We start from the raw sequence: 56,525 nt of genomic DNA on the forward strand, positions 1-56,525 counted from the left end.
CCACTGGTCGAAATTGCCCTCGCGATTGTCTTCTTTCCAGAAGAAGACGCCATCCGACAGCCGCGCCGACAACACCTTGGCATTGCCGCGCTTGATTTCGGTGCCGCCGTCGATCGCCTTCATATTGGCAGTGATAACGAACTTGGCGGCCATCTTGCCGTCCTTGCCGCGCACCGCGAAATACTTCTGGTGCGTCCGCATCGAGGTCTTGATGACCTCGGGCGGCAGGGTCAGAAACGCCGGGTCCATATCGCCCAGCAGAGGCACGGGATATTCGTTCAACCCCGCCACCTCTTCCAGCAGCCCCTGATCCTCGATCAGCTCGCAACCCGCGGCCTCGCAAACCGCCCGCGCCTCGGTCAGGATAATATCCTGGCGCGTCTTGTGATCCAAGATAACAAAATTATCGGCCAAGGCCTTGTCGTAGCTAAAGAAATCGCTGACTTCCAAAGACTGGGCCGAACCGAGGAAACGATGCCCTTCCGTCACATTCGACGCCGTCAGGCCTTCGAGCTCGAACGGAATCACCTGGCCGTCGAACAAAAACAAAATACGCTTCAGCGGCCGCACCCAGCGAAAGGTCGACACGCCGGAACGCATCGATTTCGGCCACGGAAAGCCCAGAATGACGTCGTTCAGCATCCCGCCCAGCACATCGGCGGTCTTGCGGCCGGGCTTCTCAATCCGTGCCATCCATACGCCGTTTTCCAGCACCAGCTGGTCCTGGCTCAAACCGACCTTGCGCAGGAAACCGGCCATGGCCTGTTCCGGCGCGCCGTCCTTCGGCCCCTTGACCTCTTCGGTCACCGCGCTCTGCTCAGCCGGCAGGCCTTCGACCACCAGGGCCAAACGCCGCGGTCCGACATAGGCCTTGATCGAGTCAAACGTCAGGCCCGAGCCTTTCAGCTTGTCGCCGAACAAACGCTCGAAATCGCGCGCCGCGCCCAATTGCATGCGGGCGGGGATCTCTTCGGAAAACAGTTCAATGAGAAGTTGGGCCATTATCGTGCCTCCTCCTGGCGCGCCCACTCGGTGGCGCAGGCCTTACAGAGATCGCGAATTCGGCCAATATAGGATTGCCGTTCGGCCACGGCGATGGCGCCGCGGGCATCCATCAGGTTAAACAGATGCGACGCCTTCAACACATGGTCATAGGCCGGCAAAACCAGCGGATAACCCAACGAATTCTTGGCTTCCAGAATACGCTTCACCTGGATTTCCATGTCCTCGAACTGGCGCTTTAAGGTCGCCACGTCGGACACCTCGAAATTGAACGCCGAGAACTGGCGCTCCTGCTCCTTGAAAACCTCGCCATATTTGACGCCGGCCTTGTTGAACTTCAGGTCATAGACGTTGTCGACATTCTGCACATACATGGCCAACCGTTCCAGCCCGTAGGTCAGCTCGCCCGACACGACATCGACCTCGATACCGCCGACGCCCTGGAAGTAGGTATATTGCGTGACCTCCATGCCATCACACCACACCTCCCAGCCGAGCCCCCAGGCCCCCACCGTCGGGTTTTCCCAATCGTCCTCGACGAACCGGATATCATGCAGGTGCGGATCGAGCCCGATCGCCTTCAGCGAACCGAGATAGAGCGCCTGCAAATCGTCGGGGTTGGGCTTCAGTATGACCTGATACTGGTAATAGTGCTGTAACCGGTTGGGGTTTTCGCCATAACGGCCATCGACCGGGCGGCGCGACGGCTGGACATAGGCGGCCTTCCACGGCTTCTTCCCCAGCGCCCGCAAGACCGTGGCCGGATGCAGGGTACCGGCGCCGACCTCGATATCATAGGGCTGGAGGATGGCACAGCCCTGCTCGGACCAATAGGCGTGCAGGGTGAGGATCAGGTCTTGAAACGAAAGCGGTTCTGCGGAGGCCATGTTTTGTCTGTAAAATCAAAGCGAATTTTGCCGGGAACATAGAGGGACGCCCCGGCCCCCGCAACCGCTATTTCAAAGAAATCCTGTGCTTTTGCCAACGGCGGACGCGTTTCTCCTCCGCCGTTGGAAGCGGGCGACTGCCCGCCGCCGCCGATGCGGCGAGCCATGCGGCGTTTGAGCTTAAAAATGGCCAATACCAGCGGTCATTCTTCATGACCGTTGGTATTGGCGCGAGAATCGGCCTTGATCGCAGCAGGAGAAACGAGATGAGCCCGCTGCCCGCCGCTTTAGACGTGAAAAGCCGCCTGGCCGGGGTCCGCGATGCCTTACGCCAGCCGACCTCGTGGCTGTTGCTGGGGCTGGGTTTTTCCGCCGGCCTGCCCTTCCTGCTCATCGGTTCGACCTTGAATTTCTGGTTAAGAGATTCCGGCATCGATCTGAAAGTTATCGGCTTTATGTCGTGGGTCAGCCTGATGTACGGCCTGAAAATCGTCTGGGCGCCATGGATGGACAAGGTCCGCCTGCCCTTTCTCTATAAGTGGCTCGGCCAGAGGCGCAGCTACATGCTGCTCAGCCAGGCGGGCGTTGCCATCTCGATCCTGGCCATGGCGTGGATCGGCCCGAAACACCTGCTGGCCTTCAGCATCGCCTGTGTCGGCGTGGCCTTCAGCGCCGCTTCCCAGGAAATCGCCATTGATGCCTGGCGCGTCGAACAGACCAAGACCGCTACCGACCAGGCCTTCAACCCCAGCGCCTATTCGCTGGGCTACCGTATCGGTCAATGGCTGACCTCGTCTCTGATCCTGATCGTCGGTAACCACCTCGGCTGGCCGCTAACCTATCAACTACTGGCCGGCATGATGGTTCTGGGCGCCGTTACCGCCCTGCTGGCGCCGCGCACCGAGGTCGAAATGCACGACCACCATGTCGTGCGCACGATGCGCGAACTGATCGTCGAACCCTTTGTCAGTTTCTATCAAGAGCACAAGGGCACGGCCGGCCTGATCCTGTTGACTCTGGTCTTTTATCGCCTCGGCGATTATCTCATCGGCCCGATCTGCACGCCGATGTATCGCGACACCGGCCTCGATCTCGACGCCATCGGTATCATGCGCGGCAGCATCGGCCTTGCTGCCAATTTCGCCGGCATCGGGCTGGGCGGCGCGTGTCTATTATTCCTCGGTCTCAGGCGTTCCTTCTGGCTGGGTGCGCTGGTCGGACCAGCATCGAATCTGTGTTTCGCCTGGCTGTCCGTCGTTCACGGTCATTTGAGCATCTTCGCCACCGCCCTCATCGTCGACGATGTCGGCGACGGCATAGCTGAAACCGCCCTTGTCGCCTTCATGACGCGCATGACCGGCCGCGATCACACCCTCACCCATTACGCCCTGATGTACAGTGTCGCCGCCTTTTCCGGCAAGCTTCTCAAGGGCTTTACCGGCGCCCTGGTCGACGCGCTGACCGGGCCCCTCGGCCTGTTCAATGCCTATAGCGTCTTCTTCATCGGCACGGCCCTGTTGTCGATTCCGACCCTGATCCTGTGCTGGTATCTGCGGCAAAAAGGCGTATTCTCGAACCGCTGACGGGCGTGCATATTCGTATCGTATTTTTATCGGCCGCGGCACAAACATGCCTCCCAAAGGCTCAAACCTTCGCGACGGTTTGAGCGCCGATAACAAGAAATTACATACAGGGTGAATGCCATGAAGATCACCAACACCTTTGTCATCGTCGCCGACGACACTAAGGCAAGCATGGGTACGGTCCCGCCAGTGAAAGGCGACGAACGCACCCTGGCGCGGCTGCATTACGACCTGCTCAACGACCACCCGTACGAATACGACCTCGACACCTTCAATTTCACGGTCTTTCGCCTGAAAAACAAGCTCAGCGACACCGAGGCCGAAGCGGCGCGCGAAGCCTTTTTCGCCAGGAGCCATCCCTGTATGCGGGCCTCGCCCCTGACCAGGAGTTTCGGCTTCGGCGCCCATTACAACAACGCCGGCAAGATCGCCATCTACCCTGTGGATTCGGTGGCCTATCGCAAGCTGGCCGGCGATCCGGACAATCGCGTCGAAATGGCCATGCGCAGCAAGCGCCCGTCAGCCCAGGCGCCCGACCCGAACCCAGGCAGCGGGCCAACGTACCAACATGCTATGGCCTAGCGCTTCGGCATCTTCATCTGTCCGGCAGAGGGCAAAACAGGTGGCGCCGGATCCCGACATACGCGCAAACGCCGTCTGCGGCTCGGCGCGCAAACTGCCCAGGACCTCGGCAATCACCGGCTGGAGCGCGATAGCCGCCGGTTCCAGGTCGTTGCGCGTCTTGCCCAATATCGTCAACAATTGATCGATCGTGTCGACAGACTCCGTCTGCACGGGCCGCAGATCGGAAAACACCGCCAAATCGTCGAATCCGCCATAGACAGCCGCCGTAGCGCAGGCGACACCCGGATTGATCAAGACGCACGGCACCGCCGGAAGGCTGACCTCGCTCAACCGCTCGCCATAGCCTTCCGCCAGGGCCGGCCGGGCACGCAGGCACATGATCCCGTCCGCGCCCAAAGCCCCGGCCATGGCTTCCAAACGATCGTCAGCGAGGTCCGGCGCATAGGCGTCACGCAACAGCTTCAAGACCGCGCCGGCATCGGCACTGCCGCCGCCCACACCCGACGCAATCGGCAAATTCTTGGTCAGGCGGATATCCTGATCGATCGTGATCCCCGTCCCCGCTTGAAAGGCCTTCGCCGCCCGCAGAACCAGATTGTCCTCGCCGGTCGTCAGTTCGGCGGCAAACGGCCCGTCGACACTGAGACGCGGGTTGAGGTCCGCGGCATAACCGACGGAACCGACTGGGAAAAGTTCGACCTCATCGCCGATATCGGCGAACGCCACCAGGCTTTGCAGCGGATGATAGCCGTTGGCATCCGGCGCCGCGACATGAAGGAACAGGTTGATCTTGGCGGGTGCGAGCATGGGGCGCCTTACTTCCCCTTCTCCCCTTTCAAGGGGAGAGGGTGGCAGGCTTCAGCCTGCCGGGTGAGGGGTTCTTTCTTTGGGCTGGCAAAGGCATCCCCTCATACGGCCTGTTGGACCACCTTCTCCCCTTTGAAAGGGGAGAAGGGACAAGAAGCGCTTCCCAGGACCTAATTCGTCTTATCTTCCGCCGGCTCAGCCGCCGAAATCTGTAACGCCTTCATATTGGCTTCGATCTTGGCCCTTACCTCGACCGCCTGCTTATCGGTCGTTTCCAGGGTCAAGACCCGCTGCCACTCATAACCGGCTTCGCTATCCCGGCCCAAAGCCTTGTAAACATCGCCCAGATGCTCATTGATCTCGGCGTCAGACGGCTCCATCGTCACCGCCTGTTCGATAAACGACAGCGCCTGGTCATACTTGCCCAGCTTGTAATAACCCCAGCCCAGCGAATCGACGATCGCGCCCGACTTCGGCGTGATGTTCAACGCCTGGCGGATCAGATCCATGCCTTCCTCGACATGCAGTCCGCGATTGATCCAGCCGTAACCGAGGAAATTCAGGACTTCCGGACGCTGCCCGGCCAGAGCCTGGGCCTTCTTGATAGAGGTTTCGGCATTATCCCACTGATCCATGCTGTCATAGATAACAGCCTGGAGGAACCACGCGGTCCAGGTGAAATCCTTGTCACCGGCGCGGGTAATGCGGTCATTGATCAGGGCCAGCGCCGCCGTGTCCTTTTGCTCATCATGCAGCAGGCCGGCCTTTTCGACGATAAAACCGAGATTGTCGGGCTCTTTCGCCAGGATATTGTCCAGCAGGGCCATGGCCTCGTCCTTGGCGTCGCGCGCCTTGAGGCTGGTGACCCGGCGCAGCACGGCTTCGGCATAATAGGGCGAATCGGCCGGTATGCTGGCCCAGGCCGCCTCGGCCGCCTGCGAATTCTTGAGGATATCCTCGAGCTGCCCCAGGAAGACGCGTTCGCGATCGGAGCTGTCGTCGAGATAAAGCGACATCCGCAGCGACGCCAGCGACATGTTCAAATCATGTTCACTGAACGAAAGGGTCGAGGACATGAACAAAGCTTGCGCCGCGCTGACCTTTACATCGGGCAAGGCCGGCTTGCGATAATCCTTGCCGTCGATACGATTAACACCGGCAATGGCGACCGCATCATGGGTCTGGTCGGCGATCGCCTGCCACACCGCGCGCGCCTCATCCTTGCGATCCTGGCGTTCCAGGAAGGCGGCATAGTCGGGGCCGAAAATGAAAGTGGCCGCCCCGGGCTGATACAGCGTCTTGTAAAGCGCATCGGCCTCGGCCGCCTTGCCTTTGATTTCATAGAGGCGGGCGCGTTCCGCCTTGATCAGATAGGACAACAGCCGGTCATTGTCGTTGGCTTCCAGCGTGGCGTCACCCGAATCGTCGAAAGCCTGTTTCCATTGCCCCGCCATAGCCAGGGCGAACGGCCGCAACAGCACGGCGTCGCGCTCATTCGGGCTGATCGTCAATACGGCGTCCAGGTTCTTGACGGCCGTGCCGCCCCTGCCCGACTTCATGGCCGTCACGGCGCCCAACAAGGGCGTCATCAAATTCGTCGCATCGCTCGGGTTCTGCACGCCCTTGGCGATCGCTGTCGCCTGATCGATATCGCCGTTCAGGATGCTCATCTGGAAGGCGTCGTCGCGCAGGGCGCTATTGGCCGGATCGGCGGCAACAGCCGCGCCGAGCGTTTGCGACGCCGTACGAACGTCGCCGGACATCATGGCGTAACGACCGACCAGGTAGTGGGCATACGGGCTGGGCCCGCCCAGTTCCGCGCCCGCGGTTGCCATGATGCGATGCGCGGCAGCTGCCGGCTGGGCCGACAAGGCGACCGCCGTACACAGAGCCGCAAAACTGACCCAGCGGCCCAAACCCAAATTCGTCTTCACGTCACACGCCTTGCAAAAATCAGCCGCCTCAACATTGCGTAACTATAGCGGCAAATTGTGTTACTTCAACGTTTACATGCGGGCAATCTAAGCGCGTTCGCTAGAGCGGGAGCGCTCCACTTAACCTCTCGCCCCTTTGAAGGGCTTTCACGCCGGCGTGGATATAGCCTGGCCAAGGGTTCTTTCTTGCGGCTGCCGATTCAATCTCAAATCGTCCTGATCTAGCTCCGCTGCGACAAGGCCAGGTGCATGATACTGAGTTCCATCGACACGAAGGCACTGGCGAACCAGAGCAGAACGACATCCAGGCCAATCCAGTTTTGAAGCAGCGCAAGCGGTAAAATGCCAAGAACGAGTATGGCCCGCAGCCAAAGCAGCGCCGGTGAACCGGCCCGGCGACCCAATAGCCCCCAATCGGGGTCCAGCAGTTTCTTCGGACGCCCCGGCCAGGGATCGTTGCCTTGCATCTCCTGATTTGCATTGTCGACACCCTGGCGGTAGGCCCGGCTGAACAACATTCTCAAGAACAAAAGCGTGGCTGTCCCGGCGACGAACAGAGTGGCGGGAAACAGAATAAGCTTTATGGGCGAGAAAAAGATGGCGGCTAAGGCCGTAGCGCCGCTAAAAGCAGCGATCCAAAAACAGACTGATCTGAGTTGGGCATCCATCACCCGCCGACCCTATCGCGCTTCCATTGCGAAGGGAACAGGGATTCGGCGTCCGACGTTGCCCCCGATTGCCGACCTCTTACATGTTGGGGTAATTAGGCCCGCCGCCACCTTCGGGCGTCACCCAGACGATATTGCCGGTCGGATCCTTGATATCGCAGGTCTTGCAGTGGACGCAGTTCTGCGCATTGATCTGCAAACGCGGCTTGCCGGCATCCAGACCGACGATCTCGTAAACTCCCGCCGGGCAATATCTCTGGGCTGGCTCGGCATATTTCGCCAGATTGATATCGATCGGGATATGCGGGTCCTTGAGCGTCAGGTGGACCGGCTGGTCTTCCTCATGATTGGTGCTCGATACGAAAACCGAAGACAGCTTATCGAACGAAAGGATGCCGTCGGGCTTGGGATAGCTGATGGGCTTGCATTCGGCCGCCGGCTTGAGCGAATGGGCATCGCTCTTCTTGTGTTTCAGACTGCCGGTGCCGGTAAAGACGCTGAAACCGCCCAAGAGGTTGGTCAGCCACATCTCGACGCCGCCGATCAGGGTTCCGAGACCGGTGCCGAAACGCGTCAGGATCGGTTTGACATTGCGAACCAGCTTCAGTTCCTTGGCCACATCCGAATGTTCGTAGGCTGTCTGATAGGCCTCCAGCACGCGTGGAGCTTCCGTCGCTTGCAAAGCCTTGAAAGCCGCGTCGGCCGCCATAATGCCGGTCTTCATGGCATTGTGGCTGCCCTTGATGCGCGGCAAATTGACGAAGCCGGCCGAACAACCGATCAGGGCGCCGCCCGGGAAGACCAGCCGCGGCACGCTCTGGAAGCCGCCCTCATTGATGGCACGCGCGCCATAGGCGACTCTCTGGCCGCCTTCTAACTGCTCGCGGATCACCGGATGCAGCTTGAAGCGCTGGAATTCGTCGAAGGGCGACAGATACGGGTTCTCATAGTTCAGGTGAACGACGAAACCGATTGAGACATAGTGGTCGCCGAAATGATAGAGGAACGAACCGCCGCCGGTCTTGTCGTCGAGCGGCCATCCCAGCGTATGCTGGACCAGGCCCGGCTTGAATTTATCTGCCGGCACCTTCCACAATTCCTTGATGCCGATGCCGTATTTCTGCACGTCCGACTTGGCGTCGAGCTCGTATTTGCGAATGACCAGTTGCGACAGCGATCCGCGCGCCCCTTCGGCAAAGAAGGTATATTTGGCGCGCAGTTCCAGGCCCGGCTGATAATCGGGCTTGTGATGGCCATCCCTGGCGACGCCGAACACCCCGGCGACGACACCGGCGACACCGCCCTCGGCGTCGTAAAGCACTTCAGAACACGCCATGCCGGGATAGATCTCGACGCCCAGACCTTCCGCCTGTTCAGCCAGCCAGCGCGTCAGGTTACCCAGAGAGGCGATATAGCAGCCGTGATTGCTCATATAACCGGGCTTGGGCAGCAATGAGATATCCATGGCGCCCTGGGGCCCGAGATAGATGAACTTGTCGTCCTTGACGGGGGTTTCGAGCGGTGCGCCCCCATCTTCAGGCTTCGTGTCTTTCCAGTTGGGGAACAGTTTCGCCAGCCCGCTGGGATCGATCACTGCGCCCGACAGGATATGGGCGCCGATCTCGGAGCCTTTTTCCAATACGGCGACGCTGACCTCGGCGCCGGCCTTGGCGGCCTGCTGTTTCAGCCGGATAGCCGCCGACAGCCCCGCCGGACCGCCGCCGACGATCACGACGTCGTAGTCCATGGATTCTCTCTGGATAGCCGTGTCTTCGCCCTCAGGCATGGCTTTATGCTCCTTGATCGGACGTTTCACCGCCCGTTGACGCCGTTATACGGAAGTGGTCTTCCGTTTCATTTGAACTTTGTGCCCACACTCAGTATGAGTAGGCAAAGCGTTCTTAGCCCCCAAAAACTTTTCGCTAGCAAGGCCCCTACCCTATGATCGTGCCCGATGATCTCCGTCAAGAGATGGAAAGCTATATCGGCTTTCTGATCGATCACGAATTGGACGACACCTACGCGCTTGAGCCTCTTAATCGGACTCTCAGCGAAAATAAACCGGCATTTCCACGTGCCGTTGCGGCGGCCACGCAAATTCGCGTGACACCTGTGCAAACGGGTCACAATGTCAGCCAGCTGCGGCCGCAAAGCCTTGCCAATCTTGACGTTGCGACAGTGTTGCATGAGGCGCGGCAACGCGCCGCATCCGCCCGCACGCTCGATGAACTCTATGCCGAACTCGAAGCCTTCCACCACATGCCCCTGCGCCACGAAGGCGGCAAGTCGCTGGTCCGCTTCCGCGGTCATGTCGAGCCCGAACTCCTGGTCGTCGGCGAATGCCCCGACGCCGAGGAAGACCTGAGCGGCGCGTGTTTTGCCGGCAAGCCGGGCCAGATGATCGACGCCGCCCTCAAGGCCGCCGGCGTTTTCGAGAAAACCATGCTGACGCCATGCGTCAACTGGCGGCCGGCCGGCGGGCGCCCCCTGACACCCGAGGACATCAGCCTCAACGCCCCCTTTATGCAGGCCTTTATCCGCCTGGCGGCGCCCAAGGCCGTGCTCCTACTCGGCGCCTCGGCGGTATCCTGTGTCCTCAATCTCGACCAAAGCCTGGCCAAGCTGCGCGGGCGCATCGTCAATCTCGACAGCGGCGACAGGAGCCTGCCGGTCATGGCAACCTATCCCCCGGCCTTCCTGCTGCGCCAACCCCAGGCCAAGGCGCAGATGTGGCGCGACCTGCTGCAACTCGTCGTCCAGGCGAAACTCCAAAAATAAGCGATCACCCAGGCGTGATACACCGTACAGGCAATGTGACTTGCCCGGCAAAGCCCCTTGCCGCCATAAGGGTAATAAGGGCGCAATGCGTGACGCTTGCCTCCCCGTTAAGTTTTGATTAAGCTTCAAAAGCCATTTTGGCCGGCCCGGTCCCACCTGTAACCCAGAGTACCGCCTTGACGACAAGCCACCGCCCGCATCGCTCGCGACTTGCTCTCATAAGCCTGAGTGTCCTCGGTCTTGCCCTTGCGACGTCGGCGCCATGCTGGGCGACCACCACGAAATCGACCACGAAGACACCGCCCGTGCGGGTCAAGCTCATGGTGGACGCCCCGGCGGCCAAGGCCTCGACCAAGGCCAAGACGACCACCAAAACCACGACCGTCACAACGAAGACAACCAAGCGTGCGGCATCCGCCAAGACAACCGAGGTCGCCGTCGCCGGGAAGAAATCGACCAGGACCACCAAGGTCGCCGTCGTCACCAGCAAGAAAAAATCCGCCAAGGCCGCCCCGCCGCCTAAGCCGATCGTCCTGGCCACCGTCGCCATGCCGCCGGTCGAAGCGCCGGTCGTTATGAACGCGACGCCCGTGCCCTACGGCCTGATGCAGGCCCAACCGGCCGTCAAGATCGATGCCGTCGCGCTCAACAATCCCCTCAGCCCCTATGATGTCGAGCTGTATCAAGCCGCTTTCGATCTGATCGATTCCGGCGACTTCGAGGACGCCGAGGCCAAGTTGACCCAGGTCAGCGACAAAAGCCTGATGGGCTATGCGGAGTTCCACAAGCTGTTCAGCCGGAAATACAACGCCACCTATGACGAACTGACCGGTTGGCTCAGTGCCTATGGCGACCAGCCCATGGCCATGCGCGTCTGGGGCCTGGCCAAGCGCAAGAAGCCCGACGGGGCGCCGGATCCGGCCTTCCCGTCCCTGAACGGCCTCAGCGGCGCCCAGGCGGCAGCCATCGCCAATTCCGGCGGCGCCGTTCAATTGGCGGCCTATACCACGCTGAACGACAACGCGCCGCAACGCGTTGTCAATGCCGGCCCGTCGATCGATTCCGGCGATTCCGACCTGACGCCGAAATCGGCGCGCTCGGCCTATAATAACGGGCAATTGGAACAGGCCGTCAGCCTGGGCCGCAAGATCGGCGATCACTGGGTGACCGGTTTGGCCCTGTGGCGTCTCAAGCGCTACGACCAGGCGGAAACCGAATTCAGGTTCGTCAGCACCGACCCCAGCCGCAATGCCTGGAGCCAGTCGAGCGGCGCCTACTGGGCCGGCCGCTGCGCCATGAAACTGGGGCAAAAGGACGCCGCCGACACCTTCTTCAAGATCGCCGCCAGCTTCCCCTTCACCTTCTACGGCTTGGTCGCCGAACAACGCCTGGGCGTCACACCGGCCATCGTCCTGGCCAAGAAGGGTCAGGCGCCGACCTACAGCAACGAGTCGCGCAACGCCCTGACCGCCAGCCTCGACAACGATTTTGCCTGGACCAAGGGTAACGTCAAGGCGACGCGCCTCAACGCCCTCGTCCAGATCGGCCGCAATACCGACGCCCAGAACGAACTCCAGGCGGCCATCCAGACCGCCGGCGACGGCAGCGAGCGCGACAACTGGCTCGCCGTCTCCGCCAAGACCCGCATTCCCGTCAGTCAATTGAAGCCCGCCGACCGTCTTTTCGATCCGGCGGGCTATCCGATCCCGGACTTCGTGCCGAAGGGCGGCTTCACGGTCGACAAGGCCCTGATCTATGCCTTCGCCCGCAAGGAAAGCAAGTTCAACGCCGGCGCCCATTCCTATGCCGGCGCCTATGGTCTGCTGCAGCTGATGCCGGCGACGGCCGCCCTGACCGAGAACGACAACAGCTTCAACAGCCAGCCGAACCAGCTGTTGCAACCGGCCGTCAACCTGCGCGTCGGCCAGCACTATATCCAGAAACTGCAGGCCTCCGGCATTGTGCAAAACGACCTGCTGCGCACGATCGCCGCCTATAATGCCGGCCCGCGTCCGGTCAAGGATGCGCTCGACTCGCTGGGCGGCGACGCCGATTCCCTGCTGGTCATGGAATCGATCCCCGTCGCTCAAACCCGGCAATATGTCGAAGAGGTCGCCGCGTCCTACTGGATTTATCGCCAGTTGATGGACCAATCCAGCCCGTCCCTGGCCATGGCCGCCAATGACGCCAAGGTCATCGACGCCACGGCCGATTAGCCCACACTGCCATGCTGCCCTATTACCTTTTTACGGCTTCTGCATAAGCAACCAAAAAACTCAATAAGATCAACAAAAAAGCGGCCTTATGCAGTGCGCTTGACTACTGCATAAGAGCGGCACATTAAGCCGGCTTCTTGACCACCGGTGGCTTGGGCGGAAACCCCAGCAAATACATGGTAAAGCGCGCGCCCTTGCTCAACAAACCGACCGCCCAGCCCTTCGCGCGGAAACGCCCGGCGCTGGTCGTCAGCGAGGTCGACATCGGCCGCAAACGCGCCCGCCCCAGCGACATCGACAGGGCCACGTCTTCGAACGCCGCCTGATCCTTATAACCACCGGCGCAATCATATAAAGCCCGCGACAACAACAGGCCGTGGTCGCCGCTCGGCATGGCCAGCCAGCGCGCCCGCAAGGCCAGCATTTCCGCCCATATCTTGGTGAACCACGACGGGTCGTCGAAACGCAGGTGGAAATAGCCGGCCAGCATGGGATGATCGCGGATATGCAATTGCACCTGGTCCATCCAGCCTTCGCCCAGCTGCGAATCGGGGTGCAGGATCAGCAACCAATCGCCGCGCGCCGCCCGGCAGCCCTGCCATAATTGCAGGCCGCGCGAGGCATCGCTGCGGATGACATGACACCCCGTCGAGTCGGCGATTTCGAGGGTAGCGTCTTCCGACCCGCCATCGACAATGACGACTTCCTTGATCACGCCCTCGACCACACCCGGCACCAGCGACGACAGGGTCCGCGCCAGGTGATCTTCGGCATTCAAGGTGGGCATGATAACGGAGATCACAGACGCAACTCTTCCAAAAACGATTCTGTTTTAACGCGAAAAGACAGCGACGAGTTCCACGTGGCTGGACCACAAGAACTGATCTATCGGCGTCACGCTGTCCAGCGAAAATCCTGCGTTCACAAGGATTTTAGCATCGCGGATAAAGGTCGTCGGATTGCATGAAACCGCGACCGTCTTCGCCATCTGCGAACGCGCGATTTCGGCGGCCTGCGCTTCGGCGCCGGCGCGCGGCGGGTCGAAGACAATGGCGTCGAAACCCTTCATATCCTCGGCCAGCATCGGCCGGCGAAACAGGTCGCGCGCCTCGGGCGTAATGGTTTTCAAGCCCGGCGCCGAAGCCAGGGCAGCCTTCAGCGAAGCAATCGCCGTGGCGGAGCCGTCAACGGCATAGACCACCGCCGTCTCGGCCAGCGGGAAGGTAAAGGCGCCGGCGCCGCAGAACAGATCCGCGACCTTCTTGGCGCCCACAACGGCGTCCGTAACAAGGCGCACCATGTCGGCTTCCGACGCCGCACTGGCCTGAAGGAAAGGCTGGATCGGCAGGCCGACCATCGCCTTGCCGAAGCGCACCTTGGGCGTCCGCGACATATAGAGAATGTCCTCGCCCATGGTGACGCGGGCGAAATCGGCCTCGGCGGCGGTCATAGCGATGTTCATCCGCGCATCGGCCGACAGCCCGCCGGACTTCCTCGCTTCGACACCGGAAATATCGATATCCAACCCCGTCAATGACAGGGTGACATGCAGGATCGGCGCCGACTTGTTGTTTTCAAACAGATAGCCGGCCAGGGCCTTCAGATGCGGCAAGGCTTTGATAATGGCCGGGTCGCTGACCGGACACATGCTGATCGGCACCAGATTCCACGACTTGCGCGCCTTGAAACCCAGCTCCACCGACTTGCCGGCCTTGCGCGCATGCAACCCGACGCGACGGCGCGTCTGCGGCGGCGTGGTCAGGATCGGCGCCACCTCGACGTCCAGGCCGCCACGGCTGAGCAGGACCTGGACCATGTCGCGCTTCCACGCGCTATAGGCGGTCATATCCCAATGCTGGAGACTGCAGCCGCCGCAGGCCGCGAAGTGCACGCACGGCGGCGTCACGCGATCGGGGCTGGCCTCGAGGACGTCGATGAGTTCCGAACGCTCTTTGCCTTGTCGCGCCAAAACGCGTTCGCCGGGCAGGGTCAAGGGTACGACCAGGCCGCCGGCGGTGATGCCGTCGCCCTGAAAACCCACCTTGTCGATCAGCGTCTCGAAGTCCGCCATGGAAGCCCTGCCCACTGAAATACCAAAGGCCGCGAACTTGACTCGTCGGCCTTTGGAAGCGGGCGAACGCCCGCCCGAGCTGATGCGAGGAGCCATGCGGCATTTGAGCTGAAAAAACCGATACCAGCCGTCATTTGAAAAATGACGGCTGGTATCGGAGGCGTCCGTGTATAGCTTATCCCTGAAAATGCAAGGGAAAACGCGCCTGAACCAGGATGAACAGGCGGCTCAAGCGCGGTTCATGTCGTGAGTCGTAAGGTTGCGTCAGTGGCAAGCTCCCCCTTGCCGATGTTGAAAAAGGAATATCGTTATGACCCGCCTGCCTCTTGTCAAATCCTTGCTCGCCTCCGCCGCCGTCCTGTCGGTGGCCGGCGCCCTCCCCGCTGTCGCCTCGGCTCACGACCATCACCGCGACTATCGCGACCGTTATGAACGCGTCGAGACCCGTCCGACCGTCCTGATCCGCGAACCCGGCCGCCATCATGCCCGTCAACCGGTCCGTACCCGCACCGTCGTCGTTCACGACGTCCGCACGCGCACCGTGGTCGTCCGCCAGCCGGTGGTGATCCGCAAGACCGTCATCGTGCGCCAGCCCGTCCGGACCGTCTATGTCCGCGAACCGGCCAGAAGGGTCTATGTCCGCGAGCCGGTCCGCACCGTCTACGTCCGTGAACCGGTCCGGACCGTCTATGTTCGTCCGCAACCGGCCGCTGTGCGCTATTACAGCGAGCCCGAAACCCGCACTGTGATCTATAGCGAGCGCCTCGACTGGGGCGGCTATCACCGGTCGCGCTCGGTCAACCACTTCCGCCACAGCTACAACCGTGATTCGCAATCCAGCGACCGCGGCTGGGGCTTCGGCAACTGGCATTGGTAAGAATACCAACGGTCGATGAACTTTGAATCATCGGCTGTTGGCAGCGGGCAAGCGCCCGCCCGAGCTGTTGCGAGGAGCCACGCGGCGCTTGAGCTTAAAAAAGCACGGCCCGGCGAAATGCGGGGCCGTCTTTACATAAACCTTGCGCAGAAATTCCCCTTCGACATGTCTTCCTTTCGCCATTTGCGCGACATTGTGATATGGTTAATAGCCTATACCGGTAATATCCGCCACGGCGGTCCTGTCCAGGAGACACACATGACGTCCATGCGCCTTCTCAAGCCTTTGGTTATCGGCGGATTTCTGTTGGCTGCCGTGACGGCGCCTGGCCTTGTCCTGGCTCAAGATCGCGACCGCAGCGGCGACGCCCAGGCCGGCAGCGATGTCCCCTATGCCGGCGCCGATCTGGCCTATGACTATGTTACCGGCGAATATTATCGCTATACCGGCCCTCGCCCGCAGGATCCGCGCACCCGCGAACAGACCGGCTATCGCGACGGCACCAACCACACCCCGCCCCTGACCTGGTACCGTTCCGGTGTCAGTTGGATCGGCGCCGGCTACGGTCACGGCTGCCGTTGCAGCAACATCTGGTACGGCCGTCACCACGCCTACACCCTCAACTATTATCGTGATGAGATGCGCGATTACGACCGCAGCCGTTACGACCAGCACAGCTATCGCACGCGCAACAGCCATCGCGACCGGTACTGGTAAAGACTTCCAAGTGCGCTCACACCAGGTGACAAGGGAGCGCATAAAATAAACAAACATGAACGGACTGGTCAAAAACCGTTCATGTTCGAGGGGGTATCATTCATCTCAGGTGCGGCAAGTCTACGCCGCGCAAGTTTAGGAGATACCGTTATGAAAACTCTGACCATCAAGCATAAACTGATCGCCGCGGCCTTCGCCACGGCTACCGTCGCCGCTGTCGCCTTGCCGGCCTCGGCGGATTGCTATCGTCGCAGCCAGAACGGCAATACCGGCGCCGTTCTCGGCGCTGTCGCCGGCGCGGCCATCGGCAACAGCGCATCCAGCCGTTACAACCGCGGCACCGGCACGGTCGCCGGCGCCATTATCGGCGCCGCCGTCGGCTCGTCCCTCGCCCGCAACGGCACCGACTGCCGATATGACGGCCGCTATTACAGCAATGGCCGCTACTACAGCGACAATGACGGCTACTACAATAACGACGACGGTTATTACGACAGCGGCTACAGCTACCGCGAGCGCTACTATGCGCGCCCGCGTACCTATGTCTATGTCCAGCCGCGCACCTACTACCGCGAACGCTACTACGCCCCGCGCGGCTACTACCATTATGAACACGGTCACCATCATCGCCACCATGGCGGCTGGTAAATGAACGATCGAAACTGAACAAAGTTAACCGTTCCCGCTGAAAAGCCCCTGACCATCCTGTGGCCGGGGCTTTTTTTCGCCTGTTCAGAGAATTATTATATCTATAAATTCCAACGCCTTAATGCACATTCGCCCCATATATCGCTGGTTTTTGAATTATGAACGGAGATGAACGAACTTCTCAAGCCTCGTTCATATTCGCCACTCTATAAAGGTCCCATGAACGGCGAGATGATGATCACCCCGCCACCCTATCCGAGGAGCCCCGTTATGACCAAGATGAGCACTACGAAGAAAACAGTCCTGTCGGCCCTGGTTGCAACGGCCCTCATCGGCATGTCGCTGCCGACCCTGGCTTCGGCCGAAAGCTGCCGCGAACGCCGCAGCGACAACCAAACGGGCGGCGCGGTCGCCGGCGCGGTTGTCGGCGGCATCATCGGCGGCAGCGCCTCCAATACCCGCAACAAGGGTGTCGGTACGGTCCTAGGCGCCGTCGTCGGCGCGGCCGTCGGTTCGTCGATCGCCAAGAACAACACCAAGTGCCACTACGACAACTATGCCTACGGCTACGGCAATGACCGCTACGACAACAACGGCCGCTACTACAGCAACAACAACGGCTATAACGACAACAGCTACAACAATGGCTATGATCGCCGCGACAACCGTTATGATCGCCGCCATGACCGCTACGACGACCGCCACGATCATTGGGACGGCCGCAACAGCCACCGCCGTCATCGCGACCACGACCGCGACCGCGACGATCGTTGGTAAGCGATTGGCGCTGGTAAGCCAGATTAGATTTTGGAGATAACTTGACACCTGAGGCCGCCCCAGCCTCAGGTGTTTCTTTTTATTTGCCCGACTTTTTGTCGCGCCAGGACAGCATCTTCGAGAACCAGAAATTGATCAGGCCGATCAGGAAGGCCGGAATTACGCCCGCCAGGATGAATTCGACATGGGCCTGCTTGAGCAGGATGCCGATCCACCAGTTGAGAATCGCGCCCGGCAGACAGGCCAGATAGAACCCCAGCAAACCGATGATAAGGCCCATTCCCTTCAAACGCTTGTCGCGGAAGGTGACCGTATTGTTGATGAAGAAGTTCCACGTCATAGCAACGGCGATGGCGACGATTTGCGCCAGGCTGAACTCCGCCAGCGACGATCCTCCCATTACACGGAACAGGGTCAGGATCAAGGCACTGACGAAAACCCCCGATAGACCAACACCGGCAAACAGAACGAACCGCGCCTTCAGCACGCCACCGGTTGCCTTTTCCACCAGCAGGGCGCCGAGATCGAGCACAACGCGGATATCGAGCTTCGACACCCCGCCCTGACGCTGACGTAGCGAAGCCTTGACCTCGCCGAAACGCGGATGGATCTTCGACGAGCCGACGACATCGACCAGGATCTTGAAGCCGACGCCGGTCAGCTTGGGCCGCGCCGACATATAGTAGTCGCGCGTCATCATGAAGCAGCCGCTCAACGGATCGGTCAGCGGCGCGTGCAGCACCCAGCCCGTCACCGTCGTCGCCGCCTTGGAGCCCATGTCGCGGAACCAGCTCAGGCCGGTTTCGCTCTTGCCGAGATAGCGCGACACGCACACCAGATCCTTGTCGCCCTTCATGATCATCTCAGCCAGGGCCAGGATCGCCTGGGGATCGTGCTGGCCGTCGCCGTCCATAACGCCGAGATAGCGGCCCTGGGCTATATCCCAGCCCTTGATCGCCGCCGACGACAGGCCGCGCTCGTTGATCCGCACGTGCAGCCGGACATGCGGATGCGTCTTCGCGACGTCAAGCACTTCGGACTGAGTATTATCCTGCGAATTGTCGTCGACCACGATGATTTCGTGGTTGATGCCGGCCAGGGTCGCAGTGATTTCTTCGATCACTGAACGGATCGCCGCGCCCTCGTTCAGGGTACAGACAATAAGGCTCAGATCGGGTGCAACATTTCCCGAGACAGAGGTGTGGACAGTATCAACCAAAAAAGACTCCCTGGCACGCGGTTCATCGGCGGTTCATTTTCAATCCCCTAAGCCGATACCGTCTTCAAGTGAAGGGATGGCTTTTTTGAGATCACGCACACGCCGGGCGCGTCGCGCCTGACATATTCCCGTCAAACTAACGCCCCCTCCGGCCCTTATCCCGGAGTTCTGCTCCTTATCTGTTTAGTTCCAAGAATACAATGGTCAAACTCAGGCTGTCCTCCCTCCAAGCCTTCGCGTCCCGGTATGCGTCCAAAGGTCTCTGGCTTTTCCCCCTTCCGCTCGGGTTCGGATTGGCGGCGAAGCTTGCCCATTCGAAGCTATGGTTCGGCGACTATCAGGCCGTCGCGTGCGCCGGTCAAAAGGCCCTGGCCGGTGAGCCCCTCTACGACCTCAACCTGGCCTGCGCCGGCATGCATCCCTCGGTCTATGTCTATGTGCCGTCCATTGCCCAACTGGCGGCCTTTTGCCAACAGCTCATAGGCGAACCCGGCCTGTTCAGCCTGTATCTCGGCCTGTTCGTCGCCGCCCTCGGCGTGCTGATGCTGGCGCCGTTTACCCGCGGCGTGCCGGGCACCTGGCGCGACAAGCTGCCCTTCACCGTCCTGTGGAGCGGCAGCGCCGTCATGTGGGGCAATATCGCCGTCATCCTGCACGGCGCCGTCCTGCTGACCGCCCTCACCTTCGAGACCATGCCCTGGCTGTTCATCGCCGCGGTCGCGGTGGCCGCCTGGGTCAAACCGGTCTTCCTCGCCTATCTAGCCGTCGTCCTGCTGGCCGACCGGCCCTTGTTGAACAGGTTGATCATGGCCAGCGCCGGCCTGCTGGCCGGCCTGTTGCCGACCCTGCTGTTTTCGGTCACCGGCGGCGATTTAGCCCAGCAATGGGCCGCCATCCTGTCGCATTTCGTCTACGACACCACACCCGGCTACGGTTATTTCGGCTGGCTCGACCTCACCGGCGTCAACGGTAACTCCACCGCCGTCCAGATCGGCTTCCTGGTTTTTGCCGCGCTCTTGGGACTGGCCGGCCTGAGCCTCGCCGAAGGCCTGGCGCTCAACGGCCGCGAACGGCTGTGGCTGGGCCTCAGCCTGGCGGTTCTCCTGATCCCGCGCATCATGAGCCAGGATATCTTCCTGCTGGGCCCCGGCCTCGTCATCGTGGCACGTCGCGGCGCCGAATGGATGTCCCGTCGCAGGCGGCAAGATAGCGTGGTCGCCCATGGACCAGCCGTCGTTCTCGCCTTGTGCGGCCTGGCCTTGCTGGGCGGGCTGACGGGCCTGGCCGACTATCTCACCCCCTTGGCCCTGTTCGGCATGAGCCTCTATATATTGTGGCTGGGCAAGACCGTCCTGATCGCCCGCACCGACCGCGTTGTGGCTCAGCTGTGGCCGGTTATCCGCGCCAAACCCGTGGCCGGAGAATAGAGATGGATGCCCTCACTTTTCTTGAGCGCCACACACGCAAACCGTGGCAAAAGTTCCTTTTCGGCTTTATTTTCCTGTTGCCGATCTGGGGCAATGCCTTAAGCCGCCTGGCCAAACATGGCTGGTGGCTCAACGATTTCGATGCCCTGGTGTGCGGCTCGGCCAATCTGGCCAAGGGCCTGTCGCCTTACGGCCTGCATCCGGTGTGCGAAGGTCTGCGGCCCGCGGTCTATGTCTACGCGCCGCAGATCGGCCAGGCCTTCGCCCCCCTGGTCAACCTGTTCGGACTGACGGGCAGCCGTCTCGCCTACCTTATCATCCTCCTGCCGATGATGGCCCTGCTTCTGTGGTACGCCCTCATCAAGGCCCTGCCCCAGGCGCCCTGGCAATTCCGCCTGATGACCCTCGCCGCCATAGCCGGCAGCGCCATGGCCTGCGGCAACATCGGCCTGGTCCTACATGGTCTGGTGATCCTGGCGGCTTTAAATATCAAACAATCCAGATGGCCATTTGTAATCGCGGTCGCGCTCTCTGCCCTGATCAAGCCGGTCATGCTGACCTACCTGATCGTGCTACTCTATGAGAACCGGCCGTTGCTGGCCCGCGTGAGGACCATCCTGATCTCGGCCTGCATCGGCCTCGCAGGTTTTATCGCCCTGATGCTGACTGCCGGCCCCTTCAGCGAAGACTGGCACCAATCTCTCAACGCCGTCGTCATCCAGCAACAGCCCGGCATCGGCTACTTCTCCTATACCTCGCTGGTCGGCCTCAGCACGTCGTCGCCGATAACCCTGGCGGGCCTCGGCCTGTTCATGATCGTCATCGCCTTGAGCGGTCTCGTGCTCGCCGAATGGACCAAGGTCACGGCAACCGAACGCATCGTCATCGGCCTCGGCATCGCGCAATTGCTCAATCCGCGGCTGATGGATTACGACATGCTGGCGCTCGCGCCCTTCATGGCAACTGTGGTCATGCTTGCCAGGCCTTTGGGCGCCAAGGTCTTCACCTGGGTCAGTTGGGTCTTCGCCGGCACGCTGATCGGCTGCATCGTCATCAATATCGCCGAAATCGAACTCATCCACCGCGCGCCGGTGACGGTCTTCATCTATTGCGGCCTGACCATCTTCGTCGCCGCCAGGATCGCCTGGCCACACTCCGAACGGATCAAGGGCTGGCTGCGCAATCCCGCGCCGATCCTGCAAGATCTTCTGGCGCAACGGATTTAAGACCGGCTGCGAACATTCGGAGTAGATGTGGCCTTATTTCTGGAAAACCGGCACTCCGAATGCAGGGACGGCTAAATCGTAGCGGCCTTATAATACCGAAACGGACAGCCTTGCACCCCCGATAAGACCGGTATCATATTATTGCACCCGAGCCAAATGTCTCCATTCGGAGTGCCGGTTTTCTGGGAGTCAGGCCTGGTCTACTCCGAATCCCGCCGGCAGGATTTTCAAACCGGCTATTTCGCCGCTTTCAATCTTTCCAAAGCCGCCGACAGTTTCGCCTTGCCGGCCTCGGCCTCGGCCAAACGCTCGCGGTTTTCCTCGATAACCTCTTCCGGCGCCTTCTTGACGAATTCCGGATTGTCGAGCTTGCGGCGCACGCCGTCCATGGTCTTGTCGAAAGCCGAAATCTCCTTCAACAGCCGCGCCTCCTCGGCCTTGAGATCGATGAATTCGGCGATCGCCAGATGAGCTGTCGCCTCACCGGCAACGAACGGCACCGAACCGGCAGCGGCGCTGTCGCCGACACTGACGCCCGACAACCGCCCGAGGAATAGGATCAGGTCCTCGTGCGTCGCCACGCGCGCGGCCGTTATGTCCGACGCCCCGGTCAGGACCAGGCGCGCCCGCGCTGAGCCCGGCACATTCATTTCCGACCGGATCGAGCGAATCTCGCCGATCATGTCGATCAGCCAGTTGATCTCCTCATCGGCCTCGGCATCGATGGCGCCGGTCAGTTTCGGCCAGGCGTGCGCGATCAGCATGCCTTTTCCGCCGGTTTTGTCCCATAGCTCCTCTGTGATAAACGGCATGACCGGATGCAGCAGGATCATGCACTGATCCAGAATCCACGCCGTCACGGCACGGATTTCCCGCTTGGCGGCGGCATCGTCACCATTGAGGATCGGCTTGGCCAGTTCGAGATACCAGTCGCAGAACACGTTCCAGATAAAGCGATACAGCGCATTGGCCGCATCGTCGAAGGCGCAACCTTCCAGGGCCGCCGTCACCTCGTCCTGCGCCTTTTGCACCTCGCCGCGGATCCACCGGCTCAGCGTCAGCTTCACCTTGGCCGGATCGAAACCGTCAACGCGCGCACACTCGTTCATCTGGCAGAAGCGCGTCGCGTTCCACAGCTTGGTCGAAAAATTGCGATAGCCTTCGATACGCGGCTTGGCCAGCTTGATGTCGCGACCCTGGCCCGACATAGCGACCATGGTGAAACGCAAGGCATCGGCGCCGAACTCGTCGATCAGCACCAGCGGGTCCATCACATTGCCCTTGGACTTCGACATCTTCTGGCCCTTGTCGTCGCGGACCAGGGCATTGATGAAGACACGCTTGAACGGGGCCTTGCCGGTGAAATGCAGGCCCATCATCATCATCCGGGCGACCCAGAAGAAGATAATGTCAAAACCGGTGACCAGGGTATGGGTCGGATAGAAGCGCGCCAGGTCCTCGGTCTCTTCCGGCCAGCCCATGGTCGAAAACGGCCACAGCGCCGACGAGAACCAGGTATCGAGCACGTCCTCGTCCTGCTTCAACGCCGTCGCCTTGCCGTAATGCGCTTCGGCCGCTTTCAGGGCTTCCGCTTCCGACATTTCGACGAAAATAGTGCCATCAGGTCCGTACCACGCCGGGATGCGATGCCCCCACCACAGCTGACGCGACACGCACCACGGCTCGATATTGCGCATCCATTCGAAATAGGTCTTTTCCCAGTTCTTCGGCTCGAACACGGTGCGGCCGTCTTCGACCGCGGCAATGGCTTCCTTGGCCAGTTCGCCGGCATTGACATACCATTGATCGGTCAGGTACGGCTCGATGACGACGCCGGAACGGTCGCCGTGCGGCACCATATGCTTCGTCTTCTCGACGGCCTTCAGCCAGCCCTCTTCCTCGGCGCGTGCAATGATCGCTGTGCGCGCCGCGAAGCGGAACATGCCCTGATATTCGGCCGGCACCGGATCGCCCTTGAGGAGGAAGGCCTGCTCGTCGAGGATATTGATCTGCTCGAGATTGTGCCGCTTGCCGACCATGAAGTCGTTGAAATCGTGCGCCGGCGTGATCTTGACGGCGCCCGAGCCCTTGGCCGGATCGGCATAGTCGTCGGCGACGATCGGGATGCGGCGGCCGGTGATCGGCAGGATGACATATTTACCGACAAGGCCCTTATAGCGGTCGTCGTCGGGATGAACGGCGACACCGCTATCGCCCAGCATGGTTTCAGGCCGAGTCGTCGCCACGACGATATAGTCGCGCGTCTCGAAGGTTTCGTTGCCGTCCTCGTCCTTGACCGGATACTGGTAAGTGACCCCGTCGGCCAGCGGGTAGGCGAAATGCCAGTAATGGCCGTCAACCTCCTTCTGCTCGACCTCGAGATCGGAGATCGCCGTCTGGAACTGCGGGTCCCAGTTGACCAGGCGCTTGTCGCGATACATCAGCCCTTGCTTGTGCAGGGTGACGAAAACCTTGCGCACGGCGGCTGACAAGCCATCATCCAGGGTAAAGCGCTCGCGCGACCAGTCGCACGACGCCCCCAGACGCCGCAATTGCTGGACGATGACGCCGCCCGATTCCTTCTTCCATTCCCACACCTTGGCGACAAAGGCATCACGGCCCATGTCGCGGCGGCCGACATTGCCGGCGGCAGCCAATTGGCGCTCGACCACCATCTGGGTCGCGATGCCGGCATGGTCGGTGCCCGGCAACCACAAAGCCGCCTTGCCGCGCATGCGTTCGAACCGCGTCAGGACGTCCTGCAGCGTATTGTTGAGCGCGTGGCCGATATGCAGGCTGCCCGTCACATTGGGCGGCGGGATGACGATGGAAAAGGTCTCCTTCGCATCCGAGGGCGCGAATACCCCGGAGTCTTCCCACATCTTGTACAAACGGGGCTCAACGGCGGCGGGATCGAAGGTTTTTTCCAGCATGGTCTCGTAGGGGTTTAAAACGTAAAAAAGGCGGCTCACCGAAGTGAACCGCCCTCTTATCAAATGGCTTTGAAGAAAGCTATGTTTAGCGGCGACTTTGGCGGGCGATACGTTCGACTTCCAAACGTACCTGCTCTTCAACGATCCCCGGCAGGTTCTGGTCCAGCCACTGTTGCAACAGGGGACGCAGCAGATCGCGCGTGACGTCTTCCAGGGTACGCTCGCTTTGCGGCACCAGAAGCGCGCTCGTCAGGGAGCCGAAAGCCGATGCGGCATAATTCTCGGTGCGTTCGCTGACCAGGGACTCCATTTTCGGCTCCGCCTTGTAAGGTTTGGGTTCGGGGCGAGGCTCGGGACGCGGTTCCGGCTTGGCGGCGACCGGCTCATAGGCGTCGATGTCGCCGATGGACATGGCCGGCGCGGCTTCATAGGTTTCCGTCAGTTCCAGGACGTCTTCTTCCGGCTCGTCCTCGACCTCGGGTTCCGGCTCCGGTTCGGGCTCTACGGCCACAGGTTCGGGCGCGGCTTTGGCCTCGGTATCTTCCGGAGCATCGTCTTCCGAGATGATGCGGCGGATAGAGGCGAGGATTTCCTCCATGGTCGGTTCGTGTGCGGATTGTTCTGCCATGTGTCTTTAACTGCTGCGAATCGGAATCGGAACTGAAACCAAGGATAGGTGACACGTGTTCGACTGTTTTGGCAACTCTTAAGGGGTACAAACCTGCCGAATTTTCGTCAAAATCACTAATTTTTCTGTGATTAAGCGAGCAAAACGCGCGCCATTACTGACGCGCGTTTATAAAAAGGCAATTATGAAACGCCCGCGCTTATCAGCCGCCGGCGGCCAGGCCATCCAGGGTCTGGGTGACGGTCTCGAGCGGCGTCCAGCCCCGCGACTTGACCTTGTCGAAATGTTGCTGCGGGTCATAAACCTCGATATTGGGCACGAAGGCCTGGGCTGTCATGCCGCCCATGACCGACAGCAGCTGGCTGGCGGCAACATATTGATTACGCTGAGCTTCGATGAGCTGAAGCTGGGCGCTTTTCAATTCCTGCTCGGCGTTCAGCACTTCGATATTGGTGCGCAAACCGACCTGTTGTTCGGTCTTGACGCCGTCGGCCGCGACCTGGGCCGCCTTGACCTGTTCCTGGTTGGAAGTGACGGCCGAACGCGCGGCGATCATCTGAGACCACGATTGCGAAACCTGGGCCACGACGCTGCGGCGGGTGATCTCGGTCGTTTCGCGCTGGGCATTATAGTTCTCAGCGGCTTCGCGTTCGCGCGCGCCATTGAGGCCTGAGCTGAACAAGGGAATCGACACGCGCGCCGTCACCGACGTACCTTCGTTGTCGCCCAGGCTCCCCAGCTTGTTGCTGGCGGCGCTGGAACTGGTGCCGGCCTGCAAAGCGACCGTCGGACCGAAGACGGAATGCTCGGCCTTGACGCGCGACTTGGCGGCGTCCTCGGCATAAAGCGCCGCCTGCAGATCGGGATTGTTCTTTTCCGCCGTGTTCAGCGCCGTATCGAAATCACTGGGCAGCCCCGGCAATTCCGGTTCCGGGTCGAGCGCCACCGGCGCCTGGCCGACGATCGAGACATAGGAGGCGCGGTCGCCGTCGAGCTGCGATTGCGCCTGGGCCAGGGACGACGCCGCGGCCGACAGACGCGCCTGCGACTGCGCCACGTCGGTGCGGGTCAACTGACCGGCATCAAACTGCGCCTGGGTCTGATCCAGTTGCTGCTTCAGGATGTCGTAATTGTCCTGGGTGATCTGCAAGGCTTCCTGGTCGCGGCGCACGGCCGTATAGACCTGGATGACGTTCAGCAGGACATTGGCTTCGGTCGCACGCAGATTCTGCTGGCCCGACAACACGCCCGACTTGGCGGCGTCGATCGACGACACGATGCCGCCGGAAGCAAAAATGGTCTGGCTGGCCTGAACGTTCAGGCTGGTAAAGGAGCGATTGCCGGCGAAGTCCTGATCCTTGTCGGCGTAGGAAACACTGCCACCCGCGCTGAGCGACGGCCCGAGTGAGGACTTGGTCTGGACATATTGCTCGTCGGTAGCCCGCTGCTGGGCCCGCGCCCGCGCCAGGGAGGGATTTTGCGCGTAGGCCATGGCGATGGCGTCGTTCAGGCTTTCGGCCTGGGCGGCGACGCCCGTCATCAGCGCCATAACTGACGCGGCGGCGACCATCGAAAGACGCGCGAAACTGGATTTGGTCATACAGATAGCCCCAATAGAGAACGGAATCACGGACGGCGGATCTCGGGCCCACCCTGCCCGTAAAGCGGTAAAACTTGTTAAAGCTGTAGTGCCAGACATTTTGCCGTCTGGCGAGTTAAGCTTTTTTCACGTTCGCGTTTTTTACCGCGTTTTCGCTTTCGCCAAAACCCGGTGCGCTTTTCCTGCATCACTTTACGGGTCATCAGCTCAGGAAACTGGCAGCAGTCAGAATTCGAAGCTGGGCGTACGCGCGAAACCGGGCAAGGTCGACGGCGACGAGTCGAACACCTCGCGCTCGGAAAAGCCGCCTTCGAGACGAATATAAACACGGGCGCGACCGACGGCGCCGTCGCGCAGCACGACAGCCAGGCGGCCGCCGACCTTCAGCGCCTTCAACCAGGCGGCCGGCAACTCGGCCACGGCGCCTTCGACGATAATGGCATCGAAACCCTTGGCCGGCGGTACCTTCAGATCGCCGACGACCGTCGTGACACCCAATTCCTTGAGATAGGGCTCGACCACCGCCATGGCGCGCGGATCACCTTCCTGCATGGTGACGTTCAAACCGACACTGGCCAGGACGGCAGCAGCATAGGGCGCCGCAATCGCCAGGGCGACCTCACCGGACTTCGGCTCGATGGCCTGCAACAGCTTGGCGATATCGCGCGGCTTCATCAGCACACGTCCCGGCGCGATGGCCGATTCGACCTCGCCATAGGCGCTGAAGGCCTGGGACGGCGCACACAAGCGCTCGCGCTTGACGTGGCGCATGGCCAATTGCAGAGCCGCATCGGTGACGTCGTTCACACGCACCTGGGATTCGACCATATTCTGACGGGCGGCGTGAAAATCCATGGACTCATTCCCCTAAAGGCATACGCATCAATAGATGCCGCTTATAAGCATAAGGCCCTTGCGTATCAATTGCCATTTTCAAGGTAAAATCCCGGTTAATTCACAGCTTCCGGGAAATTTCTACACTGAACCCGCCCTAAAGGATTGCAGGCCGCCATCTGATCTGATAGCTCACCGCTTCGCTCTTTGTGAGGCCTGATGGCGGAGCGGTTACGCAGCGGATTGCAAATCCGTGTAGGCCAGTTCGACTCTGGCTCAGGCCTCCATTCTCCATCCGGACACGTCTATGAGCGAGTCTCCCGATATCGCCGCCCGTTTTCAGAACCTGGCCACCCGCCTGCTGCGCCAGGCACGTCTGCTCGACGAAGGCAGCCGGCTGACCAGCGCGCAATATTCCGCCCTCAGCACCCTCTACAATATCCCCGGCATCTCGCTGACCGAGCTGGCGCACAAGGAATATGTCAGCCACCCGACCATGAGCCGAATCGTTTCCGCCCTGATCAAGCAGGGCCTGGTCGTCCGCGACGTCGCCGAAACCGATGGCCGTGTCTTTACCCTCACCCTCAGCGACGACGGCCGCGCGGCTTATGAACGAGTCTATGCCCGCCGCCTCGCCCTGATCGGCGCCCTGATCGGCCGCCTCAAACCCGAAACCGTCGCCGACCTGCTCCAGGCCTTCGAAAGCCTGCCGCCGTCTTTATTGATAGATCGGCCGTCTTGACAGATCGCGATATGCGTAGCTAAGCTACGGATACGGGCGCAATCTGTTTTTCGAGTCTCTCTCATGCAAAAACGCTATCTCGCCGGCGGCATCTGTGCCGCCGCCATCGCGGGCCTGTACCTGCTCAACGCCTCCTGGCTGGCGCCGACGCCGGCCGGACAGCCTCGCCTCCTTGCCCATCGCGGCGTTTATCAACGCTATGACCGCACCGGCCTGACCAACGAAACCTGTACCGCATCGCGCATCTTCAAACCGACGACCGATCTGCTGGAAAACACCCTGCCTTCGATGCAGGCAGCGATCAACGACGGCGCCGACGTCGTCGAAATCGACATCCACCCGACCACCGACAACCAATTCGTCGTCTTCCACGACTGGACCGTCGACTGCCGCACCGACGGCCACGGCGCCACCCGCGACCATAGTTTGGCCGAACTCAAGGCGCTCGATATCGGCTACGGCTATACCTGGGACGGCGGCAAGACCTTCCCGTTCCGCGGCCGCTTCAAGGGCCAGATGCCATCCCTGAAAGAGGCGCTCGACGCAATGCCGGGCAAGACAGCCCTGCTCAATTTCAAGAGCAATGATCCCGCCGAAGCCGACCGGCTCGTCACCTATCTCGGCGGCAAGGACAGCACGTACTGGCCGCGCGTCATGGCCTATGGCGGAGACCGCCCGGTGGCGGAACTGCGTAAAATAGCGCCCGAAGTCCCGACCTTCAGCAAGGCAACCCTGAAAAGCTGCGGCTTCGCCTATATGGCGCTTGGCTGGACGGGCTACATGCCGAAAGCCTGCCACAACACGATCCTCTTTCTGCCGCAGAACTATACCTGGCTGGCCTGGGGCTATCCCAACCGGCTGCAACAACGCTTCCATGCCGCCAACAGCTACATCTATCTGCTGGGTCCGCAACAGGGCAAGGCTGGCCTTGCCGGCATCAACACACCCGACCAACTGGCGAAAGTCCCGCCCTCTTGGCGCATGGGCATCCTGACCGACGAGATCGAATCGATCGGCCCGCTGGTTTCCCAACGGGCCGACAAAAAGCCTTAAGTTGGGTGGACTAAGCCGCCCGTACCGAAGCCAGGAAGGACGAAATCTCCTGACGCAGGGCTTCCGACGTCTTGCTGACCGACTTGGCCTCTTCGAACACGACGCTGGCCACCTGACCCGTTTCATTGGCGACGTCGCGGACCGAATCGATATCGGCGCCAACGCTCTTGGAACCGTCGGCCAGATGCTCGACCGTATCGGCGATCTGGATCGTCGCCGTCTGCTGAGCCGCCACCGACCGCGCAATATCGTCGGCCCCGGCGCGCAGTTCGCTGATCGTGCCGACAATGGCGGTGATGGCGTCGCGGGCGCCGTTGGCGTCGCTCTGGATCTGTTGCACCTTGCTGGTGATTTCGCGCGTCGCCTTTTCGGTCTGTTGCGACAAGGTCTTGACCTCGGCGGCGACAACGGCGAAGCCCGCGCCATGTTCCCCAGCCCGCGCCGCTTCGATGGTGGCATTGAGCGCCAAAAGGTTGGTCTGTTGCGCGATCGAGGCGATCATGTCGACCACGGCGGTAATTTCATCGGCACTGCGGCCGAGGCGCGTCATCATTTCCGACATAGCTTCGGCTTCACCCGAGGCGCGGGCCGACACCTGGCTTGATTCGTGGGTCGACGAAGCGATCTCATTGGCGGTTTGTGACAGCTCCATCACCGTCGAAGCCACCTTTTGCGCGCTCTGCGAGGTCTGCACCGCGATGGCCGAGACCTTGCCGGCGCTTTCCGAGGCGGCGAAGGCCGACTGGCTCATATGGTCGGCGGAGGATGTCATCGCCTTGGACGAGCGCGTCAGGCTGTCGATCAGGCCGGCAACCTGGGTCTCCAGCTTGCTGCCCAGCGCATGCAGGGCGTCGCGGCGTTCCTGGGCGACCGCATCGGCCCGGCGTTGCACGTCGCCGTCATTACCCTTGCGCGCCGATTCGTCGCTGCGCAGGTTGTCGAGCTCGCGATCGAGACGTTCGGCTTCATTGCCCAGTGATTCGGCGCTGAACCAGGTCATCAGACCGGCCACACCCGCGATTACGGTCACCAGAACCGACGGCAAGACCATATGGTTCAAGGCCAGGACGGCACTGACCGCCAACCCCGCCAACAGGACGGAAAGGAAAAGACGGACGCGGGATTTCAAGGCGGATGACGGCACGGTGTGTTCCTCTGACTATGTCTCCCGACCCTCGTGCCGACACGGTTAATATGTCATGAAGACCGCTGTTCCGACGCCTCCTGAAATCGATGTCACGCTCGGGTTCGATATTTATTTCGCCCCTCACGGGAATTTACGCTTCATTAACCCAAACCTCGCAATAACACAGTTGTCTTTGCTTTTCTTAAGACACCCACCATCACCAAACTTCCAAAGCCCGGAACGATGTTTCGGGCTTTTTTTAATTTTGCACGGCCGTTTCGACGTAATGTGCAAAATCCTGACTTTAGGGCTTGCACTTGCAATCGAACCCTTGCTATAGGGCGCGCCTTGCCAAGCTCCGTTCCCCGGTAGCTCAGTTGGTAGAGCATTCGACTGTTAATCGAAATGTCACAGGTTCGAGCCCTGTCCGGGGAGCCAGCTCGCTTTAATTTCCAGACATAGTCATATCGTGTTTTTTCGATTATGCCTTGGCCATGGACACACCCGCCCCACAACCCAATCCGCCCTCCGACATGATCACGCGCGTCGGCGCGATCGATCTCCTGCGCGCCATGACCATGGTGTTGATGATCTTCGTCAACGACCTGTGGACGCTCAAAGACATCCCCGAATGGCTCGAACATGTCGGCCGCAGTGTCGACGGCATGGGCCTGGCCGATACGGTCTTCCCGGCCTTCCTGTTCATCACCGGCATGTCCCTGCCCTTCGCCATCGACGCCCGCCGCGCCAAGGGCGACACCCTCCTGCAGCTCATCGGCCATGTCGTCCTGCGCGCCATCGCCCTCCTGATCATGGGCGTCTTCCTGGTCAACGGCGAGACCATCAATGAAGGCGCCACCGGCCTGCCGGGCGCCGCCTGGGACACATTAAGCTGCGCCAGTTTCATCCTGATCTGGAATGCCTGGCCCAAGTCATGGACCGCCTGGGCGTCCTGGGGTCTGAAGGCCCTCGGCGCCGTCACCCTGCTCACCCTCGCCATCATCTATCGCGGCGACGACGACGGCCACCTCGTCCGCTTCGCCCCGCAATGGTGGGGCATATTAGGCCTCATCGGCTGGTCCTATCTCGCCGCCGGCCTGGTCACCGTCCTCGCCAACGGCCGCTTGCCGGTCCTGGTCTCAGCCTGGGTCGCCCTCGCACTCCTCAGCATGGCCTGGGCCGCCGGCCTGGTGCCCGATCTCCTCCATCACATCCCGGAAGCCATTATCGGTGGGACGCTTGCCGGCCTCAGCATGGGCGGCGTGGTCATCGGCCGCCTGTTCCAGATTTATCAGCCTAAAGGCGACAATCGCAAACTAACGCTTATCCTGCTTGCCATCGCCGTCGCCCTGATGCTGTGCGCCCAATTCACCCGGCCGCTGTGGGGACTGTCCAAGCTCGACGCCACCCCGGCCTGGCTCTTCCTGTGCAGCGCCATCACCATTATCGCCTTCGTCGCCCTTTACTGGATCAGCGACGTCGCCGGAAAAGCCTCATGGTTCACCCTGATCAAACCGGCCGGTACGGACACCCTGTTGACCTATCTGATACCCTATTTCGCCTACGCCGGCCTGGGTCACCTTTATTTCAACCTGCCCGAGGTCCTGACGACCGGCGGCGTAGGCCTGTTCAAGACCTTCCTGTTCGCACTGTTTTGCGTCCAGGTCGCCGGCTTTCTGAGGCGGCTGGGTATTCGTTTGAAACTCTGACGCCTTTAAGTGTGGCGACCTCGGCAAGGGGTTTATCCACAGATAAGCACAGATAAGTGGGACGCTACCGCGTCCCTGCCGTGGATATACCGGTGGTAAAATTGCCGGGCAATTCGTGCACAGTCACTTTACTAAAATTCAGATGGATAAGCGCTGCAGAAATTGGTTTATCACTTGCAATACACCGTCGTCCGAGGCCGTGTTCGACCGCGCGTTCTTTAGTACCGAAATGCATCGTTCCCTTTCATCCCAATCCTTCGTGCCATTAATAACGCGATTAAGCATCCAAACGGTATGCTCTGTTGGTTTTCGTTGTACGGATTCGATAAGCTTCGCTTCGTATCCCCGTCGGTAAAATCCCTCTAAAAAATGGACAAGTTCTCCAGGCGAACCAAAATCGACTTCCGAATGGACTTCCATAAATTTTAGAATAGGTTCAATGACTTGCACACCCAATTCACTGGACGACCAAGTCTCCACCAACTCTGAGACGAGTTCAGCAAAATCGGATTTCGAGGCAATTCGTTCCAGTTGGTCGTAGATATCTAAATTCAACACTGTATCGGATCCCAATCATTAAGCATTCGTGGGCGCTGGCCTCACCGCAGCAGGGACGCGGTAGCGTCCCACTTATCTGTGCTTATCTGTGGATAAACCCTTTCCTTTTTAAGCTCGCCCCAAACTCAATACCCGCTCATCGAATATGGCCGATCGCCCTTGCCGGTCGCCCAATGCGTGTTCGGCTTGTCTGCCATGACAAACTCAAGCTCACCACCGGCCATGATCTCGTCATGCAGGATATAGCTCCGCGTCAACGCCTTCCCGTTCAGCATCACGCTCCCGACATAGTCTCCCTCACCTGATGACACCACCGTGAAAGCCTTGCCATTCGGCAGGTGCAGTACGGCGTGCGCCACAAACGGCCGGCCGATGACATACTGGCCCGAACCCGGCGTCACCGGATAGAATCCCAGCCCCGTGAACATCATCCAGGCCGACATCTGGCCCAGGTCGTCATTGCCCGACAAACCCTGCGGCGTCGGCAGGTACTCAAGATCGACAATCTGCTTCAATCGCGCCTGGGTGCGCCACGGCGCCCCGGCATAGTCGTAATAATAGGCGACGCTGTGCGACGGCTCATTGCCGTGGATATATTGCCCGATCAGCCCGGCGATGTCCTCGGACGCGGAATAATCGAGCTTCGATGTATCGAAGTCGAACATGGCGTCGAGCTTGGCCACCGTCTTCTTGTCGCCGCCCAGCAGCTTGATCAGGCCGGCGACGTCCTGCGGCATGAACCAACTATATTGCCAGGCATTGCCCTCGGTATAGTCCGAGCCATAATTGATCGCCGTCGGATCGAACGGCACGCGGTACGTACCGTCGCTCAACCGCGCCCTTACCCACCCGGTCTTTGCGTCGAAACTATTACGCCAATAGGCGGCGCGCTTGTCGAACGTGTCGGCGACCTCGGTCTTGCCCATCTTGCGCGCCATCTGAGCGATGGTCCAATCGTCATAGGCATATTCGACCGTCTTCGACGCCGCCTCAGGCTCCTTGTCGATCGGGACATAGCCCTTGGCCATATATTGATCCAGCCCACCGTACGGCCCATAGGTCGCGCTCTTCAGCATGGCGTCCAGCGCCGCGTCGGCATCGAAGCCTTTGATCCCTTTCAGGTACGCATCGGCGATGACTGGCACGGCGTGATAACCTATCATGGTCCAGGTCTCGCGCCCCTGGAACTGCCACACCGGCAGGATGCCGAACGGGCTATCCTTCTGCGACGCTAGCAGCGACTTGACGATATCGGCATTGTCTTGCTCCGGCCGTACCAGGGTCAGAAGCGGATGCTCGGCACGGAAGGTATCCCACAGCGAAAAGGTCGAACGAAAGGCGAAGTCGGCGCGGTGAACCTCATTGTCGGTGCCGCGGTAACGCCCGTCGGCATCGCCGGCGACGCTGGGCGCCAGCAGGGTGTGATAAAGCGCCGTATAGAGCGTCTTGCGCATATCCGGCGCCGCATCGATATCGACAGCGCCCAGGGCCTGTTCCCACGCCGTCTTCGTCGCCGCCCGCACCGTATCGAAATCGCCCGGCTCGCTGTCGAGATTGGCGATGGCGCCGGCCTCATCGACACTTGAAATCGCCACACGAACCTGCAAAGGCGCCGTCAAGGTGCCGAAATCCAGCCGCGCGACGATCGCCCGGCCGTCGCGTTCGGCGACATCGTCGCTGCCGCGGCCGGGTCCTTGGAAGCCATGATAGACGACATCGGTCTCGGTGTTCGTGAAGGCATGGGCCGTCACCGGCGCCGAAAAGCGCATGGCGAAATAGACCTGACGGTCCGGCGCCCAGCCGCGCGTCTCGCGCATCCCGACCAGGGTCCCGTCCGGCAACAGCTTCACTGTCGACCACAAAATCTTGCCGGGATAGTTATAGATGCTGGAGCGCAAGTCGATAATCAGGTGCGCCGCCTTGTCGGCCGGAAAGCTATAGCGGTGCACGCCAACACGCGTCCCGGCGGTCATCTCCGCGCGCACGCCGTAGTCGCTCAGGGTCACGGCATAGTAACCCGGTGTCGCCGTCTCGCTGGCGTGGTCGAAACGCGAGCGATAACCCGATCCCGGAACCGCCGGATCACCCGGCTCGGTCGCCACTGTGTTGCCGCTGACCGGCATGACCAGGATATCGCCGAGGTCCGAATGCCCTGCCCCGCTGAAATGGGTATGCGAGAACCCCATGATCGAGCTGTCTTCGTAGCGATAACCCGCCGCCCACATATAGCTCTGCTTGAAATAGGTGACATTGGTGTCGGGGCTGAGCTGGATCATGCCGAACGGCGCCACAGCTCCCGGATAGGTGTGGCCGACACCGCCGGTGCCGATCATCGGATCGACCGCGTCATAGGCCGAAGGTTCGGCAGCCTGCGCCCCGAAAGCCATCAAACACGCCGCCACACTCGCCAACAAGATCCGCTTCATGCCTGTCTCCTGAGATAATTACCGTCGAGACTTTCATACCCTCGCGCTTTTTACAATCCGCGCAAGACACCTCATTTTTTCCTTATGTCCAAAAAAGCCACAATGGAGCGCAGCAACCGATTCAACGAAGAGAGAGAACGATCATGGCCCACGCCTACGCCCCTCGCGCCTATATCCCCACCGCCTATCTCCGGTCGGGCTTTTTCTTGTTTCTGGCGCTGATCCTGATCGGGACGGGCATGGTCATGTTCTTCAACATGCCGGCGCAGAGCCAGGCCTCCGCGGTCACCGACCTGAGCGACGGCGACTATGTCGATACTGCCGACTCACCGCCCGTCGTCGATGCCAAGCCGGAAGCCGCCTAAACACCGTAGGCCGTCGGCAGCCCCTTATCCTCCTTGATCGTTTCCATCGAGATGTAGGCTGACACGTCGAACAGATCGATTCGGCTGACCAGGCGCTTATAGATGGCGTCATAGTGGGCGATATCGGTCACCGCGATCTTGACGATATAGTCCAAATTGCCAGCCAGCCGGTGCGCTTCGACGATCTCAGCCATGTCGCCGATCGCGTTGCGAAAACGCTCCAGCCAATCGGCCGTATGATGCGCGGTCTTCACCATGACATAGACCGTCGTCGCCACCTGCATACGCTTGCGATCGAGCACCGCAACCGTGCGGGCGATATAGCCCTCTTCCTTCAACCGCGTTACCCTCCGCGAACAGGCCGAGGCCGACAGGTTCACCCGTTCGGCCAACTCAGCCAGGGGAATCTCGGCGTCGCCTTGCAAATAGCTCAGTATCTTGCGGTCGCGATCATCCAACATGCACGTAATCTCCATTCAGCGACTAAAACTTGCACGTTTTAGACAAAATAGCCAGTAAAACGCGCGCCATTTTCGCTCACTCCACCCTATGCTCGGCTTCTCAATTGTGGAGTTGCATCATGAAGAAAATCGGTTTGCTGGGCGGCATGAGCTGGGAATCGACCGCCACCTATTACAAGCTGATCAACGAGGCCGTCCGCGCCGAACTGGGCGGCCTGGCCTCGGCCGACATCCTGATGCGCTCACTCGATTTCCAGAAGGTCGTCGCCCTGCAAAAGGCCGATCGCTGGAACGACGCCGCCAAGCTGCTCGGCGACGCCGCCCAAGGCCTGGAAAGCGCCGGCGCCGACTGCATCCTGATCTGCACCAACACCATGCACCTGGTCGCTGACCACGTCGCCGCGGCCTGCGACGTGCCGCTGATCCACATCATCCATGAAACCGCGCACGCCCTGACGGCCGCCGGCCACCGCCGCCCGCTCCTGCTGGCGACGCGCTACACCATGGAACACGGCTTCTATGCCGACCAGATGCGCGGCCACGGCATCGATGTCTTGACGCCCGACTCCGACGACCGCCTGATCTGCCACAACGCCATTTTCGATGAGCTGTGCCAAGGCGTGGTCAGCGACGCCGCCCGCGACGCCCTGATCACCATGACCACCCGCGGCAGGGATATGGGCGCCGACAGCGTCATCCTCGGCTGCACCGAACTGGGCCTGATCGTCGGCGCCAACGACCTGCCCCTGCCGGTGTTCGATTCGACGCATATCCACGCCGAAGCCGCCGTGCGCTTTGCTTTAGGCCCCATCAAAGCATTGGGCACATCGTCGCAGCCCCTTCCCTTTGCGATGGACGGCGCATATATTTAGCCGTCATTCCCGAGGTGCCCATGCTGCGTTACGAGTCCATTGCCGCCACACCGGCTTCCGATTACCCCTTCCGCAACCTGATCGGCGCCGACATCCTGCCGCCCGAAGCCGAGGCCGAGATCGCCCGCGACTTCCCGCAGATCGACAAGACCGGCTTCATGCGCCCGGAAGACTTCGCCATGGGCCCGGCCTTCAAGCAGCTCCTGGCCGAAGTCCGCAGTCGCGAATTCGCCAAAGCGATCGGCGACAAGCTTGGCGTCGACCTGACCGGCAAACCGTCCTGGGTGACGGTGCGTAAATGGTCCGCCCTGAAAGACGGCCGCGCCCATACCGATGGTGCCGACAAACTGGCCTCGGCACTCATCTATCTCAACCACGAAGGCACCAGCGGCGGCAATCTGCGCTTCCTCGAAGGCCCCGACCAGGACGGGCCGGGCACGGATGAGGTCAATCCCGGCTACGGCCATTTCATCGCCTTCCCGCGCCTCGACAATTCCTGGCACGGCCACAAGCCGTTCGAAGGCGAACGCCGCGTCGTTCAGATCGCATGGCTGGTCAGCGAAGACGCCGTTAGCCGCAAGGCCAAGCGCCACGGCATCACCGAATTCCTCAAGAAGCTGTTTTCGTCGACCAAGTCCAAACAAGACGAAATGATGTAGCAGGGACGCGGTCCCTGCACCCGTTCGTTATTCTTTGTGCTTCAACGCTGGGGCGCGAAGTCCCGCCGTTGCGGCGCTCTTCTAAAAAACAAAACTCGTCTGCATGCCGCCGCCGGGCAACACCCAATCGACCCGCCAGCCACTGCCGATCGGCGTCACCTGATCTCCGGCCGCCGCATTGGGCAGAATCACCGGGATATTCTCATTGACCGTCGCCGTCCCCGCCTGAAGCGTAAAGCTCCACGTCTCCGGCGTTTCCGCCGGTGGCAAGATCCGCGTCGTCAGGCTGTAATTGCCCTGGGCGTCGCTGCGGGTCTGGCCGCGCAGGTCCCCGCCTTCCATCAGTTTGACATCGCTGTTCGGCGCCGTCCGTCCGGAAATAGCCGCGCCGCCATTGCCGCCGATGTCGATAACGGCCGCGACGGTATTGGGATTCAACAAAGGCTGGCTGGGCGACCCGGAACGCAACAAGACCGCCTTTTCCGGATGGCCCTGCGGGATGAACAAACGGCCATCGGCATGCATGGGCCGGCCATTATCATCCATCGACAGGTCGTAAATGCCGCCTTGCGCCGTCGCCGGCAGCTCCGCGCGGAAGCGGCCCTTCGAATCAGCCGTCACGCCGACGGCGTGGGTGCCCTGATAAACGACGCGCACGCGCCCGTCCTCCGACGCCAAACCGGTGACGACAAAGGTCGACGAATCGGACTGGTTGACCCCCGTGATCACCGGCGCGCGGGCATAACCCGCCTCGCGCAAGGCGCTTTCCTCATCATTGGCCGCCTTGGGTCGGTTGGGCTGGCAGGCCGCCAACAACAACAGACAGGGCGTCAACAGGGCAAACCTTTGCCAATTCTTTTTCATCTTGCCAGCACTAACCACTTTTCTTCATGCCGAATAGGGGCTTAGATGGTGGGCAAAACAAATCAAGCCCAAAAGAAGCCCCGCTAAAATGCCCCTTTCCAAACACGACGTCAAATCTGTGTGCGTCTATTGCGGTTCCTCCTTCGGCACCGACGAAGCCTATAAAACCTCCGCCCGCGACCTGGGTCAGATCCTGGCCGGCGCAGGGGTGCGCCTGGTTTACGGCGGCGGCGGCGTCGGCCTGATGGGTGAAACGGCGCGCGCCGTCCACGACGCCGGCGGCAAGGTCCTGGGCATTATGCCGCAGTTCCTGCGCAGTCGCGAAATCCTTTATGACGACGTCGAAACCCGAATCGTTACGTCCATGCACGAACGCAAGATGATGATGTTCGAAGAATCGGACGCCTTCGTTGTCCTGCCGGGCGGCGTCGGCACCCTGGAAGAGGTCATCGAGCTCTTGTCATGGCGCCGCCTCGACCTGCACAAGAAGCCGATCATCTTCCTCAACACCAAGGGCTTTTGGCAACCCTTCTTCGACCTGATCGAGCATACGCTGGCGACCGGCTTCACCCCGGCCAATTTCAAATCGACCTATCTCAGTGTCGACACCGCCGATGAAGTCCTGCCCGCCATTTTGCAGATGAAGACAAACGATCTCCAGGTCGATACCCGCAAGGTGGTGTAAAGTTCCGTTCGACCGCCTGCGACCTTGCGCCAGCTTGTCAACTCCGCGCCCAGCGCCCACAAGATCCGGAGACAAAGCCGCACCGGACGAATCACCATGGTCAGAACCCACAAGGCCGCCGAAATTCACTTCATGTCGCGCGTCGGTTGGCTGCGCGCCGCCGTGCTGGGTGCCAATGACGGGTTGATTTCGACGGCCAGCCTGATCGTCGGCGTCGCGGCCAGCCCTGCCGATAAAAGTGCCATTCTCCTCACCGGCATTGCCGCCCTCGTCGCCGGCTCCCTGTCCATGGCCGCCGGCGAATATGTCTCGGTCAGTTCCCAGGCCGACAGCGAAAATGCCGACCTGGCGCGCGAAACACAGGAACTGAAAGAGTTTCCAGCAGCGGAAGTCGACGAACTGACGGGCATCTATGTCGGACGCGGTCTGGACGAGGGGCTGGCGCGCCAGGTGGCCGTACAACTCATGCAACACGATGCCCTGGAAGCCCACGCCCGCGACGAACTGGGCCTGTCCGCCCATACCCAGGCCAAACCCATCCAGGCCGCCCTGACCTCGGCCGTCACCTTTGCTGCCGGTGCTATCCTGCCCCTGCTAGCCATGCTGCTCAGCCCGCGACCGCTGATCGTGGCTGTCGTAGCAGCGCTCACCATTGTCTTCCTGGCAGGCCTTGGTGCGCTCGGCGCCATCACGGGCGGCTCGAAGGTGACGGCCTCGGTCATTCGCGTCACCTTCTGGGGCGCCCTGGCCCTCGCCATCACGGCCGGTGTCGGCAAGCTGTTCGGCGCCGTCGTTTAACCTAACGGCCTAATCCAGATATTGCGGTATCGCACCGGATGCCCGTGATCCTGCAGGCTCAAGGGCGCGCAGCCGTGGGCCTCATAAGGCGGTCGGCCGATCCACACGGTCGGTCCCTGGATCTCGAAATTGTCCTGGACCAGCACGCCATTGAGCAACACCATGATCCGCGCCTTGGTCGTCACGGCACCGGCGGAATCGAACTTCGGCGCATGATAGATGATGTCATAGGCCTGCCAGGTCTCCGGCGGCCGGGTCGCATTGACCAACGGAATCGACTGTTTGTAGACCGCCCCCGCCTCGCCATTGACATAGGTCGAAGCGTCGCCCCACGAATCCAGCACCTGGGCCTCGTAACGGCCTTGCAGGAAAATGCCGCTATTGTTGCGCGCCTGGCCTTGCAGGACCGTACCATCGGCTTCGATCGGCGACGGCACCTTCCATTCGATATGCAACTGAACGTCGCAAAAATCCTGCTTCGTATGGATATCGCCGGCGCCGGCATGGACCACCATGGCGCCTTGATCGATGTCCCACGCCGCCGCGCCGTCCTTATTGCTGGCCCACGCATCCAGGTTCGTGCCGTCGAACAGCACAATGGCGTCGTTCGGTAAACCGGCCGGCGAAACCTCGACCTTTTTCGGCACCGGCGACCACACCTCGGTGGCTCGCGAACGCTCCTCATCGGTCTGAGCCGAGGCGGTACCGGCCAGAATCACGCCGGCCATAAGGAGCAATAATCGTTTCATGGGCACCGCTGATAATCGAAGGTGATGGTTTTGGTTTCGCCGTTCATCGGCCCGTCGATCCACGCCTGCAAACCGTCGCCCGCCTTGCGGTAACCGACATGCTGCGGGAAATCGTGGCCGAGATTTTCGAAAACGACCTCGTCGGCCGTATGTTTGACGGCCGTGAAACTCGCCTCGGCCTGGTTGGCCGGATCGGCGATAAAGGTCAGGACGCCGTCCACCATTTGGATGCGGGTCGTCTCATGGTCGCGCAAGGTCCCGCCTTTGACCGTCCGCCCCATTTCCAGCATGATGCCGCCCGCCGGCGCCATCCAATGCTCTTCAACAGTCCTGTCGCCGTCATGCTGCACCCAGCAGCCGGCCATCCACGTAAGATCATCGATGCTTTCGGCCTGGGCCAAGGCGGGCAAACCCAGAAGCACGGCAGCCAACACGAATGTCACACCCTGCTTCATGATCGGCCCTTATCCCTGCAAACGTTGCGCGATCCTATCACGGCCGATCAGGAAGCTCAAAGCCCCCATATCCGGCCCGTGGTCCATCCCCGTCAAAGCCTGGCGCAGCGGCATGAACAGGGCCTTGCCCTTGGCGCCGGTCGTCTCCTTGATGGCCGCCGTCCACGCTTGCCAGCTGTCGCGGCCATAATCGGCCGGCAACAATTCCAGAGCCTTGGAAATAAATTCCGGGTCCTCGATACGCGGCTCGATGTCACCGCCGACGATCTTCGCCCACTCCGCAACCTCAGAAAACATATGGAGATTGGCCTTGATCGTATCCCAGAACAATTCACCTAAATCGGAATTAAAAGCGATCAAGCGCGGCTTGGCTTCGGCATAGGACATGGCTTGCAAAACGCCAGCATTCAGCCGCAGCAGGTCGGCCTGATCGTAGCGCGCCGGCGCCCGGCCCATCTTGCCGAAGTCCTGCCCCTCGACCAAAGCCTCCAGCGACGGCGCCGCCTCCAGCGCATCGGACGTGCCGATCTTGGCCAGGTGCGAGGTGATGGCCAACGGCTCGTAGCCGTCGTCGCGCATCTGTGAAATCGACATCGAGCCCAAACGCTTCGACAAGCCCTCGCCGTCCGCCCCGACAAGCAGCGGCATGTGCGCAAAGGTCGGCAACGGCGCGCCAGCGAAGAACGACGCCAGCGCCTCGAAAATCTCGATCTGGGTGCCGGTATTGGCGACGTGGTCTTCGCCGCGGATGACGTGGCTGATCTTCATGTCCATATCGTCGACCACCGACGGCAGGGTGTACAAAAACGCCCCGTCCTCGCGGATCAGCACCGGATCGGACATCGAGGTCGTATCGACTTCACAATGGCCCCGCACCAGGTCTTCCCAGGCGACGCGCTTGCCGTCCAGCTTGAAGCGCCAGTGTGGCTTGCGTCCCTCGGCCTCGAACGCGGCGATCTCCTCGGCCGTCAGCTTCAACGCCGCGCGATCGTACACCGGCGGCAGGCCGCGCGACAATTGCACCTTGCGGCGGCGATCCAGCTCTTCCGAAGTCTCATAGGCGGGATAGAGCCGTCCATCGGCCTTCAGCGCATCGGCGCATTTCTGATAGATATCGAAGCGCTTGGATTGATTATAGCGCTCGTCCCAGGTCAGGCCCAACCACGTCAGATCGGTCTCGATCAGGTCTTCGTTTTCCTGCGTCGAGCGTTCCAGGTCGGTGTCGTCGATGCGCAGCACGAACACGCCCTGGTGCTTCTTGGCGAACAGCCAGTTGACAAGAGCGGCACGGACATTGCCGGCATGGATACGGCCGGTGGGCGAAGGCGCAAAGCGAACCTTGACGGTCATGGAAGGAGTCTCTGAGGTTAGGTCTAAAATCGGAGACACCCCATACGCTTCGCCGCCGGAATTTTAAAGGAAAAACCGCTCTGTCATGTATCCAGACGCAATGAGAGAAGGGTGCCAGTTGGCAAATTACGCGTCGTCACGCCAGTTTGCGTACGGGCAAGTCCGGGACGGTACCCAATTCCGCCAGCCCCAGGCGATAATGCCAATAATGCCAGGAACGTTCGTTAAATTCGCCGGCTTCCGCCCCTAACAGGGCGTCGCGAAAGCCGTCGTCTCCAATCTGTTTCGCCAGAGCCTGAACGTCTTCATAGGCGCCGATGTTCATCACCTGAACGACGACGCGGCGCGGATAAAACACCGCATCTTCCGGCGTCTTCCACCAGATATATTTGCGCGCATAAGGTTTCAGGATGTCGGAATCGAAATCTCTCATCCTGTCACTTTACCACAAAGCCGGTTATTCGCCATGCCGCCCTATGATCTCGCAGATCTCGTCTTCATCGGCATCAACGACTCCGCCGTCGACCAAGGCCGGCAAATGTTCCATACAGGTTGCCCGATCGCGGAACTTCGCAAAGAAAGGCATGGCGTCGTCTTGAAGGCGCTCGATCAATTCATCCGTCAAATCAGGATGATCTTCCAATATCCACCACATATCATCGGGTTCGGCATCCAGATCGCCAAGCCGCGTCCTGATCGCGCAACAGACTTCACGGATAATCGCCTGCTCGCCCTCTTGGGCGCACGCAGGCAATTCAGGAATATAAATGCCGAGATTGACGGTAAACTGCTCGCTCATCCATCTCTGGCCAACCTGAAAGCTGACTACATGGACCAGGCCATCCGCCGTCGTCCGATTGTAAAGACGGCTGCAACCTTCAAACCCCAGCTCATCGAACAGGGTCAATAGGCGTGCCTGAATAACATCCATCTCCCGTTCCTCGGGGAAATAGGTGTTGTCATTGCTGTGCTTTTCAACAGGCGGCGCCGGCGTCATGCGCAGTTCCCGCCTCCCCTCTTCCGTCATCGCCCCCTCTCAGTCTTGCGGCTCGTCCTACCACACCATATGCGCGCTGACGTCGGCCACAATCGTGTGCAACAAGGTTATGGTATTGCCGCCACCCAAATCGATTTTTACCGTCGTTGCATCCAGCTGGGTCAAGTAACCCGGATGCGCCGTACCACCGGTATAGGCATGAACATCTACCGTGTCCGCTGTGGTAAAGTCATTGATCGTATCCGCCCCACTACCGGGCGCAAAGATAAACGTGTCGGCGCCGGTGCCGCCGGCCAGCGTGTCATTCCCCGCTCCGCCCGTCAGCTTGTTATTACCCGCATTGCCGGTCAGGCTGTTGGCCAGGCTATTGCCGACGCCATTGATATTTCCCGCGCCGGTCAGGGTCAGATTCTCGATATTGCTGCCCAAAACAAAACCGACCGACGACTTGACTACGTCCACGCCGCCGCTCACGCCGCTGGTCGATTCATAGGCCCGGTCGCCGCTGTTATCGACGATATAGGTATCGTTGCCGGTGCCACCGTACAGCAGGTCGGCGCCGGCCCCGCCATCCAGCGTGTCGTTGCCGCTGAACCCCGTCAGTGAATTGGCCGCGTCATTGCCGATCAGAATATTGTTGCTGCTATTGCCCGTTCCACCGATGGCGTCGTGCCCTTTCAGGGTCAGGTTTTCGACATAGGTCGACAGCGTGTAGGTAACGAACGCATAGACCGTATCCGTGCCTTCATTATTGCCGGAGCCGACATATTCGACAATGATGTCACCGGTATTGTCGACGATATACAGGTCGTCACCGTACCCGCCATACAGTTTGTCGGCGCCACCGCCCCCATCCAAAACGTCATTACCGTCGCCCGCCTTCAAGGTGTCGTTGCCTTCGAGGCCGTTGAGCACATTGACGCCGGTATTACCCACAACAACATTGGCGAGCCCGTTGCCGGTACCGTCGATAGGCGCTGCTCCGGTCAATGTCAGGTTCTCGACCTGCGCGCCGATCGTCCACGTGATCGACGACTTGATGGCGTCGATGCCGCCGGTATCGACTCCATTGGCAAGCTCATAGGCGCGGTCGCCGATATTATCGATGACATAGGTGTCATTGCCACCGCCACCATACATCTGGTCGGGTCCCGCCCCACCGTCCAGCGTGTCGTTGCCCGCGGTGCCGTACAGGCGCTGGGATCCCGTCAGATCGCCGGAGGTCGCTGCGAAGGTCTTGTAATAAACCCCTGCTCCGCTGCCATCCTGACCTTGACTGGACCAGGTCACGACATAACCGCCATCCGCCAGCGCACTGACCGAGGGAAAAAATTGGTCGTTCAAGATGGTCGTGGTGACCAGGTTTTCCGATCCGATGGCCGCACCGGTCGCGTCGTATCTTTGCGCATAGATCCCTTGTCCGCTGCCGTCCTGACCATAGGAAGACCAGACGATGACGTAGCCGCCGTCGCTCAGACCCACCGCAGCCGGATCGGTTTGATAGGAGGCCGTATAGGTGTTGACTCGCGTTTCAACGCCCGATTTATGACCGGTGGAGTCGAAGCGCTGGCTATACAGGCCCGATGCGTCGCCATCTTGCCCGGAACTTTGCCAAACAATGACATAGGCGCCATCGGACAAGGCGACGATAAACGGTGAATACTGAACATTGCTTGTATAGGTATTGACGAGGGTTTCACCGCCCACCGTGGCGCCCATCGCGTCAAAAAGCTGGGCGTAAACGCCATAGCTCGAACCGTCATTGTCGCTGTTCCACGCGACGACATACCCGCCCCCGGCCAGTGCGGTGACAACCGGCACTTCCTGCGACCCGGCAGTCGTCGTGTTGATACGGACCTCACCGCCCATCTGGGCGCCGCTGTCGTCGTAGCGCTGAGTATAAATCCCATAGCTGGAACCGTCCTGGGAATCGCTCATCCATGTCACGACATAGCCGCCGTCGCTGAGGCCGGTAATCCACGGCAAGGATTGCCCGGCGGCGGTCGTCGTATTGATCTGGGTTTCGGCGCCCACCCTGATCCCCCAGGCATCGAAACGTTGCGCGTAAACGCCAAGACCCGATCCGTCCTGATCGGCGCTGTTCCAAACCACGACATATCCGCCATCGGTCAGAGCTGTAACGACGGCAGACGTTTGAAACGAGGCGACCGTTGTGCTGACTTGAAATTCCGCGCCGATAGCGTGCCCCGCGGCATCGAAGACCTGGGCATAGATTCCGCCCGAGTCACCGTCCTGACCTTCACTGGTCCAGGTAATGACGAAACGGCCATCAGCCAGCGTCGCTATCGACGAATCTTCTTGATCGCCGGCGGTATAGCTATTGGCGCGCGTTTCCACGCCGGGCGTGATGATGCTGGTCATCGGCGTAACCTCATGGGAGGGTTAAAAGCACGATGCTACCACAATAATCCTGGGCCGACAGCCCCGGCGAGGACGATCAGTCGTCGCGGTGAACGCGTTCGCGGCGTTCGTGGCGTTCCTGGGCTTCGATGCTGAGCGTCGCCGTAGGGCGGGCTTCGAGGCGAGCCAGACCGATCGGCTCACCGGTCTCTTCGCAATAGCCGTACGACCCGTCGTCGACACGCGAAATGGCTTCTTCGATCTTGGAAATCAGCTTGCGCTGGCGATCCCGTGTCCGCAATTCCAGCGCGCGGTCCGATTCGGACGAAGCGCGATCGACGAGATCGGGATGGTTTTCCGTCTCTTTTTGCATCACGTTGACGGTTTCCTTAGCGCCGCGCAGGATTTCGTCTTTCCAGGCGTTCAGCTTGGCCCGGAAATAGGCCAACTGGCGAGCGCTCATATAGTCTTCGTCTTCGGAAGGTCGGTAGTTGGTAGCCAGATCCGGAACATCTACTGATGGCATAAGCTTGAAACACCCCTGTTTAATCGACGCCAAGAATTGCTGAACTGTCTTAAGGCCTTACACCGCCGGACGAGTCATAAGCGCTACAGCAAGAACAATACCAACCCTCTGCATCGGCGTGCCAAATCGACGCAGTGGATTGGGGCGGCTTATAGTGTGCAATCGCTTACCTGTGAAGCGAATTTACCGCTTGTGCAGTGCGATATTTATGAAGCTGAGGCGACAAAACATGGATTCAGCGCTCAAACGCCGCGCGGCTCGCGGTATTGACGGCGACGGGCAGTCGCCCTTGCCGGAAGGCTCAACGCCTTCCGGAATCTACATCAACCGGCGCTTGGCCAGCTCGACAAAGGCTCGCGTTTCGATCTCGTTGAGCACGCCCTGCAGCCGGTCATCCTCAATATCTTCGCGGTGCTGGGCGATCATGCCCTGGAGACGCAACAGCGCATCATCGTCGATATCGCCCGACAACACGCTGATCTTGATGTCATCCAAAGCATCGAGAATGTCGTTGGAGCGCTTGATCTGGCGCCGCCGGCGGCCGGTCAGCACATCCTCCTCGCCTTGCAGCGCCAGGAGCGCATCGACGCCCATCATGCCGAGCGCCGCCGAAGTCTGGGCCGTCGCCGCCGATTTGGCGCCGCCGCTGGCCTTGGACAGAGAAAAGTCACCACCGCTGCGCTTGACGCCGCCTGCGGCGGTGCCCATGCTCATACCGGTTGCCGAATTGATCCTGAACGTCATGGACGCACCTAACACCACTATAATGTCAATTGTCGGGCGAATTCTGTCGGTCGGCCGTCTGGCCGCGCAGCCGGCTTTTTGCCGACTGGGAATATATACCGGTCATTATTGCCGCGTGACAGTAAGCGAAGCCTTAACGCCCCGGCAGTTTTTTCCGCCTCGCCTTCCCCGGCGCAAACGCCAAAACCAACCCACTGACTCTTAACATATTTTTTATCCACAGACTCTGGCACGATATTCGCAAACCATTGGGCAGTTATGGTTAATGGATGCCCGTCATGCGCCACCTGGTAAAAACGATCCTCTGCCTTACGGCTCTCGCCGCCATGCTGTGCGTCACCTCGGCCGAGGCGGGCTCGCGCATCAAGGACATTGTCGATGTCGAAGGCGTCCGCGGCAACCAGCTGATCGGCTACGGCATCGTCGTCGGCCTCAACGGCACGGGCGACACGGTACGCAACTCGCCCATGCTGAAGCAGTCCATGGAAAGCATGATGGAGCGCATGGGCGTCAATGTCCGCGACGCCGACCTGAATACCAAGAACGCGGCCGCGGTGATGGTCACCGCCGAGCTGCCGCCGTTTGCCGCCAGCGGCTCGCGCCTCGATGTCACCGTCTCGGCCATGGGCGACTCGAAAAGCCTATTGGGCGGCACCCTGCTCGTCACCCCCCTCCTCGGCGCCGATGGCGAAGCCTATGCCGTCGCGCAAGGGACCGTCCAGACCGGCTCGGTCTCGGCTTCCGGCGCTTCGGGTTCGTCGATCACCAAGGGCGTGCCGACCGCCGGCCGCATCGCATCGGGCGGCACGATCGAACGCGAAACCGCCTTCAACTTCAATTCCCAGCCGGTGCTGCGTCTGACCCTGCACAATCCCGACTTCACCACCTCGAAACGCATTGCCGACGCCATCGACCGTCAATATCCCGGCACCGCCATCGCCGAAAACCCGACGATTGTCGCCATCAAGCCGCCGGCCGGCACCTCCATGATGGACTTCGTTACCCTGATCGAGCCGATCAGCCTCGATGTCGATACCCCGGCCAAGGTGGTCATCGACGAAGTCAACGGCGTCATCGTCATGGGCGAGAATGTCCGCCTGTCCCGTGTCGCCATCGCCCAGGGCAATCTCACCATCCGCGTCGACGAACGCCCCGACGTCAGCCAGCCGGCGCCGTTCAGCCAGGGCCAAACCGCGGCGATCCAAAGCAGCCGTGTCAGCGTCGACGAGGAAAAAGGCAAGCAACTGATCCAGCTCGGCGGCGGCTCGTCCTTGAGCGATCTCGTTGCCGGCCTCAATGCCCTGGGCGTCACACCCCGCGACATGATCGCCATCCTGCAATCCATCAAGGCCGCCGGCGCCCTCCAGGCCGAAATCGAGGTGATGTAATGGATAGTTCCGCCCTCCTCACGCTTCAAGCCGCCCAATTCCAGTCTGGGGCCCAGGCCCAGGCCTCGACCCAGGCGTCCACAACCGCGGCGCTCAATGCCGGCAAATCGAAGAACGCCAAGCTCGGTCTCGATTTCGAGACCATGTGCCTGTCCAACCTGATCTCGCCCATGTTCGAAGGCCTCAAGACCGACGGTCCGTTCGGCGGCGGCCAGGGTGAAGAAGCCATGCGCAGCTTCTATATCGACGCCATGGCCAAGGGCATGGCGCAACGCGGCGGCATCGGCATTTCCGACATGATGCAAAAACAACTGCTGAAACTGCAAGAAGCCTCAACACAAGATACAGGAGCCGCCTGATGGCCCTCTCCGCCAATTCCGGGTCCGACCGCGCCCGCCAACTGCTGGCCCTCACCGTCCGCCTGGGCGAACGCCTGCAACGTGAAACCGAGATCCTGGAGGCCCACCGCCCCCAGGATCTTTATAACGGCATCGAGGAAACCCAGTCCCTGTCGAACCTCTACCGCCATGAATCGGCGCGTATCAAAAAGGACCCCAGCCTCCTCGACGGCATGACGGCGCCGGAAAAGCTGGCCCTGCGCAAGGCGACCGAGATCTTCCAGGAACGCCTGCACCGCTATGAGCTGGCTGTCAACGCCGCCAAGGTGGTCACCGAAGGCGTCATCGCCGCCGTCGCCGAAGACCTCAACCGCATGCGCGCTTCGCACATGACCTACGGCGCCAAGGGCAAGACTCTCGACACCGGCACGCAGTCGATGAACTACGGCAAGAAGGCGTAAGATTGAAACCGCAACGTCGGCTGGACACGCGCCTGACGCCCCGCTAAGGTTTTCCACTATATCCTTGGGGGGGAAATCCATGTTCCGGTCGATCCGCGTCGTCGCCATTGCCTCAGTCCTAAGCACCTTTGCCCTGGCCGCCCACGCCGCGCCCGGCAAACCTCTGACCGACGCCGACAGGGCCGAAATGAAAAGTCTCGCTGACGACTACRCCTTACCGCTCGTCAACGACACCAATACCGCGCTCAAGCTGGCCAGGGACGACACGCCCAAGGCTTGCGAGATGATTCACAGTGCCGAACAAAGGGCTATCGAACTGGACGCCCGCACCAAAGCGCTGCGTGATCGCTTGGCGGCAGAAGGCAAGACGACGGATAACATCGCACAAATACTGGCCTTGAGTGCCGACCTGGTGACCAACACCCATAACGGCGCAACCGGCATCTGCCGTGGCGACCTCGCCCGCAGTGGCGATCCCAAGACCGACGCCATGGTCGACAAACTCAGCCGGCTGATTAACACCCTCACCACCGCCATGAACGCTTACGCTGCGGCAGATGAGATCCACGACCACGCCGCCGCCTGCAGCCATCTGCGCGACGCCAATGTCGCTTACCACGAGCTCTACGCCTTCATTATAGACTTGCGCGGCCAGATCCCCGCCGGCAGCCCCGGTTACGCCCAGCTCGACGCCATGCTGGACAAGATATCGCCGGTCCAGAACAAGCTGGCCTTGCTCGACACCTGCCCCGCCGGCTGACCGGCTTGCCAAATCACGACCATCGCCTTTTATAACCACGCCTTTCGCCATCATTCCTGGGGGGAATCCATGTTCCGAACGATCCGCGTCATCGCCATCGCCGCTGGCCTAAGCGCCTTTGCCCTCGGCGCCCACGCCGCGCCCGGCAAACCTCTGACCGACGCCGACAAGGCCGAAGCCCAGGGCCTGCTGGATAATTACGCCATGCCGATCATCAACGACATGAACGCGGCGGTCAGCCTCGCCAGAACCGACACCCCCAAGGCCTGCGACCTGATCCATACGGTCGAACAACGCGCCGTGGATCTCGATCACCGCGCCAAGGCCCTTCACGCGCGTCTGCTTGCCGAAGGCAAGACGACCGACGGTCTCGATCAGTTGGTAAAAGGCACAGGGGAGATGATTGACGGCACCCACACCACAGCCACCGGCATATGCAGCGGTGCCATGGCCCGGTCCGGCGATCCCGAAACCGACGCGGCCATTGACAAACTCGCCAGCCTGACCGCCCGATTCACCGGGTCCATCAATGCCTATAACGAAGCGGAAAAGAACAACGACCACATCGCCGCCTGCAGCCATTTGCGCGACGCCAACGCGGCCTATCAGGAACTCTATGCCTTCATCATCGACGCACGCAGCAAGATTCCCGACGGTACGGCTGACGCCGTGCAGGCTGATGCCCTTATCGCCAAGTTGAACACATATGAGAAAACGCTGTCGCTTCTGAAGACCTGCCCAGCCACCTGACCTACCAGATGCGCACCCGCTTTTCCGGCGCTACATAAAGCTTGTCCCCTGCCTTCACGCCAAATGCCGCGTACCATGCATCGAGATTCTGTACCACGCCATTGACCCGGTACTGGGTCGGCGCGTGATAGCTGTTGTCGATGACATAGCGTATCGCGCTTTCCGGCGCCTTATACCGCCAGGCCTGCGCCCACGCCGCGAAAAAGCGCTGGTCCCCGGTCAGCCCATCTGCTGCACCTCGTCCCACGCAAGGATGATCGGCCAGGTACATATGATAGGCGCGATAGGCCAGCGACACGCCGGACAGATCGGCAATATTCTCTCCGATGGTCCTTTGGCCGTTCACATGCACGCCCRGATAGGGACTGAAGGCGTCATATTGCTCGACCAGGGCCTGGGTGCGGCTGTGGAATTGCTGAAGCGCGTCGTCCGACCACCAGTTCCGCATCCGGCCCTGACTGTCATAAATGATGCCCTGATCGTCGAAACCATGGCCCATTTCATGGCCGACAATCGCCCCGATCGCGCCGAAATTGACGGCCGGATCGGCCTTGGCGTCGAAATACGGCGCTTGCAGGAACGCGCCCGGCAGTTCGATGGCATTGAACAACACGCTATAGCTGGCGTCGACGGTTTGCGGCGTCTCATACCACGGCTCGTCCTTGACCGCGGGTTGCAACCGCCGCAGCTGATAAGCCCAATCGGCCGCGCGCACCCGCCGCAAGTTGCCCGCCGCATCGTCGCGCCGGATATCAAGCGCGGAAAAGTCGCGCCAGATGGTCGGATAGCCGACCTTGAAGCTGAACCGCGCCAGCTTCGCCTGGGCCTCGGCCCGCGTCGCCTCGTCCATCCACGTCGCCTCGGCCAGCCGTTCGGCAAAGGCCTTGCGCAAATAGGCGATCATCTCTTCCGCCGACACCTTGGTCTTTGCGCTGACATACCGTTCGGTATAAAGCCGCCCGACCTGCTGGCCTAAGGCACTGCTCACCAGGTGCAGCGCCACCTCCTCCCGCTTCGGCGGCGTCTTGGCATTCGACAACGTCTTGCCGTAAAACTCCCAGCTGGCTTGCCGGAAACCCTCGGGCATGACATCCATCTGGTTCTGCAGCCAATGGAACGCCAAATAAGACGTCCAATCCTCGACCGGCGTCTCGGCAAACAGCCTGGCCTGAAGCTGCACCGCCGTGTCAGTGCCCAGCACGATATCCCTCACCCCCGATACACCCCGAGCCGCCAGGAACGCCCGCCACGGGAAACCAGGCGCATAGGTGGTCAGCTCGTCGACCGTCATCGGATGGTAGTTGGCCTTGCGGTCGCGAAGTTTGTCGAACGGCCATAGATTGCCGGCGATTTTAGTCTCCAGCGCCAGCACCTGTTCGGCCCGCCCCGCCGGACGATCCACCCCGGCGTTTTCGAACAGCCCGGCAATATAGGCCTTGTAGGCCTCCCGCGTCGCCGGATAGGTGCCGTCCGTCCGCGCATAGTCGCCGGGGTTCCAAAAGCCCAGCATGGGCTGGTTTTGATTCTGCTGATCGAGGTGGACGCGCCACTGCCCGTCGGCCGGAAAGATATTGATGGCGACGATCGTACTTGACGTCGGGTCGGCCATCCACCTGGCGATCTCCTCCGGCGTCCGGATAGCCAGGATCCCTTTGAGATCGCCCCTGACGCCGCCAAGCCCGCGCTGCTCGATGCTGGCCGTATCCAGGAAGCTGGCATATGCGTCGCCGACCTCCTGACCCGCGCTGCCACGCGGCGCCCGGCTCGTCAGACTGTCCTCCAGCACGCGCCTGATCTGCGCATCGACCGTCGCCCCCAATAGGCTGGTCTGCCCATAGTCCCAATAACCGTCAGGTATCGGCGTCGCGGCCACCCACCCTCCGTCGACATAGGTGAAAAAATCGTCGCCCGGCCTTACGGTCCGACTCACGTGCTTGACGTCGATGCCCTGGGGCCCGAACTCGCCGGTCACCACCGCTTGACCAGCCGGACGCGGTGCCTCCGCGCGCCCTCCTCCGGCAAAAACCATCGGCAATAAGGCCATGACCAGCCAAGGAGTCCTGAACCGCACCTGCAACCTCCGTTATGCCATTTGGCACATGCCTCTTCAAATACGATAAGCTTCGTACATTGTCAACGAAGGCCTTCGTAAACGTCGGTGCGGCTTGCCAAATCACGGTGACTACCTATAACCGTTACCGCCTGAACCGGAGCACTCCGTCATGTCACTGACCCTTTTCGCCCACCCGTTCGCCTCCTATTGCTGGAAGGCAAGCATCGCGCTGTATGAGAACGCCACCCCATTCACCTTCCACGAAATCGACCTCGGCGACCCGGCCTCCGCCGCCGAACTGGAACGCCTGTGGCCGTTCAAGAAGTTCCCGGTCCTGACCGACGGTGACGCCACCGTCATCGAATCCACCGTCATCGTCGAATATCTCGACCTGCACTATCCGGGCCCGGCGCGTCTGATCCCGGCAGACGCGAAGGCAGCCCTCGATATCCGTTTCCTTGATCGCTTCTTCGACAACTATGTCCAAACCCCCATGCAGGCCATCGTCGCCGACACATTGTACGGCACCCTCAATACCACCGCCGTCGCACGCTGGCGCAGCGAACTCGACCAGGCCTATGCCTGGCTGGAAGAGCATATAGCGAACCGTCCCTGGGCCGCCGGCGACGCCTTCACCCTGGCCGACTGCTCAGCGGCGCCGGCTCTCTTCTATGCCGACTGGACGCATCCCGTCGCGGAAACCTTCCCCAATGTCCGCGCCTACCGCGCCCGCCTGAACGCCCGCCCTTCGGTCGCCCGCACCATCGACGAAGCTCGCCCCTACCGCCACTTCTTCCCGCTCGGCGCCCCCGACCGCGACTGAGTGCTACTTTTCCAACGCTACCGGCACCAGCGACAACACCAGCAACCCGGCCATCGCCCAGTTGAATAACCGCAGCGCCTTGGGCGTCTTCAAAAGCCGCGACGCCCCAACCCCAAGCAGGGTCCACAAGGCCACGCACGGAAAGGCAATCGCGCTGAAAATCACGCCCAGCAAAGCCGTCGACAACAACATGCTGCGATAATCGCCGGGTACCGTATAGGCGACCAAAGCCCCGGCAGCGATAATCCACGCCTTCGGATTGATCCACTGAAACAAGGCCGCCTGCAGGAAGGTCAGCGGCTTGCCACGAACCTCGCCGGCCTCGTCAACCGCGGGCTTAGCCATGGCGATATGCCAGGCCAGCCACAGGAGATAGGCGATCCCGATCCATTTCAACGCCAGATGCACAACGGGAATCGTAATGACCGTCAAACCGACGCTGCCGATGACCAGAAGCATGACCGGAAACCCGGCGCAAATCCCCAGCAGATGCGGCACAGTGGCGCGAAAGCCGTAATTGGCTCCCGACGCCGTCACCATGGTATTGTTCGGTCCCGGCGTCGCCGTCATGGCCACCGCGAAGGCCGCGGCGGAGGCAAACCAGGCCCAATCCATATCTACTGCGTCGCGCCGGCGCCTGCCGCCACGGCCGCCCCGCCCCACTGATAGCCGGGTTCATAGGGCGCGCCCTTGACCTCCAGCGCGTAGAGGCCGTTATAACCGCAAAGCCCCCGGGCGCCATTCGTATAGACTGCCGGCCGGACCGCCGCCGCCGGCTGACCCGCCAGCCAGGTTTTTACGACATCGAGCGACAGGTCGGGCCCCAGGTCAGCCGCACCCAGGTCGAACGCCCCGGCATAGACCACCTCGCCGGCCTTGATCTCGAACGACGGGGAGCCCAGGCAGAAGCCGAGGATCGGCGCCGCGCCCATGGACGAAATCCGCCAATGCCCGGGTGGTACGGCAAAGGCCAAAAAGTTGCCTTCCTTCTTGGCGGCCAATGTGCCGACCATCAGGTTCAGAGCATCCGGAGCGTGGTCCACCGTCGAGGGAAATGTATCCTTGTCCGCGCCCATACGCATCAACGAGATGCCGATGCCATTCTTACCGCTCAGCCCCTTGAGGTCGACGATGATCACACCGGTTTCGGGAATAGCCGATGCGATTTGATCCGGCTTCAATCCGCGCGTCGGCCATTTCGGGTCGAGCTTTGGCGGCTTGATCTTCGCCGGCTCCGGCAAGGTAATCTTGGCCAAGGGCGATGCGGTCGCGGCCTTCAGGCTCAGCAGGCCGTTATTGGTGTGGTCCGGGCGGATGGCGTATCGCGTCACGGCCGCGTTCGCCGCATCGTTGCCCCAGACGCGTACGACATCACCGTGCGGCTGATCGGCGCCGACCCACGGCGCCAAGTGACTGGCCAGGGCAGCGGGCTCCAACTTGGACAGCGCCTCGCCCTCCGCGTCGGGCAGATGCACGACCCGCCATCCCCGCACCACCATGCAGTTTTCCAAGCTGGCGCCGAAAGCCCCGCGGTTGGACGCGTCGGCCAGGAGTTCCGGGAGAATCCCGGTCATGAACTTAACCTGGGAATCGAACGATCGAACCTTCAGCGCCTCCGTCGAACAGGCAACGACGGCACTATCGTGATCGGCCGCCGTGGCGCCGGGGCGGTTATAATAACTGTAGCCCAAGGTCATGTGCGACAGATTGGGCAATTCAGCTTGGGATACCGCTGGCGCCGCCATCGCCAAAATAGCCGCCGTCACAGCAAGCTTCACGTCGACAGCCGGTTGTTTCTTCACATTGCGCATGGAACCCCCTAAAAATAACGCCGAATCCGACGTAACACCGTCGCGTTCAAACGTAAAGTTTTCACGCCACCCCGCGGTCCATCGCGGGCGGGAGGATCAACAGATGATCCATCTCGCGGTTCCGGCATTTATCGGCAAAGGCCATGCCGAGATCGACATTGGCCTTAAACGCCTCGAACTGGTCCTTGTCGAGCCGGTAATATTCCTCATAACTGATCACTTGGTTGCTCACCGGAATGGACAGATAATGTTGCCCGCTATGGGTTTCTATGCCCAGGGCAAACCAGTGCTTCTTGAAAACGACCAGATCGCGGAATTTCATATCCACTGTCGAATAGCTGATGCCTTTCGGCGACTTGCCGTACTTATTGCGCCCCTGGGTTCCGTCGATAAAGCCGCATTCGATCACGGTCCACGCCCAGCCGACATAGGGAATGAGCAGAATGAACCACATCCAGCCCGATCGGTTGCGATCATGCCAGCGCTTGGTGGTCAGGCAGATGTTCATCCCGGCATACAGGGCAATGAACACCCACATCGCGCAAACTTCCAGATAGGCGCGATGATCCGGATCGACCGGCACCTGAGACAGCGCCATGACGACCGGAACGAACAGAATCGCCAGCACGATCGTCTTGCCGATCATCCACACCCAATAGTCCCGCCGGCGAATACGCCCGGCGGTACCGAACAACATCTGTGTCCAGGACATCCTACCCCCTAATATTACCCGATGTCATGAGATGCAGGGATTTCGTCCCTGTCAATCCCCGTCGCCCCAAGGGCGATCTAGAATGGGACGCAGAGGTGATCGCCCGAACGTAAATTTGCCGCCGCCACCGTCCTCAACTCGGCTTAATAGGCTCCAAGTTTCTTGCCCCGTGCAAAGTCGGCATCAGCCTTCTCCTTGTCGCCCTTGCCCTGATAGGCGAAGGCCCGGACAACGAAGGCAGCGCCGTCGTTCGGGCTGAGGCGGATCGCCATGTCGATGTCGGCCAGCGCCTTGTCGAATTCTCCCATGCGCACATAGACAAAGCCACGATTACGCAGGGTTTGCGCGTCGTCCGGCCTAATGGCTATCGACTGGTTATAGTCGGCGATGGCAGCAGCGAAGTTGTCATGTTGAGCATGTATGCCGGCACGGCCGAAATAGGCAACGGCATCCTCCGGATCCAGCTGCAGGGCATGTTCGAAGTCTGCGGCCGCCAGATCAAGGTCGCCATG

Annotated in this window: 56 protein-coding genes and 2 tRNA genes (2 of these 58 cut by a window edge); 26 read left to right on the forward strand and 32 right to left on the reverse strand. The window is 60.8% G+C overall.

The window, feature by feature from the left end; genetic code table 11:
• The 3 genes in view from glyS to AC1DX3_RS02660 are tightly spaced (each overlapping or abutting the next) and all read right to left on the reverse strand, a layout consistent with a single transcriptional unit that may run on beyond the window.
• A protein-coding gene (gene glyS / locus AC1DX3_RS02650; protein ID WP_476987679.1) for a glycine--tRNA ligase subunit beta crosses the window boundary here: on the reverse strand, positions 1-1,002 show its 5' end (the start). It extends 1,044 nt beyond the left edge of the window; 1,002 of the gene's 2,046 nt are visible here — the first part of the coding sequence; its start codon is at positions 1,000-1,002; its stop codon lies off the left edge, out of view.
• Positions 1,002-1,889 carry a glycine--tRNA ligase subunit alpha gene (locus AC1DX3_RS02655; RefSeq protein ID WP_476987680.1) on the reverse strand — a complete coding sequence of 296 codons (888 nt, stop codon included), beginning with the start codon at positions 1,887-1,889 and terminating at the stop codon, positions 1,002-1,004. The genes glyS and AC1DX3_RS02655 overlap by 1 nt, the downstream gene beginning before the upstream one ends.
• Complete coding sequence (locus tag AC1DX3_RS02660; RefSeq protein WP_476987681.1) at positions 1,853-2,083, reverse strand: hypothetical protein; 231 nt, start codon at positions 2,081-2,083, stop codon at positions 1,853-1,855. Before AC1DX3_RS02660 ends, AC1DX3_RS02655 begins: the two co-directional genes overlap by 37 nt.
• A 72-nt stretch (positions 2,084-2,155) precedes the next feature.
• Between AC1DX3_RS02660 and AC1DX3_RS02665 the strand changes: the two genes are divergently transcribed.
• Positions 2,156-3,472 carry an AmpG family muropeptide MFS transporter gene (locus tag AC1DX3_RS02665; RefSeq protein WP_476987682.1) on the forward strand — a complete coding sequence of 439 codons (1,317 nt, stop codon included), beginning with the start codon at positions 2,156-2,158 and terminating at the stop codon, positions 3,470-3,472.
• 120 nt (positions 3,473-3,592) lie between these two features.
• Positions 3,593-4,054: a DUF6157 family protein gene (locus AC1DX3_RS02670; protein WP_476987683.1), complete on the forward strand. Its 462-nt coding sequence runs from the start codon at positions 3,593-3,595 to the stop codon at positions 4,052-4,054.
• Here the strand turns inward: AC1DX3_RS02670 and AC1DX3_RS02675 are convergent.
• The 4 genes from AC1DX3_RS02675 to AC1DX3_RS02690 form a co-directional block, all read right to left on the reverse strand.
• Positions 3,992-4,864 carry a 4-(cytidine 5'-diphospho)-2-C-methyl-D-erythritol kinase gene (locus AC1DX3_RS02675; RefSeq protein WP_476987684.1) on the reverse strand — a complete coding sequence of 291 codons (873 nt, stop codon included), beginning with the start codon at positions 4,862-4,864 and terminating at the stop codon, positions 3,992-3,994. The genes AC1DX3_RS02670 and AC1DX3_RS02675 overlap by 63 nt on opposite strands.
• Positions 4,865-5,034: 170 nt before the next feature.
• Positions 5,035-6,798 carry a tetratricopeptide repeat protein gene (locus tag AC1DX3_RS02680; RefSeq protein ID WP_476987685.1) on the reverse strand — a complete coding sequence of 588 codons (1,764 nt, stop codon included), beginning with the start codon at positions 6,796-6,798 and terminating at the stop codon, positions 5,035-5,037.
• Between the two features lie 221 nt (positions 6,799-7,019).
• Positions 7,020-7,466, reverse strand: a complete 447-nt coding sequence (locus tag AC1DX3_RS02685) for a hypothetical protein (RefSeq protein WP_476987686.1) — start codon at positions 7,464-7,466, stop codon at positions 7,020-7,022.
• A gap of 79 nt (positions 7,467-7,545) precedes the next feature.
• The gene (locus AC1DX3_RS02690; protein ID WP_476987687.1) at positions 7,546-9,252 is read right to left on the reverse strand and encodes an electron transfer flavoprotein-ubiquinone oxidoreductase; all 1,707 of its coding nucleotides are present in this window, start codon (positions 9,250-9,252) and stop codon (positions 7,546-7,548) included.
• A 155-nt stretch (positions 9,253-9,407) separates the two neighbouring features.
• On the opposite strand from AC1DX3_RS02690, the gene AC1DX3_RS02695 reads away from it, so the two are divergent.
• Both AC1DX3_RS02695 and AC1DX3_RS02700 read left to right on the forward strand, forming a co-directional pair.
• Complete coding sequence (locus tag AC1DX3_RS02695; protein ID WP_476987688.1) at positions 9,408-10,244, forward strand: uracil-DNA glycosylase; 837 nt, start codon at positions 9,408-9,410, stop codon at positions 10,242-10,244.
• A 305-nt stretch (positions 10,245-10,549) separates the two neighbouring features.
• Entirely contained in the window at positions 10,550-12,460 is a 1,911-nt protein-coding gene (locus tag AC1DX3_RS02700; protein WP_476987689.1) for a lytic transglycosylase domain-containing protein, read from the forward strand.
• A 124-nt stretch (positions 12,461-12,584) separates the two neighbouring features.
• Here AC1DX3_RS02700 and AC1DX3_RS02705 read toward each other — a convergent pair whose 3' ends face one another.
• Both AC1DX3_RS02705 and AC1DX3_RS02710 read right to left on the reverse strand, forming a co-directional pair.
• Complete coding sequence (locus tag AC1DX3_RS02705; RefSeq protein ID WP_476987690.1) at positions 12,585-13,262, reverse strand: glycosyltransferase; 678 nt, start codon at positions 13,260-13,262, stop codon at positions 12,585-12,587.
• Between the two features lie 30 nt (positions 13,263-13,292).
• Positions 13,293-14,531 (reverse strand): class I SAM-dependent RNA methyltransferase, encoded by a 1,239-nt coding sequence (locus AC1DX3_RS02710; protein WP_476987691.1) that lies wholly within the window; start codon positions 14,529-14,531, stop codon positions 13,293-13,295.
• Between the two features lie 310 nt (positions 14,532-14,841).
• Here AC1DX3_RS02710 and AC1DX3_RS02715 point away from each other — a divergent pair, with 310 nt between their 5' ends.
• The 4 genes from AC1DX3_RS02715 (at position 14,842) to AC1DX3_RS02730 (ending at position 17,550) form a co-directional block, all read left to right on the forward strand.
• A complete protein-coding gene (locus tag AC1DX3_RS02715) occupies positions 14,842-15,408 on the forward strand; it encodes a hypothetical protein (protein WP_476987692.1) in 567 nt (188 codons plus the stop codon).
• A gap of 258 nt (positions 15,409-15,666) precedes the next feature.
• Entirely contained in the window at positions 15,667-16,125 is a 459-nt protein-coding gene (locus tag AC1DX3_RS02720; RefSeq protein WP_476987693.1) for a hypothetical protein, read from the forward strand.
• Between the two features lie 150 nt (positions 16,126-16,275).
• Positions 16,276-16,773, forward strand: coding sequence for a glycine zipper 2TM domain-containing protein (locus tag AC1DX3_RS02725; RefSeq protein WP_476987694.1), 498 nt, complete (start codon positions 16,276-16,278; stop codon positions 16,771-16,773).
• A 270-nt stretch (positions 16,774-17,043) separates the two neighbouring features.
• Positions 17,044-17,550, forward strand: coding sequence for a glycine zipper 2TM domain-containing protein (locus AC1DX3_RS02730; protein ID WP_476987695.1), 507 nt, complete (start codon positions 17,044-17,046; stop codon positions 17,548-17,550).
• A gap of 79 nt (positions 17,551-17,629) precedes the next feature.
• Here the strand turns inward: AC1DX3_RS02730 and AC1DX3_RS02735 are convergent, their stop codons facing one another.
• Positions 17,630-18,769, reverse strand: coding sequence for a glycosyltransferase (locus tag AC1DX3_RS02735; protein WP_476987696.1), 1,140 nt, complete (start codon positions 18,767-18,769; stop codon positions 17,630-17,632).
• A gap of 293 nt (positions 18,770-19,062) precedes the next feature.
• Between AC1DX3_RS02735 and AC1DX3_RS02740 the strand changes: the two genes are divergently transcribed.
• Both AC1DX3_RS02740 and AC1DX3_RS02745 read left to right on the forward strand, forming a co-directional pair.
• Entirely contained in the window at positions 19,063-20,196 is a 1,134-nt protein-coding gene (locus AC1DX3_RS02740; protein ID WP_476987697.1) for a hypothetical protein, read from the forward strand.
• Positions 20,197-20,198: 2 nt separating this feature from the next.
• Complete coding sequence (locus AC1DX3_RS02745; RefSeq protein WP_476987698.1) at positions 20,199-21,422, forward strand: hypothetical protein; 1,224 nt, start codon at positions 20,199-20,201, stop codon at positions 21,420-21,422.
• A 236-nt stretch (positions 21,423-21,658) separates the two neighbouring features.
• On the opposite strand, the gene AC1DX3_RS02750 is transcribed toward AC1DX3_RS02745, so the two are convergent.
• From AC1DX3_RS02750 to AC1DX3_RS02765, 4 genes are all read right to left on the reverse strand, one after another.
• A complete protein-coding gene (locus AC1DX3_RS02750) occupies positions 21,659-24,355 on the reverse strand; it encodes a valine--tRNA ligase (RefSeq protein WP_476988026.1) in 2,697 nt (898 codons plus the stop codon).
• Between the two features lie 85 nt (positions 24,356-24,440).
• Positions 24,441-24,983 (reverse strand): DUF2497 domain-containing protein, encoded by a 543-nt coding sequence (locus AC1DX3_RS02755; protein ID WP_476987699.1) that lies wholly within the window; start codon positions 24,981-24,983, stop codon positions 24,441-24,443.
• Positions 24,984-25,185: 202 nt separating this feature from the next.
• On the reverse strand, positions 25,186-26,583 hold the full coding sequence (locus tag AC1DX3_RS02760) for a TolC family outer membrane protein (protein ID WP_476987700.1): 1,398 nt from the start codon (positions 26,581-26,583) through the stop codon (positions 25,186-25,188).
• Positions 26,584-26,808: 225 nt separating this feature from the next.
• Positions 26,809-27,438 carry a protein-L-isoaspartate O-methyltransferase family protein gene (locus tag AC1DX3_RS02765; RefSeq protein WP_476987701.1) on the reverse strand — a complete coding sequence of 210 codons (630 nt, stop codon included), beginning with the start codon at positions 27,436-27,438 and terminating at the stop codon, positions 26,809-26,811.
• 192 nt (positions 27,439-27,630) lie between these two features.
• Between AC1DX3_RS02765 and AC1DX3_RS02770 the strand changes: the two genes are divergently transcribed.
• From AC1DX3_RS02770 to AC1DX3_RS02780, 3 genes are all read left to right on the forward strand, one after another.
• Positions 27,631-27,704, forward strand: a tRNA-Cys gene (locus AC1DX3_RS02770).
• Between the two features lie 20 nt (positions 27,705-27,724).
• On the forward strand, positions 27,725-28,159 hold the full coding sequence (locus AC1DX3_RS02775; protein ID WP_476987702.1) for a MarR family winged helix-turn-helix transcriptional regulator: 435 nt from the start codon (positions 27,725-27,727) through the stop codon (positions 28,157-28,159).
• A 63-nt stretch (positions 28,160-28,222) separates the two neighbouring features.
• Positions 28,223-29,212, forward strand: coding sequence for a glycerophosphodiester phosphodiesterase family protein (locus AC1DX3_RS02780; RefSeq protein WP_476987703.1), 990 nt, complete (start codon positions 28,223-28,225; stop codon positions 29,210-29,212).
• 10 nt (positions 29,213-29,222) lie between these two features.
• Here AC1DX3_RS02780 and AC1DX3_RS02785 read toward each other — a convergent pair whose 3' ends face one another.
• Positions 29,223-30,356, reverse strand: coding sequence for a methyl-accepting chemotaxis protein (locus tag AC1DX3_RS02785; protein ID WP_476987704.1), 1,134 nt, complete (start codon positions 30,354-30,356; stop codon positions 29,223-29,225).
• 344 nt (positions 30,357-30,700) lie between these two features.
• Here AC1DX3_RS02785 and AC1DX3_RS02790 point away from each other — a divergent pair.
• Positions 30,701-30,776 (forward strand) — tRNA-Asn (locus tag AC1DX3_RS02790).
• A gap of 56 nt (positions 30,777-30,832) precedes the next feature.
• On the forward strand, positions 30,833-32,047 hold the full coding sequence (locus tag AC1DX3_RS02795) for a heparan-alpha-glucosaminide N-acetyltransferase domain-containing protein (RefSeq protein WP_476987705.1): 1,215 nt from the start codon (positions 30,833-30,835) through the stop codon (positions 32,045-32,047).
• Between the two features lie 138 nt (positions 32,048-32,185).
• On the opposite strand, the gene AC1DX3_RS02800 is transcribed toward AC1DX3_RS02795, so the two are convergent.
• Together AC1DX3_RS02800 and AC1DX3_RS02805 are read right to left on the reverse strand one after the other, a co-directional pair.
• The gene (locus AC1DX3_RS02800) at positions 32,186-32,605 is read right to left on the reverse strand and encodes a hypothetical protein (RefSeq protein WP_476987706.1); all 420 of its coding nucleotides are present in this window, start codon (positions 32,603-32,605) and stop codon (positions 32,186-32,188) included.
• Between the two features lie 125 nt (positions 32,606-32,730).
• Positions 32,731-35,031 carry a GH92 family glycosyl hydrolase gene (locus AC1DX3_RS02805; protein ID WP_476987707.1) on the reverse strand — a complete coding sequence of 767 codons (2,301 nt, stop codon included), beginning with the start codon at positions 35,029-35,031 and terminating at the stop codon, positions 32,731-32,733.
• Positions 35,032-35,174: 143 nt separating this feature from the next.
• On the opposite strand from AC1DX3_RS02805, the gene AC1DX3_RS02810 reads away from it, so the two are divergent.
• Positions 35,175-35,396, forward strand: coding sequence for a hypothetical protein (locus AC1DX3_RS02810; RefSeq protein WP_476987708.1), 222 nt, complete (start codon positions 35,175-35,177; stop codon positions 35,394-35,396).
• On the opposite strand, the gene AC1DX3_RS02815 is transcribed toward AC1DX3_RS02810, so the two are convergent.
• A complete protein-coding gene (locus AC1DX3_RS02815; RefSeq protein WP_476987709.1) occupies positions 35,393-35,857 on the reverse strand; it encodes an Lrp/AsnC family transcriptional regulator in 465 nt (154 codons plus the stop codon). The two genes, AC1DX3_RS02810 and AC1DX3_RS02815, sit on opposite strands and share 4 nt — an antisense overlap.
• Positions 35,858-35,976: 119 nt before the next feature.
• Here AC1DX3_RS02815 and AC1DX3_RS02820 point away from each other — a divergent pair, with 119 nt between their 5' ends.
• Both AC1DX3_RS02820 and AC1DX3_RS02825 read left to right on the forward strand, forming a co-directional pair.
• A complete protein-coding gene (locus AC1DX3_RS02820) occupies positions 35,977-36,729 on the forward strand; it encodes an aspartate/glutamate racemase family protein (protein ID WP_476987710.1) in 753 nt (250 codons plus the stop codon).
• 20 nt (positions 36,730-36,749) lie between these two features.
• Entirely contained in the window at positions 36,750-37,388 is a 639-nt protein-coding gene (locus AC1DX3_RS02825) for a 2OG-Fe(II) oxygenase (RefSeq protein ID WP_476987711.1), read from the forward strand.
• 81 nt (positions 37,389-37,469) lie between these two features.
• On the opposite strand, the gene AC1DX3_RS02830 is transcribed toward AC1DX3_RS02825, so the two are convergent.
• The gene (locus AC1DX3_RS02830; RefSeq protein ID WP_476987712.1) at positions 37,470-38,252 is read right to left on the reverse strand and encodes a hypothetical protein; all 783 of its coding nucleotides are present in this window, start codon (positions 38,250-38,252) and stop codon (positions 37,470-37,472) included.
• Positions 38,253-38,340: 88 nt separating this feature from the next.
• On the opposite strand from AC1DX3_RS02830, the gene AC1DX3_RS02835 reads away from it, so the two are divergent.
• Positions 38,341-38,937, forward strand: coding sequence for an LOG family protein (locus AC1DX3_RS02835; protein WP_476987713.1), 597 nt, complete (start codon positions 38,341-38,343; stop codon positions 38,935-38,937).
• Positions 38,938-39,033: 96 nt separating this feature from the next.
• A complete protein-coding gene (locus AC1DX3_RS02840; protein WP_476987714.1) occupies positions 39,034-39,735 on the forward strand; it encodes a VIT1/CCC1 transporter family protein in 702 nt (233 codons plus the stop codon).
• On the opposite strand, the gene AC1DX3_RS02845 is transcribed toward AC1DX3_RS02840, so the two are convergent.
• From AC1DX3_RS02845 to AC1DX3_RS02880, 8 genes are all read right to left on the reverse strand, one after another.
• A complete protein-coding gene (locus AC1DX3_RS02845) occupies positions 39,732-40,484 on the reverse strand; it encodes a 3-keto-disaccharide hydrolase (protein ID WP_476987715.1) in 753 nt (250 codons plus the stop codon). The two genes, AC1DX3_RS02840 and AC1DX3_RS02845, sit on opposite strands and share 4 nt — an antisense overlap.
• Positions 40,481-40,939 (reverse strand): DUF6265 family protein, encoded by a 459-nt coding sequence (locus tag AC1DX3_RS02850; protein WP_476987716.1) that lies wholly within the window; start codon positions 40,937-40,939, stop codon positions 40,481-40,483. Before AC1DX3_RS02850 ends, AC1DX3_RS02845 begins: the two co-directional genes overlap by 4 nt.
• Before the next feature lie 9 nt (positions 40,940-40,948).
• Positions 40,949-42,289, reverse strand: coding sequence for a glutamate--tRNA ligase (gene gltX, locus AC1DX3_RS02855; RefSeq protein WP_476987717.1), 1,341 nt, complete (start codon positions 42,287-42,289; stop codon positions 40,949-40,951).
• A gap of 136 nt (positions 42,290-42,425) precedes the next feature.
• Positions 42,426-42,722 carry a hypothetical protein gene (locus tag AC1DX3_RS02860; RefSeq protein WP_476987718.1) on the reverse strand — a complete coding sequence of 99 codons (297 nt, stop codon included), beginning with the start codon at positions 42,720-42,722 and terminating at the stop codon, positions 42,426-42,428.
• A gap of 24 nt (positions 42,723-42,746) precedes the next feature.
• Positions 42,747-43,316 (reverse strand): DUF4304 domain-containing protein, encoded by a 570-nt coding sequence (locus AC1DX3_RS02865; protein ID WP_476987719.1) that lies wholly within the window; start codon positions 43,314-43,316, stop codon positions 42,747-42,749.
• Positions 43,317-43,343: 27 nt separating this feature from the next.
• Positions 43,344-45,668, reverse strand: coding sequence for a beta strand repeat-containing protein (locus AC1DX3_RS02870; RefSeq protein WP_476987720.1), 2,325 nt, complete (start codon positions 45,666-45,668; stop codon positions 43,344-43,346).
• Positions 45,669-45,744: 76 nt separating this feature from the next.
• Positions 45,745-46,173: an RNA polymerase-binding protein DksA gene (gene dksA, locus AC1DX3_RS02875; RefSeq protein WP_476987721.1), complete on the reverse strand. Its 429-nt coding sequence runs from the start codon at positions 46,171-46,173 to the stop codon at positions 45,745-45,747.
• Positions 46,174-46,491: 318 nt separating this feature from the next.
• Positions 46,492-46,917, reverse strand: a complete 426-nt coding sequence (locus AC1DX3_RS02880) for a flagellar assembly protein FliX (protein WP_476987722.1) — start codon at positions 46,915-46,917, stop codon at positions 46,492-46,494.
• Positions 46,918-47,195: 278 nt separating this feature from the next.
• Here AC1DX3_RS02880 and AC1DX3_RS02885 point away from each other — a divergent pair, with 278 nt between their 5' ends.
• From AC1DX3_RS02885 to AC1DX3_RS02905, 5 genes are all read left to right on the forward strand, one after another.
• Complete coding sequence (locus AC1DX3_RS02885; RefSeq protein ID WP_476987723.1) at positions 47,196-48,305, forward strand: flagellar basal body P-ring protein FlgI; 1,110 nt, start codon at positions 47,196-47,198, stop codon at positions 48,303-48,305.
• Positions 48,305-48,664 carry a rod-binding protein gene (locus tag AC1DX3_RS02890; protein ID WP_476987724.1) on the forward strand — a complete coding sequence of 120 codons (360 nt, stop codon included), beginning with the start codon at positions 48,305-48,307 and terminating at the stop codon, positions 48,662-48,664. The genes AC1DX3_RS02885 and AC1DX3_RS02890 overlap by 1 nt, the downstream gene beginning before the upstream one ends.
• Positions 48,664-49,104, forward strand: coding sequence for a flagellar basal-body protein FlbY (locus tag AC1DX3_RS02895; protein ID WP_476987725.1), 441 nt, complete (start codon positions 48,664-48,666; stop codon positions 49,102-49,104). The genes AC1DX3_RS02890 and AC1DX3_RS02895 overlap by 1 nt, the downstream gene beginning before the upstream one ends.
• 79 nt (positions 49,105-49,183) lie before the next feature.
• Positions 49,184-49,864, forward strand: coding sequence for a hypothetical protein (locus AC1DX3_RS02900; protein ID WP_476987726.1), 681 nt, complete (start codon positions 49,184-49,186; stop codon positions 49,862-49,864).
• 69 nt (positions 49,865-49,933) lie between these two features.
• On the forward strand, positions 49,934-50,614 hold the full coding sequence (locus tag AC1DX3_RS02905; protein WP_476987727.1) for a hypothetical protein: 681 nt from the start codon (positions 49,934-49,936) through the stop codon (positions 50,612-50,614).
• Between the two features lies 1 nt (position 50,615).
• Here the strand turns inward: AC1DX3_RS02905 and AC1DX3_RS02910 are convergent, their stop codons facing one another.
• The gene (locus AC1DX3_RS02910; RefSeq protein ID WP_476987728.1) at positions 50,616-52,544 is read right to left on the reverse strand and encodes a M13 family metallopeptidase; all 1,929 of its coding nucleotides are present in this window, start codon (positions 52,542-52,544) and stop codon (positions 50,616-50,618) included.
• A 292-nt stretch (positions 52,545-52,836) separates the two neighbouring features.
• Here AC1DX3_RS02910 and AC1DX3_RS02915 point away from each other — a divergent pair, with 292 nt between their 5' ends.
• Positions 52,837-53,490, forward strand: a complete 654-nt coding sequence (locus AC1DX3_RS02915; protein WP_476987729.1) for a glutathione S-transferase family protein — start codon at positions 52,837-52,839, stop codon at positions 53,488-53,490.
• Between the two features lie 3 nt (positions 53,491-53,493).
• Here the strand turns inward: AC1DX3_RS02915 and AC1DX3_RS02920 are convergent, their stop codons facing one another.
• From AC1DX3_RS02920 to AC1DX3_RS02935, 4 genes are all read right to left on the reverse strand, one after another.
• A complete protein-coding gene (locus AC1DX3_RS02920) occupies positions 53,494-54,105 on the reverse strand; it encodes a LysE family translocator (protein WP_476987730.1) in 612 nt (203 codons plus the stop codon).
• 2 nt (positions 54,106-54,107) lie between these two features.
• Complete coding sequence (locus tag AC1DX3_RS02925) at positions 54,108-55,301, reverse strand: hypothetical protein (protein WP_476987731.1); 1,194 nt, start codon at positions 55,299-55,301, stop codon at positions 54,108-54,110.
• A gap of 61 nt (positions 55,302-55,362) precedes the next feature.
• Positions 55,363-56,013, reverse strand: a complete 651-nt coding sequence (locus AC1DX3_RS02930) for a DUF805 domain-containing protein (protein WP_476987732.1) — start codon at positions 56,011-56,013, stop codon at positions 55,363-55,365.
• A 143-nt stretch (positions 56,014-56,156) separates the two neighbouring features.
• A protein-coding gene (locus AC1DX3_RS02935) for a tetratricopeptide repeat protein (protein ID WP_476987733.1) crosses the window boundary here: on the reverse strand, positions 56,157-56,525 show its 3' end. The gene runs 381 nt beyond the window's last position; the window shows 369 of its 750 coding nt (coding positions 382-750); its start codon lies off the right edge, out of view; its stop codon occupies positions 56,157-56,159.

This window comes from Asticcacaulis sp. P2_B1 (assembly GCF_056404915.1).

Coding starts and splice junctions, on each gene's coding strand:
- AC1DX3_RS02655 (WP_476987680.1), bottom strand. CDS start 1,889: ATGGCCTCCGCAGAACCGCTTTCGTTTCAAGACCTGATCCTCACCCTG.
- AC1DX3_RS02665 (WP_476987682.1), top strand. CDS start 2,156: ATGAGCCCGCTGCCCGCCGCTTTAGACGTGAAAAGCCGCCTGGCCGGG.
- AC1DX3_RS02670 (WP_476987683.1), top strand. CDS start 3,593: ATGAAGATCACCAACACCTTTGTCATCGTCGCCGACGACACTAAGGCA.
- AC1DX3_RS02675 (WP_476987684.1), bottom strand. CDS start 4,864: ATGCTCGCACCCGCCAAGATCAACCTGTTCCTTCATGTCGCGGCGCCG.
- AC1DX3_RS02685 (WP_476987686.1), bottom strand. CDS start 7,466: ATGGATGCCCAACTCAGATCAGTCTGTTTTTGGATCGCTGCTTTTAGC.
- AC1DX3_RS02690 (WP_476987687.1), bottom strand. CDS start 9,252: ATGCCTGAGGGCGAAGACACGGCTATCCAGAGAGAATCCATGGACTAC.
- AC1DX3_RS02695 (WP_476987688.1), top strand. CDS start 9,408: ATGATCGTGCCCGATGATCTCCGTCAAGAGATGGAAAGCTATATCGGC.
- AC1DX3_RS02710 (WP_476987691.1), bottom strand. CDS start 14,531: ATGGCGGACTTCGAGACGCTGATCGACAAGGTGGGTTTTCAGGGCGAC.
- AC1DX3_RS02715 (WP_476987692.1), top strand. CDS start 14,842: ATGACCCGCCTGCCTCTTGTCAAATCCTTGCTCGCCTCCGCCGCCGTC.
- AC1DX3_RS02720 (WP_476987693.1), top strand. CDS start 15,667: ATGACGTCCATGCGCCTTCTCAAGCCTTTGGTTATCGGCGGATTTCTG.
- AC1DX3_RS02725 (WP_476987694.1), top strand. CDS start 16,276: ATGAAAACTCTGACCATCAAGCATAAACTGATCGCCGCGGCCTTCGCC.
- AC1DX3_RS02730 (WP_476987695.1), top strand. CDS start 17,044: ATGACCAAGATGAGCACTACGAAGAAAACAGTCCTGTCGGCCCTGGTT.
- AC1DX3_RS02745 (WP_476987698.1), top strand. CDS start 20,199: ATGGATGCCCTCACTTTTCTTGAGCGCCACACACGCAAACCGTGGCAA.
- AC1DX3_RS02750 (WP_476988026.1), bottom strand. CDS start 24,355: ATGCTGGAAAAAACCTTCGATCCCGCCGCCGTTGAGCCCCGTTTGTAC.
- AC1DX3_RS02755 (WP_476987699.1), bottom strand. CDS start 24,983: ATGGCAGAACAATCCGCACACGAACCGACCATGGAGGAAATCCTCGCC.
- AC1DX3_RS02760 (WP_476987700.1), bottom strand. CDS start 26,583: ATGACCAAATCCAGTTTCGCGCGTCTTTCGATGGTCGCCGCCGCGTCA.
- AC1DX3_RS02765 (WP_476987701.1), bottom strand. CDS start 27,438: ATGGATTTTCACGCCGCCCGTCAGAATATGGTCGAATCCCAGGTGCGT.
- AC1DX3_RS02775 (WP_476987702.1), top strand. CDS start 27,725: ATGAGCGAGTCTCCCGATATCGCCGCCCGTTTTCAGAACCTGGCCACC.
- AC1DX3_RS02780 (WP_476987703.1), top strand. CDS start 28,223: ATGCAAAAACGCTATCTCGCCGGCGGCATCTGTGCCGCCGCCATCGCG.
- AC1DX3_RS02795 (WP_476987705.1), top strand. CDS start 30,833: ATGGACACACCCGCCCCACAACCCAATCCGCCCTCCGACATGATCACG.
- AC1DX3_RS02805 (WP_476987707.1), bottom strand. CDS start 35,031: ATGAAGCGGATCTTGTTGGCGAGTGTGGCGGCGTGTTTGATGGCTTTC.
- AC1DX3_RS02810 (WP_476987708.1), top strand. CDS start 35,175: ATGGCCCACGCCTACGCCCCTCGCGCCTATATCCCCACCGCCTATCTC.
- AC1DX3_RS02815 (WP_476987709.1), bottom strand. CDS start 35,857: ATGTTGGATGATCGCGACCGCAAGATACTGAGCTATTTGCAAGGCGAC.
- AC1DX3_RS02820 (WP_476987710.1), top strand. CDS start 35,977: ATGAAGAAAATCGGTTTGCTGGGCGGCATGAGCTGGGAATCGACCGCC.
- AC1DX3_RS02825 (WP_476987711.1), top strand. CDS start 36,750: ATGCTGCGTTACGAGTCCATTGCCGCCACACCGGCTTCCGATTACCCC.
- AC1DX3_RS02830 (WP_476987712.1), bottom strand. CDS start 38,252: ATGAAAAAGAATTGGCAAAGGTTTGCCCTGTTGACGCCCTGTCTGTTG.
- AC1DX3_RS02835 (WP_476987713.1), top strand. CDS start 38,341: ATGCCCCTTTCCAAACACGACGTCAAATCTGTGTGCGTCTATTGCGGT.
- AC1DX3_RS02840 (WP_476987714.1), top strand. CDS start 39,034: ATGGTCAGAACCCACAAGGCCGCCGAAATTCACTTCATGTCGCGCGTC.
- AC1DX3_RS02845 (WP_476987715.1), bottom strand. CDS start 40,484: ATGAAACGATTATTGCTCCTTATGGCCGGCGTGATTCTGGCCGGTACC.
- AC1DX3_RS02850 (WP_476987716.1), bottom strand. CDS start 40,939: ATGAAGCAGGGTGTGACATTCGTGTTGGCTGCCGTGCTTCTGGGTTTG.
- gltX (WP_476987717.1), bottom strand. CDS start 42,289: ATGACCGTCAAGGTTCGCTTTGCGCCTTCGCCCACCGGCCGTATCCAT.
- AC1DX3_RS02860 (WP_476987718.1), bottom strand. CDS start 42,722: ATGAGAGATTTCGATTCCGACATCCTGAAACCTTATGCGCGCAAATAT.
- AC1DX3_RS02865 (WP_476987719.1), bottom strand. CDS start 43,316: ATGACGGAAGAGGGGAGGCGGGAACTGCGCATGACGCCGGCGCCGCCT.
- AC1DX3_RS02870 (WP_476987720.1), bottom strand. CDS start 45,668: ATGACCAGCATCATCACGCCCGGCGTGGAAACGCGCGCCAATAGCTAT.
- dksA (WP_476987721.1), bottom strand. CDS start 46,173: ATGCCATCAGTAGATGTTCCGGATCTGGCTACCAACTACCGACCTTCC.
- AC1DX3_RS02880 (WP_476987722.1), bottom strand. CDS start 46,917: ATGACGTTCAGGATCAATTCGGCAACCGGTATGAGCATGGGCACCGCC.
- AC1DX3_RS02885 (WP_476987723.1), top strand. CDS start 47,196: ATGCGCCACCTGGTAAAAACGATCCTCTGCCTTACGGCTCTCGCCGCC.
- AC1DX3_RS02890 (WP_476987724.1), top strand. CDS start 48,305: ATGGATAGTTCCGCCCTCCTCACGCTTCAAGCCGCCCAATTCCAGTCT.
- AC1DX3_RS02895 (WP_476987725.1), top strand. CDS start 48,664: ATGGCCCTCTCCGCCAATTCCGGGTCCGACCGCGCCCGCCAACTGCTG.
- AC1DX3_RS02905 (WP_476987727.1), top strand. CDS start 49,934: ATGTTCCGAACGATCCGCGTCATCGCCATCGCCGCTGGCCTAAGCGCC.
- AC1DX3_RS02915 (WP_476987729.1), top strand. CDS start 52,837: ATGTCACTGACCCTTTTCGCCCACCCGTTCGCCTCCTATTGCTGGAAG.
- AC1DX3_RS02920 (WP_476987730.1), bottom strand. CDS start 54,105: ATGGATTGGGCCTGGTTTGCCTCCGCCGCGGCCTTCGCGGTGGCCATG.
- AC1DX3_RS02925 (WP_476987731.1), bottom strand. CDS start 55,301: ATGCGCAATGTGAAGAAACAACCGGCTGTCGACGTGAAGCTTGCTGTG.
- AC1DX3_RS02930 (WP_476987732.1), bottom strand. CDS start 56,013: ATGTCCTGGACACAGATGTTGTTCGGTACCGCCGGGCGTATTCGCCGG.